Consider the following 57,332-nt stretch of genomic DNA (forward strand, 5'->3'; position numbering starts at 1 on the left):
TGCAGACTTGAAAGCGGTCACCAAGCTAAACCGCGCAGGCGTCAATGGCTGATCGGCAGATCGAACTCGATCGGCATCACCTGATAATTGTCAACTTCTCACTTGCGGGTGATGAACGCTCATTCGGCTACATCTTGTGCCGGTGTGGGAAGGTATCGCCCGCTGTTTGAATGACACTGAAACGAGCGAGGTCGCGACATGGCATGAAGCTATTGGATATTTGAAACGCTGGAATGTTGAGCGAATACCCGTAAGAGCACGATCAGAATCGCGACCGTCGCCTACCACAGACGAACAACTGCCTGCGGGCCAGCGCTAGTGACGGCATTACCCATAAATTTGCGAACTTCAGCAAATCGAACGAGACGCCCCACTCATTGTTGGACGTTCGCTGTAAGTATGTTCGAACTAGGCTCGTCATCAAAAGGATCGTTGCCACTGTCTCAGCCAGGCTGCTCTCATCCGAGTGACGGCAAACCCGGGCGCGGTGACCTTGCCCCACGGATTTAATCCAGGTTGAAGTGCGCTCTGGCCCAAGACAAGGACCAGAGCATGAAGCGCAGCCGCTTTTCGGAAGAAGATGGGGTATTCGGTCCCGATCGCCTGACCTATTTGCTGAGTACCCCGCTTTTGACTGACGATCATGGACCCATTCCATCAAAGGAGGAAAGTCATGATCTACGTCGGCCTGGATGTTTCCCTGAACTCCGTTGCAATATGCGCGGTCGATGAAACCGGACGGCTGTTTCAGGAGGGAACGACGTCGGCAGATGCGCCATCGATTCTACGGTACCTCGCACCATGGACTGGTCAGGTTGAGCGGGTGGGCCTGGAGGCAGGGCCGACCTCAGAATGGCTGACCGTGAATCTAATCGCACTGGGGCTGCCGGCCGTTAGTTTGGAAGCCCGCCAGGTCAAGGCAGCACTTTCAGCTATGCCAGTGAAGACCGATCGGAACGACGCGCGTGGGATCGCGCAGTTGGTGAGAACGGGCTGGTTCAAGCCGGTCCACATCAAGAGTATCGGGAGCCAAAGGGCGCGAACACTGGCAGCGGCTCGCAAGCATGTCATTCGCTCAATCGCTGCTGCAGAGCAAGTCATCAGAGGACTCCTGCGGCCTTTGGGCCTCAAAGTTGGGACCATCTCACGGAATCTGTTTGCGACGCGAGTACGCGAATTAGTCACCAATGACGTCATACTGCAGATGATCATCGATCCACTTATTGCCGCACGCGAAGCGCTGATGCGCGCATATCTCCGGCTGCATCGTCTTGTTCTGAAGACCGTGCGTAGCGACCCCGCGTGTCGACGCTTGATGACAATGCCCGGCATTGGACCAGTCTCTGCGCTGACCTTCCGATCCACCATCGATGATCCCAGAAGGTTCGTGCACTCTCAATCCGTGGGCGCCTATCTGGGTTTGACGCCCCGTCGATATCAATCGGGCGAGATTGATCGGATTGGGCGGATCACAAAAGTCGGAGACCCGGAGACGCGCACCGCCTTGTTCGAGGCCGCTAATGTCGTTCTCAGACCATCGACTCGATGGTCCCCGACGAAGGCTTGGGCCGTGTGGGTTGCACACCGGCAAGGGAGCAAGCGCGCGAAGGTCGCGTTGGCCAGAAAGATGGCTGTCGTCCTTCACCGAATGTGGGTCGATAGAACCGAATTCCGATGGACGGCGGCGGCGTAGAAGCGCCATTGCCCTCAGACGCCCGTCGCAGGGCGTTGGGATGGTCGAGTTCGTATGATCTGTCGTGGCGTCCCACCCCAAAGGTGGGCGACTACGCCGAAGAGCTTGAACCGACCATCCACCGAATCCCATCATGTGGCGGCTTTACCGACCACGAACAGAAGCAAGGTACCCGCGGCGCGTGTTCTAAGGGGCTTGACAGAAGCCGACCGAATACAGAAGCAGATCATCGGGATTTTGAAGGAGCACGAGGCCGGCGTCTCGGTCGCCGATCTGTGCCGCAAGCACGGCGTCAGCGACGCCAGCATCTACAAATGTAAAGCCAAGTTCGGCGGGATGGAGGTCTCGGAGGCCAAGCGGCTGAGGACGCTGGAGGATGAGAACACGCGACTGAAGCGGCTCTTGGCCGACGCTATGCTGGACAATGCGGCGTTGAATGATCTTCTGGAAAAGAAATGGTGACGCCCGCGGCTGAGCGGAAAGCTGTCACTCATCCGCGAGAGGCATTCGGGATGAGCGAACGGCGGGCGCGCTGGCGCAAGAGGTCAAGCTCGTACTCGTTCAGGCTGCCTTTCAGTCCAAGAAGCAGCCGGTCATTGCCATGCCTCGGAGCGTAAATCGCCTCCTGATCGACCAACACCGTGTCGACGACGCGGCACATCTCAATCAGCTGCTGCCAGTCCCGGCTATTGCGGGCGAAGCGCGAGACCCCCGCGCGCAGACCGCGCTGACCTTGCCGAGGCAGACCTCCGCCACCATCCGCTCAGAGCCCGTACGCTGAACGCCGCCAGCAGCCGAACGCCCAAGATCATCGTCGATCACCTCGATCTCGGACCAGCCCAGCGCCGTCAATCGCTCGCGCATGGCGTATTGCAGCGCGCTGCTCTCACGGTTGTGCAACACCTGATGGGCGGAGGACTGACGCACATAGAGGATCGCCTTGCGCTTCAGATGGTGAGGGCAAATCTTGTCAGCGATCATGACCGGCCTCCGCCTTTGCTGTCCCGGCAATGACGCGCGCGTGTTCCAGCATCAGCTGCGTCAATAAGCTGACCAGCGTCGCCTGCGCGTCCCTCGGCAGCTCCCGCCATGCTGGTGCACCGATGCTGCCGCCTGTGAGACTGTCGCCGAACAGGTCGATCTGATGCACATCGAACCGCCGGTTGTGCCGAGCCGCTTGCGCGGACGTCGCCGCCTTCCGTGCCATGGGCGTCTCCCCGATTCTGATCGCGAGAGGTTCCGCATGCGCTCGAAAGCGGCTCATTCGATGATGCTGAGGCGGTTTCACCGCCAAATCCAGTAGCCCTCACAACGAGCTCAGCGTTTCCAGGCTGACACAGGGCTCCGTCGTCAGTGCGTGACCGCGAGCGCACGAGGCGCGGTCAAACATCCACGAACGGATCTCCAGCCAGCGCGTCGATTCCGATCCGTCCAGCGTTCAGCGGAAAAAGCTGCCATCCGCCCTGTCGATCACAGCATGGACGAAGACTGCCTTCCCAGCCCAGGGATGAAACCGATAAAGAACTTCACGGCGAACGGTCTTGTGGGCGTTCTCAAACCTCGTTGTACATCGATGCACGACCACACTCGCGGCTCGGATGGAAGACGCCGTCCGAGTTCGCCATCACCTGCAACCCGCGCCGGGAGCTGGCGCTGCGCTATGCCGAGGGCTCCGCGCCAGCCCCCGTCGCTACCACCGCCCAACCGGGCAAATCCAACGACCGGGGCGAACTCAGAACTGGATAAAACTTGATGTGGTGGAACGGCCCGCTCCAACAGCATCAAAGTGCTAGAACGTGGTCGTTGTTCGAACGCCACAAAGGAGGGACCGTTCCATGAAGCAGGTTAGCACCGTCGGGTTGGATTTGGCCAAGCACGTTTTCCAAGTTCATGGCGCGGATGCCGAGGGCTCGCCTATGTTCAACCGGAAGCTTCGACGCAGCGAAGTCTTGCGTTTCTTCGAGAAGCTGCCGCCATGCCTGGTGGGGATGGAAGCCTGCGGTAGCGCCCACTAATGGGCGGCGCGCGAGATCGCAGCTCTCGGTCATGAGGTGCGGCTCATTCCGCCGGCTTATGTCAAACCGTTCGTCAAGCGAGGTAAAACGGATGCAGCGGACGCAGAGGCCATCAGCGAAGCGGTAACCCGAAAGACCATGCGCTTCGTTCCGATCAAGACGGCCGAGCAGCAGGCTGCCGCGATGGTGCTGAAGACCCGCGCCCTGCTGGTGCGGCAGCGAACGCAGGCAGTCAACGCCTTGCGCGCGCATCTGGCCGAATTGGGCATCATCGCCATCGCCGGCCTGGCAAAGATTGAGGCGCTGGTCGCGATCGTGCGGGACGAAACAGATGCTCGCCTGCCCGCCGCAGCACGCTTCGCTCTGATGGCTATTGCCGATGAGATCGAAGCTTCAGCCGACCAGATCGAGAGGCTCGAGCGCGCAATCGTCGTGGAGGCCAAGCGCGACGAGGACATGCGTCGGTTGACCACGATCCCTGGCGTCGGCGCCATTACGGCGGCGACCATCAAGGCGCTCGTGCCGGATCCCGGCGGGTTCAAGTCGGCTCGCCACTTTGCCGCCTGGCTTGGATTGACGCCGCGGTCTCATTCAAGCGGAGGCAAAGAGCGGCTGGGACGAATATCGAAGATGGGAAATCCGGAACTCCGCGCTCTCCTCGTCGTCGGGGCAACAGCCGTCTTGCGGGTCGCCCGAAACGACGCTCGGGCGCGGCCGTGGCTGAAGGCGCTCCTCGCCAGACGGCCCTTCAAGGTTGCAGCGGTCGCGCAGGCCAATAAGACGGCGCGGATCATCTGGGCGCTTCTGAACAAGGGCGGAACTTATCGGCGTCCCCGACCCACTGGCGATTACTGCGGTCGCCGCCTGATGGACGCAGTGACCGCCAAAACGATCTGACCGGCGCAGGCCGGCAGGGGGCAAGGTGCAACAACAGACGATGAACCCATGGGACGAAATCCCGAAACGAGTGAAGCTACTGCCTCCAATGCGCTCAAGCGCGTAAACTTGATTTAGCTCCTCGTTTTGCGGATCTCATCGAGGCCAGCGGCCATGTGCCGCGCGCAAAAGGCCGGACATATGACCGCACCGTTCCAATGTGTGAAATCGACTGAAAAAGCTCTTGCCACGCGGGCCGTTCCACATATCCACATATGGGGGCAAGGTCAGCGGATTCACCTTTTTCCTCGAGCTCGTCAGCTTCTCGAAAGCCAACCTTCCTAGCATCGAACTTGGTCTCTAGATGACGATGCCGCCTATGACTGAACTGGTCACGAACCGAGGTAACCCACTGGCGGATCTGCAAGGGACTTTGTTCTCATAACAGAAAGGAGAGCTTTATGGACTCCAATCGGATAAGCGGGAGCGGCTCGCCAGGGTCCCCAACGGGGTACGTCTGGACACAGGAGGATCATGATCCATTTGGGCAGGCCGTGAATGAAGCCGGGTCATCATCATCTGCCGCGCCTGTATCGGCAAAGGCGCCGATTTGGAGTTCGAGCGCTCCATACGGGAAGTTTTCACGCGATGGCTACTCTTGGAACAACGACGTATGGGGCGCAGGCGCTGGGCCTCAGACAATTTCGGTGGGTGCAGTCAATCGGTGGGGCGTGTGGTCGAACCAGCCTAATACTCCTGGCATCAAGAGCTATCCGCACGAGGCTTTCAATATCGGGAAACCGCTCAGTTCAATCAACACCCTGAGCTCGAGCTTCAATCAGGATGTTCCTACTAGCGGCGCCTGGGACGTCGCCTACGATATCTGGGACAGCTCAAACCAGTATGAGATAATGCTCTGGACAAACTACACCGGAAACTCGGACGGTAGCGGCAACGTTAAGCCCATTTCATATCATTATGCCTCTTCCGGGGCGGCGATCCCGGTCTACAGCAATGTCGATGTGGGCGGGGCGACTTGGAACGTGTTTGAAGGCTTCAATGGTCACAAGGTCATCTCATTGCTGCGCACTTCGAAGACCAACAGCGGGACAGTGGATATCAAGAGCATCCTGCAGTGGCTCAAGTCGAAGGGGTACTTTGGCGACATAAACGTCGGTAGCGTCCAATACGGCGTCGAGATCACCTCGTCCTCGGGGGGAATGAACTTCGATTTCAACAACTGGACCGTGAGCTCGAAGTGAAGATCCGCGGTCGGTGAGGTGATCTGCGCTTACGCCACTGAGCCACGCCGACTGACTGCCTCAGCTTGCCGCTTACGCATCAAGGGCGTTTGGTGGCGGATCTTCGAGGATGTCCGATGATCCGGACTTCGAATATCTGATCGTCGATTCCACCATCGCTCGGGCGCATCAGCACGCCGCCGGGGCGAAAAAAGGGGGTCTGAAGATCACGCGATCGGCCGCTCGCGCGGCGGCCTGAGCACCAAAATCCATATGGCCGTCCGTGGCTTGGGGGGCCCGGTGCGCTTTTGTGCGCTTTACCCTTACCGCAGGCCAGAAGGGCGATGCACCGCAAGCCGCGGCCTTGATCGAGGGGCTGCCTGCCGAGGTCGTCATGGCCGATACGGCCTATGACGCCGATCACCTGCGCCAAGCCATCGCCGCCAAAGGCGCTCGCCGTCATGCCCAACAACCCGTCACGCGCGCTCAAATATCCGCTCGACAAGCATCTCTATGCCCAGCGCCATCTCGTGGAATGCTGCTTCTCAAAACTCAAGCAGTTCCGCCGCGTCCCAACCCGCTTCGAAAGGACCGCCCGAAATTACCGAGCTGTCGTCACTCTCGCAGCCATCATCTTATGGCTTAGATAACTGTCCACACCACCTAGCACTACAGTTGCATTTTTGATTTGAGATGCGCCTTTCGGGCTGCGGCTTGATGGGCGCGTCGGAATGTGGACCATGCCAGGACGCGAGCGATTGGGATCCGGCGCTGCGCGAGCTTTAAGATGAGGCGTCGGATTTCCTGGACCGACCAGCGGATGAGTCTTACCGGTGCGTCGATTTCGTTTTTTTCGGCATGATCGCGTTCACCTGGGATCGGACGGTGGTCATGACGGCGTAAGCCAGCATGACCAGGGAGACATGCCGGTGCCAGCCGTGCCAAGAGCGACTTTCATTGTGGTCAAGACCGAGCTCGCCCTTTGTCGTCTCAAAACCTTCTTCGACACGCCATCGCGTTCCTTCAACACGAACGAGGCTCTCGATCGAGGTACCCTCGGGACACCATGTGGTGAAGTAGGAGAGTTCACCGTCGGCAAGGCCGCGTCGGATCATGAGCCCGCGGGTCCAGATGCCTGGAAGCTGCATGTCGTATTCGGCAGCGTCGAGATCGGCCAGTGGGCAATAGGCCCAATCGTAGAGACGTTCGCCCTTGGTGCCATGACCTGCCGACAGGCGCTTCCACTCTTGGTCGGGGAGCGCCTCGGCAATCTCCTTTGCTTCACCAGCCACGAGGTAATCCGTACGCATCAGAGGAAGGCCGCGTAACGGTCTCTCGCGCGAGCAGTCGTGACTGCGTTATGATGGAGGACAGTTCAGGCTGCGACGGGCCGCTGATCGGCGGGCTTTTCGACCTCGCGCAGCCTTTTCCATTCCCAGGGAAGCAGCTCGTGCAGGCGCGAAGCAGGCAGATCGGCGATGCGCGCGAGGATGTCGGCGAGCCAGGCTTGCGGGTCAACGTCATTGAGGCGTGCGGTTGTGATGAGTGTCAGCATGACGGCGGCACGGTCAGCACCGCGCTGAGAGCCGGCAAAGGTCCAGTTACGTCGTCCAAGAGCGATACCACGCAGCGCTCTTTCCGCCGCGTTGTTGGTCAGGCAGATTCTGCCGTCATCGAGGAAGCGGGCGAAGTCGGTCCAGCGCTTGAGCATGTAATCGATCGGCCCGCGGACCTCGGAGGCGCGAGAGAGAGTAGCGCGTTCCGTGGTCAACCACTCGTGCATCTCATCGAACAGCGGCTTGCTCTTTTGCTGTCGCACGGCAACTCGCTCGGCGGCGGTCAGGCCGTTGATCTCGCGCTCGATGGCGAAGAGTGCATCGAGGCGCTTGACGGCCTCCAGCGCCATCGGGGAGATCGGCTTGCCTTTCTTGCCCTCCCGCGCATTTTTTCCGATGTCGGCCAGCTCGAAGAACTTCCGTCTCGCATGCGCAAGGCAAAATCCCGGCGTGATCGGCAACACTTTTTTCTTCGGATCGAACAGTGGCTCGAAGCCGTTATAGCAATCCGCCTGCAGGATGCCGTTGAACAGCGCCAGATGTTTCTGCGGGTGCTCACCCCGCCGGTCGCCGGAGGCGTAATAGACCGCCGCCGGCGGCGCGGTGCCACCGAAGGGACGATCGTCACGCACGTAGGTCCAGATCCGTCCGGTCGTGCACTTGCTCTTCGCCAGAATGCGGATGGTGGTGTCGTCACCGTGAAGCCGCTCGGCGGCGAACACATGGCTCTTGATCAGCTCGAAGAGCGGCATGACGGCGAAGGTTCCGTAGCCGACCTGATCGGCCAGCGTTTGCGTCGACAGGTCGATCCCTTCGCACTTGAAGCGCGTGCTCTGACGATTGAGTGGCAGATGCTGGTTAAATTTATCGACGAGGATCATCGCCAACAGACTGGGACCGATGAAGCCGCGCGGCGTGGCGTGGAACGGCGCCGGCGGCTGCGTGATCGCCTCGCAATCCCGACAGGTGAACTTCTCGCGCACCGTCTCGATCAGCTTGTAACGGCGCGGGATCGCTTCCAATGTCCGGGTCACATCCTCGCCCAGCTTCGACAGCCGCGATCCGCCGCAGCAGGCGCAGGCGGCCGGGGGATCGATGACGACGCGCTCGCGTTCGATGTCATCCGGCCAGGGCTTGCGGATCGGTCGCTTGCGCGTGAAGGCGCGCACGGTCTGGGTTTTCGCCGCCGCGGCCTGTGCTGCGAGCTCATCCTCGGTCGCTGACGTCACCAGGTCTTCCAGCTGCAGCTCCAGCTGCTCGATCAGCCGTGCCGTGCGTTCGGAGCGCGGCCCGTGCAACTCTCGTTTCAGCTTCTCGATCGTGAGCTGCAGATGCGCGATCAACGCTTCGGTGTCGGACAGCTTCGCCTGCGCACTGGCGGCTTCGACCTGCCAATTGATGGCCTCGACCTGTACCTTGGCGGCTTGGGCCACGGCCGCATCGCGCTCAACCTCAACCTTCAGCCGCGCTTCGCGTTCAGCCCGCAACGATTCACGTTCGACCAGCAGTGCGGCCTGGGCGCTGGCAAGGTCCAAGGGAAGATCATCCGGCTTCAGACTCATGAAGCCAATGAATCATATTTGCTGGCAAGTTCAACCGCAAATCGCTATCCAACTCGCGTTGGACGCCACGTTTCTTGAGGATTGCGCCAGTCGATTCCGGACAAGAGATAGCTCAATTGCGCCGGAGAGATCGTCACTGCTTCGCCTGCCACCGAAGGCCAGACGAACCTTCCTCTCTCGAGTCTTTTTGTAAACAGACATGCCCCCTGGCCATCGTGCCAAATGACCTTCAAAAGATCGCCGCGCTTCCCCCTGAAGCAAAAAAGATTCCCGCCGAGCGGATTTTGCTTGAGCACTTCCTGCACGCGGAGAGCCAAACTCGGAAAGCCGCACCGCATGTCGGTGTAGCCGGTGGCAAGCCAGACACGAACGCCCGTCGGAATCGGGATCATCGCCCCTCCAGCACTCTCAAGACGCGCGACAAAGCGGCGGTATCGACATCCACGCCAACGATCAGACGAACACCGCTGCCGAGCACGATCTCCATCCGTCCAACAGTCTGCTCGCAGCGAGCGTCGTCACGGCTCCCTTCGCTTCTCGTTGGCTCCGGCTCAATCAGCGCCGCGACAAACCCGTAATCGCCATCTTTGGCGTTCAGCGCTGCAAGAGTGCCCTGCCGCGCCAGGCGTCGCCACCCGAACAGTTGACCAGGAAAAAGTCCGTGGCGGCGAGCAACGACAGAAACAGGATCGCCACAGCAATAACTCTCCTCCACAATCCGCTGCTTCGCTTCAATGCTGAACCGTCGGCGCCGTCCTGTGTCGACGATCTCCATAACTTTCGCATTATTGGCAGTCGATATGGTGTCCATACTGCCTGTAATCATGCGATAGCCAACCTCTGCAAGGCGGCCGCCCTCGGATGAGTACGGTAATCCGGGTGCCATGAGCCGAACCAGTGGTTGGCGTGGACGCCCAGCACGTAGCCTTTGCCGGCACGTCGTAGAGCGGTTTCGAGGTCTCCGACGCCATACACACTGTCGGCAGCCACCCAAGCGAAGGGGACGTCGGCCGCGATCGCCCTCTTGACCATGCTGACGGCCAACTGTGGCTTGGTGGCAAATGCCACCGTCTCCGGCACATGGGTTGCTTTCAATCGGGTGGAATCGGATGTCCAGGCTTTCGGCAGATAGAGCGCACGATCAATGAAGGCGTGACCCTTGACGGACACGTAGGAGGCGAACACGCCGATCTGGCAGTTGGTGATCTTGCCGGCAGAACCCGTGTATTGCCGCCCCACGCCGCACGAGGCCTTGCCCTGCTTGAGAAAGCCGGTCTCGTCGATCACCAGGACTGCGTTGTTGTCGCCCAGATGTTCGATGACATGATCACGAACGATATCGCGCAAGCCATCGGCATCCCAGCGCCCACGACCCAGTAACGCCTGCTGTCGCCACGGTCCGCTGTCGCCAGCTGCCTCGGCCCGCATCCAGCCTGTCTTGCGCGGCTCGTTGCCGAGCAACGCGTCGAGAAACTGGCCCGCCGAAGCGGCTACACGCTCCTGCGTGAACAAAGGTCGAATACGCTGCTTGGCCTCCCGCAATGAGGCCGCCCACAGCGACAGCATATCCTCAACCGAAGCACCACCATTCATCTGATCCAGAATCATGGTTGCCTATAGATTCAGAGCCCTCAGATAAATGCAACTGTAGTGCTAGCCTCCGAGGTCTCGTACCCGGTCACCTACCGCGGCCGCAATGGACGCTATGCCCGCTCGGGCGGCCATTTCGAGTTCACGATGAAAGTGAAGCCTGGCCCGCTGCTGCTGCAGGCCAGCTACTGGGGCGGCGAGAGTTTGCGCACATTCAATGCACCCGGCAAGTTTCTCGATGTCGATTACCCGCTGCCAGAGGTGCTGACCAGGGGCAAGAAGAGCGTGAAAGTGCGCTTCGTGCCCCATGACCACAGCTCGGCTGGACCTGTCTTCGGCCTCCGCCTGTTCACTGTCAAGGCTCCGGACGACAAGTGAGCGTGACCGAAGACGTATTGCTGAGATCTTGGCTGCGTAGCGCGCCGGCCTCATGCGCCACCCGCAGGCTCTCGGCCAGTAGCAGTTCCAGCTTGTCATCGAGCCGCTTGCGCCAGCGGCTCAGATCCAAGCGCTCGTGCGGGAATAAGTGTTGGAAGAACTCTTCGCCCGTGAGGTACTGAAAATACGGATTGTGGACCCAGCGCTCGCACGCGCCCTCATCGGACAGCCCATAAATGTGCTTGGCAACAGCAGCCCGATCATGAAGCGGGTTGCGGGACCCGGCCGGCCGTTCTCGCTATGGAGCGGCGCGATCGCGCTGTCGATCCAATCCCAATCGATCTTGCCGGCGAGCAGAACCAACTCGTGCTTCATATCGATGATCTGGTCCAGCCTGGCCCGGAACAGATCGCGTGATCCCGTCGTCGTGTACCTCTTCGGCCGCATCGCTCCTCCGATGCGGACAGGGAGGCATGCTTCATCCCCGAAGGGAATCTCGAAAGCGAAATTGCAAGGTTCCGACGCTCAAGGCCTCAAAACCTTGCAATTTCAAAACAGCCTGCAACAAGAATTGCGACTTTAACTCAGTCGCTTAGCCGTTCTTCACGGACGACTAAGTAGCACGCCCCAATCGCTGCAGGGCTCTAGCCCGGTCGCACTGGTTCAGCCATCGCCCAGAGTCTCATCCTTGCCGCGTAAGCCTGACGAACCCTCCTTCGGTTAGCTCGGCTTTGTGCAGCTTGCCGTCGAGCGCGATAGTTGTTGGGTGGCCAAGGGTAGGCATGTAACCCGTCTCGCGCAGCTTCTCGATCAGGACCGGCGGGGCCCACTGCTCGGGCAGCGGGACACTGTGGCGGCGGGTCTCCCGGAAGAATGCTCCGAAATCTGGAGTCCCCGACGGCCCGGCGCCAATCCTTTGGTCCTCCGGAGGATTATGGATGAGACGAGTACCGCAGGTCGGGTCCTGCGTGCCCGTGTAGCGGTGACCCCGGATCTCGTAGGTCATCGTCGGCTGGTCCGCGTCCGGCAGAAGACCATGGTGGGACAGTGTGTGTATCATTCGTTGCGGGGCGGGTTGCGAGCCATGGGAAAATCTCTGGGGAACCGCCCATGAGACATCATATGCAGTTTCCTCAGGCGCAGCAGATGATGGCCCGGCTTCATCCGGCCTCGCTTCATTTGCCCTCGCTTCATCCATGACCTGACGAAGGAAATCATCATCCGCTTGATCCCAGGCGTAGTCCCCTGGGGACCTTGACGATCCAGCGCCGTCGATTCGGTTGAAATCCATGCAGCTCTCCTTTCTTGCCTTGAGAACATGGTCTCTTGCAGATCCGCCCAATGGATCGCCCAGCGCCAGCAGGTTCGTGACAGCGAGAGACCAAGCTCTCATGCTAGGAAGGTTGGCTGTCGAGAAGCTGACGAGTTTCAGGAAAACAGCTGCGCCCACGTCCGCGTTTGCCAGCTCGCATGCTGTGGCCTACCGCGCCAACGCGCTGATGTAGATTTCCTCCATCTTCGGATGCAGGAGCGGCGGCGGCTCTTCCGCGTTTGCGAGCTTCCGCCTCTACTCCGCTGTTCTGGCCGCGAGCCGCTTCATGTCCTCGACGATGGCTTCGATCGGCCCGCCGGCTTTGATGGCAGCCAACAGCTTTCCAAGTTCACGCTCGATGCGCGGAAGCTCGTCCTTCATCGACGCGAGGTCTGCGCCTCGCTCCATCCGCAGCCGGTTCACCTCGCGGGCGTCGTCCGACGCATCTTCGCAGATTACCTTGCCGGCAAGTCCTCGCGCACGATCGCCTTCGAGCTGAATCAGGAAGGCGTGCCTGGACCGCAGGGCGCCGAATGGGGGTCGTCGACCATTCATAGCAATCCCAGGCGCGGCGTCGGCATCCTCAACAACGAACTCTATGCGGGTCATCTCGTGTGGAACCGGCTCCCGGCCTAACCCTGGATCCGAGTGGGTGATCCAAGACGTCCCCGAATTGCGCATCATCGATCAAAATACCTGGGACGCCGTGAAGGCCCGTCAGCAGACGCTCTGCCTGCGAGCCGTCCGACTCCCGGGCGAGAACAAGCTCAATAAGCGGCGGCGACCGAAGCACATCTTCGCCGGTTTGGTGAAGTGTGGGCGTTGCGGCGGATACATGATGATCTCGAAGGACCTGCTCGGCTGCGCAACGGCGCGCAACAAAGGGGCGTGCGATAATCGCTTGAATATCCGGTGCGATGCGCTAGAGGCATCCGTATTGAGTGGCCTCCACATGCACCTGATGGAGCCAGAACTGTTTAAGGAGTTCTGCGAGGAGCTCAAACGATGCAGCAATGTCTCGCTCTCTTGAGACGTCGTTTTGGCAAGCGCTATAGCGGTTTTCGCCCGATTTGAATCTGGGGGATTCCCAAACGGTTAGCGATGATGGAGACTGTGTGCATTGATTCTCCTTGCCGGCGGGGCGGCGGGCGGTGCCGAAGGCCTATTCTTGTGACCTGCGGGAACGCGTTATCGAGGCCGTGGCTGCGGGCGCGTCGCGGCGCGAGGCGGCCGAACGCTTCGAGGTGAGTGTAGCATCGGCGGTCAAGTGGGTGCAGCGCTGGCGGGACGATAACAGCGCCGCTGCGAAGCCGCGCGGCGGAAGCGTTTCGCCGCTCGAAGAGTTCGCAACCGAGATTTTGGCTGTGGTTGCTGAGCATCCAGACCTGACCCTGGTGGAGACGCTTGCAGAGCTGCGCAAGCGGAGAATTCGAACCAGCCGCAGCGCGCTCTGGCGCTTTCTCGACCGTCACAACATCACCTTTAAAAAAAAGCCTGCAGGCTACTGAACGGCAGCGAGAGGACGTTGCGCGAGCTCGCCGACGTTGGATACGAGAGCAAGGTTTTCTTGATCCCGCCCGGCTCGTTTTTATCGACGAGACTGCGGTCAGCACAAATCTGGCGCGGCTCCGGGGGCGTGCGCCAAGGGGTGTCAGGGTGATCGGCGCCGTTCCGCTGGGGTCATGGGAGACCATCACTTTCGTGGCGGCCTTGCGCCACAATAAAATGACTGCCCCGATGGTGATCGAGGGAGCTATGACCGGAGAAATGTTCCTCGCCTATGTTGAGCAGTGCTTGGTTCCAACCCTTCGGCGCAACGACATCGTCGTGATGGACAACTGCCGAGTTCACATGGCGCCTGCCGTTAGGCACGCGATTGAGAAGGCAAAGGCGAGCGTGCGGTATCTCCCGAAATACTCGCCTGATCTTAATCCGATCGAGCTGCCCTACAGCAAATTTAAGGCATACTTGCGTAAGGTCGCGGCACGAACAGTTCCGCATCTCACGCGCGCGATCCGTTCGTTCATCCCACAACTAAGCCCACGCGAATGCACCAACTATTTCGCTCACGCAGGCTATGCTTCTAAATGACAGGAATCCGCTTTAGGGGAAAACGGATGAAACTCGGACTATTCTACGAACACCAATTGCCACAACCTTAGAGAGAGGGGGCGAGCGAAAATTGTTCAGCAACGCGCTGGAGCAGATCGAACTCGCCGATCGGCTCGGATTCGACCATGTGTGGGAGGTCGAGCATCATTTCCTGGAGGAGTACTCCCACTCGTCGGCACCCGAGCTCTTTCTGGGTGCCGTTTCGCAGCGTACAAAGAATATCCGCGTTGGTCACGGCATTTGTCTTTCCTCGCCGAACTACAACCATCCGGCGCGGATGGCGGAGCGCCTCGCGACACTCGATCTGATCTCTGGGGGCGCGTCGAGTGGGGGACCGGAGAATCCGCGTCGCTGATCGAGATGCATGGTTTTGGCATCGAGCCCGAGCAGAAGAGTGCCATGTGGCAGGAAGGCGGGGAGCAGACCGCCAATATGATGACCATGCGGCCGTACCCGGGATACGACGGGCAATTCTTCAAAATGCCGACACGTAACGTCGTGCCGAAGCCGATCTAGAAGCCGCATCCACCGATCTGGATGGCGTGCTCGCGGCGCGACAGCATTTTGCGCGCCGCGCGTTGCGGCGCTTGGTTCAACGGTATTCTTGCGATTGGCAACCTTACGCCAGACGATCGCGAGACCACTACTCATTATTTCCTTGACCTGCTGGGCAAATCTCCGCTTCGGCTCCCTCTCAATGCGGGCGACGCCACGTGTGATCTTGCGCATGACGAAGGTCTCGCCGCGGATCGCGCTCTCGTGGTTGAAACAGTGCGCTGTTGCATCGAAGATGTCGTAGGCCTAGCGGTAGTTCACTGTGATCCTGTAGCCGTAACGCTTGGCTCCCTCGTAAGGCAAGCGCAGACAGAAGGGCGTGCTGTCATGCGAGATCTCCTGGACCACAGTCGCCAATGATTGCTGAGGCGTTGCATCATCAGGCCAAGAGCTTCATCACCTTGTGGTATTGCGAGACGAAAATTGCGCCTGTATCGTCCGAGCGCGCACGAGCCGCGCCTCCAGATCGGACCGAAGTGTGAACAGATTGTGCGCTCATCGTCTCACGTGCTGGCGCTGCCGCGGTGCTTCTTCAATGCGGTATCGAGGCACTTGATCAAGTTCCGTCCGGCGAAGGGCTTGGCCAGAAAGCAAATCGCTCCAGCGCTCAGCGCACGGGCGCGAACGCTGTCATCGGGGAAGGCAGTGATGAAAATGAACGGCGCATTGTAACCGTCGGCTCGCATACGTGTCAGCAGGTCCAAGCCGCTCATAACCGGCATTTGCACATCCGCAATTACACAGGAGGTTTCATTCAAGTGGACGGAGCGCAAGAACTCCTGCGCAGATGCAAAAGTATTGACGACGTAACCGCGCGATTTCAAAAGATTGTTCATCGCAACACGGACCGATGCGTCGTCATCGATGATGGAAACGACCGAATGCATGGCCAGGACGACCCCTCCTTGGTCGGGAAAGCGCTTGCCGAGGCATAGCCGCCTGGGATCGACGGTGGGCTTGAGGGACGAGATTGTAAAATCATACTTAGGTTTGTTCGTCGGGCCGATTGCCGCGAATTCGCAGCGTCTCAGTCATTCTGATCAAGTCGGCCAACGACCGTGCGCCCATCTTCTTCATGACGTTTCCGCGATAAATCTTGACGGTGATCTCGGCGAGCCCAAGCTCCGCAGCTATTTGTTTGTTCATTAGGCCGGCAGCGACCAGGTTCAACACGGCCTGCTCACGTGGGCTTAACGTCTCGAACAAGGACTGCAGCTTCGCAACCGTCTTCTCAGCGTCCCGTCTCTTGCGATCCCGTTCGGTCGCCGCAACAACGGCGTCAAGCAGCTCCTGATCGCGAAAGGGCTTGGTAAGAAAATCGGCCGCTCCAGTCTTCATGGCTCTGACAGTCATCGGAATGTCGCCATGGCCAGTGATGAAAATGATCGGAATGCGAATATTCGACTTGGCCAGCTCAGTCTGCAGTTCAAGGCCGCTCAATCCGGGCAGCCTCACGTCAAGGACGAGACAGCTGGCAACGTCCGGAAGTGTACTCTGGAGCATTTCTTGGGCCGATCCAAATGCAACGACGTCCAGTCCCACCTGTCGGAAAAGATTATTGAGCGCCCGACGCATCGAAACGTCGTCCTCGACAACGACGACGATCGCTCGGTTTGGGTTCCTGCCTTCGCGCGGCGAGTCAGAGCGTTCGGTCACGACATGACCTCACTATGCGAGGGCAGGACGAATTGAAACGTCGCGCCCGGCTCGTCTGTGCGGACAATCGACAGGCATCCTCCGTGAGCTTCCACGATCGAACGGCAGATGGAAAGTCCCATTCCAAGGCCGCTTGATTTGGTTGTGAAGAATGGGTTAAACACGCGGTCCACATTGTCCTCGGGAATCCCGGCGCCGCGATCAGTCACGGCGAGGTGCACCCGCCCCACATCGTCCTGCGATGACCGAATCACCAGTTCGCGCGTACGATCCTCTACCGTTTGCATAGCCTCGATCCCGTTCATCACCAGATTAATAATCACCTGTTGCAGTTGCACCCGGTCGCCCAGCATCGTGGGAAGGTTTGGCGCCAACTCGGTTCGCAACGTCACCCCGTGGCTGACCAGCTCACGTGTCAACAGCGCAATAACCTCGTTAACGATGTCATTGATATCGAGCGCCACCATCTCGATCTCACTTTTCTTCGCAAGCGCGCGGACGCGGCGGATCACCTCACTTGCCCGGATTCCGTCCTCGATGATCCACTCCACCGAGCAGCGTGCGGCTGAAAGATCAGGAATTTCACGATCAAGCCAACCCAGACAAGCCTCGCCATTGGTGACAATAGCGGCGAGCGGCTGGTTGATTTCGTGGGCGATCGAGGTTGTCATTTCTCCGAGCGTCGTCACGCGCGTCACATGCGCCAGCTCCGTCTGTGCCTTCCGCAGCTCTCGTTCGGCCTGATCTGCGCGGATGGTTGCGGTGATGTCGGTGCTGACGCCGCGATAGCCGAGAAAATTGCCGCTAGCATCAAAAAATGGCTTGCCACTGGTCCGGACGTAGATCGGAGATCCCATCCGGTTGACGGTGCGATAGATCAGATCACGAAATGGGAGGTGTGCATCGAGCGTCGCCCGATGATGTCGCCACTTCTCGGGTTCTGCTTCGACGTCGCATGCAATTTCCCAGCGAGGCTGGCCGATGAGCCCCGTGGCCAAGATGCCCGCAGCACTTGTGTGCTCTGATAAGTGAGTGACCAGGTGGTCTGGCCCGGTCTCCCAGAGCCAGTCGGAAGCCGTTTCGGCGTAATCGCGAAAGCGCTGCTCGCTTTCACGCAGCGCAGCAAGAGTTTCTTCCAACCGTTCCCTGGCCGCGTGTTGCTCGGTGACATCCATATGTGTTCCGACGAGCTCGACGTTGCCGCGGCTGCCGACCACGGCATGCGCGACGGAATGTATGCGCCTTATCGCGCCATCGGGGAGAAGGATTCGGAAATCATATTCGAAGTTCCCTCCCTTGTTTTCGAAAGCCTGTCGCTGCACTTCCTGAAGCCGCGGCAAGTCCTCAGGATGTATCCGCGACCGGATGGTCTCTATCGATATAACCTCTCCCGGATCGAAGCCAAACAGACGATCGACTTCGGCAGAGCGATACACAAAATCGAGACGGTGGACGTCCCAGGACCAGCTGCCCGTGTGAGTGAGATGCTGGGCTTCGGCCAGATAGGCCTCGCTACGGCGTAGCTGCTGTTCCGCCAGCTTTGCTGCCGTCATGTCCGTCACTGCCCCGACAAACTCAATATCACCAGACGCGGTTCTCGTGGCTCGTGCCAGCGCGTGGAGGTGCTTCACAGAGCCGTCCGGCATCAGCAGTCGGTACTCATGCTCGAAATCCTCTTGGTCTCGCATCACTCGATCGATAGTCTCTTGGACGGAAGCCTTATCTTCTGGATGGGTGCGCTCGACGACGAGCTGCGGGGTCGGTTTCGTCGCCGGATCGTATTGAAAAATACGAAATGTCTCCTTTGACCAGACGGCCTCGCCGGTGGCGACGTTCCAGCCGAAGCTGCCGGTTTGGCTCAATTCCTGCGCTTGGGCCAAATGGGCTTCGCTCCGCCGCAGAGCCTGCTCCGTCCGCTTTCGATCGGTGATATCTTCGCAGGCGATGAGGGCGATGAGCTTGTCGTCCGCCCACTGCATGGCTTTGGCGTTTTCGCGCACCCACAGCACCGAGCCGTCCTTCCTGATCTTCTGGATCTCCCAGGTGTGCGATTGGCCGGCCGTTTCCAGGCATACCGCGACACATTTGAGAACAAACGCACGATCTTCTTCCAGAAAGACCTTCAGCACGGATTGGCCGACCAGTTCTGAGGGCAGATAGCCGAGTTGGCTTGCGCCGAAGGTATTAACGTTGAGGACCCTACCGGCGGCGTCGACCATGAAGTACATAACTGGGTTATGCTCGAAGATTTCGCGCCACTGTTTCTCGCTCTCGCGCAAATCGGCCTCGCTGCGCCGGAGCCGCGCTGCGGCCTCAAGCGCACCCGCCCTTTCCTGGCGGACGATCAGGTGCGTTCCGAGAATTGAGGCAATAAGGAAAGCTACCGCCACCGCAAGATCTTGCGGATCGTCGATCCGGAGATTGAAATTTGGCGGCGTAAAGAAGTAGGACAAAGCAGCGACGGAGACGATGGAAAGCGCCGCTGATGCAAAGAAGCTGCCCATCAGCGAAACCAGAAGTATCACCACCAAATAGGCGAACGCCGTCGCGGCGAAATGGGTGTGAAGATACATGGAAGTCAGCGTCACCAGCGCAAGCGCAATGGTGCCGAAAAGAAACTGCGCGGCTAAACGTCCGAAATTGGTGAGCTGTCTACGCATGATCCTAGGCTGTCCGGCCTTCTCCGGTGGAACAGCTTAAAGCATTTTGGACAAAAAAGCGGCAGTTCCAGTCGGTCCAACAGGGCTCTTGAACAGGGTTCCGGGGCCGATCGCATGGGAAGCGCAACGTGAACGTGCATGCGTCGGTTGCTTGAAATCAGTACGAGTGGAAGAAAGGCGTGTCAAAAACCTTCGTATAGTTCTCCAAACCCTTTCCCTATCGAAGTTTTACCTCGGTACAATTGAGCCATCGATCCCAATGACATTATTCTCACTTCATGATGAGAACCGCCGCTCGCACGAGCCAGATTCCCTCCACCAAGGATAAAGTTTAATACCACCAATCTCCGGCGGTCGGCCTTGGCAGGCGTCCGCCTTGCAGGCGCATCCTGGCTAAGAAAGTCCGCTGCATCGGATGCGGGATGTGAGAGTGGAATCCGGGGCCGGTTTTTCGACGTGCTGCGCGGCCAATGTGATGCGGCTGTCGGACTTGCCATAGGGGAAGGGCAAAGCTGATCACCCATTAGGACGTCCGCGACCACATAGGTGACACAGATAATCGGCAAGTCTCAAATGCGCATCGCAACGCAGCAAAGTATTGCGCTGTTTGCGCCGGAAAATTCGGCCTCATCCTTTGCTCACTTCAAAGCTAGCCAAGAGAGCGACAGTAGATGCCCATGGCGACTCCGAACAAAGAGCTGCAGAAGCAACCAACGAAAATTTCCCGGCACTCCGCACTTCGTGCCGAGGAGTCCGCATATTGGACGCGCGATGTAAACTTCTGTCATGGACCTGGTTCGGCTAATTCTCCGCCCTGCGAGCCCCTCGTGTCACAAGCGTTTGCGCAGGAGGCCGCTGCAAAAAAATGCGACTGCGAAGCCGACTGGTATGCGCGTCACTGCGGCACCGGCCGCACTTCTTTATAAGCAGGCTCGAGCATTATGAATGGCGCATGGAGAAAGACGAACTGCCGACGATCATGAAGTTCATTCTGGTAAATCACAGGAAGCCATGCGGCCCATCGACCTGCATCGAGTGTCGTCGATCTCTAGGGGCAGGCTACTTGCGAGATATGTCCACGCAGCGGCCCTATTGCGACTACGATTGCTACCTTCGTTACCGGGCGAAGAGCTTGTTCGTGCCATGGCTAGCTGTCTCACCGGGCGATCATCTGCTCGCGCCCAACTATGGGAAGCACCTCGCAATCGTCACTTTGTTTGCTGCCGCTTCTTGCTGGTATTCGATCGTGATCGCCAAAGCTGCGCTGCGACTGAGCGAACTGATGACGGATGAAACGTTTAATACCAATCCTCAAATTGATCAACCGATTTAGGCCCAATCGCGGAGCGCGATTGACATGATCTTCCACGGCTGATCGATGAGAGCGTTCCAGGCGTAACAGCAGTGATCGACGATGTTGTCATAGGATTTGAAGACGCGGTTTGACAGCCAATTTTGGCGCATGAACTGCCAGATATTCTCCTGGCTGTTCAGCTCTGGCGAACGCGGCGGCAACGGCAGCAGCGAGATGTTGTGCGGGATCTTCAGCTCCTTCGCTCCGTGCCACCCGGCCTGACCGAGGATGACGATGGCGTGGGCGCCAGGGCTGACCTTGCTTGCGATCTCGTTGAGATGAAGCTGCATGGCCTCGCTGTTGCAGAAGGGCAGAACCAGGGCCGCGCCGGTTCCGAGCTCCGGGCACACCGCACCGAACAGGTAGGTCGATTGCGTGCGTTGGTCGTGAGCGGCCCGCGGTCGCGATCCCTTTCTAGCCCAGCGATAGGTGAGCTTGTTCTTCTGCCCCACCCGCATCTCATCCTTACATGAGGGTTCGGCTGTCAACGCCTTCTGCGATGGCGCCTCCTATCTTTTCGTGGTGTTTTATGGCACGTCCGGGTTCGGGGCTGTCTGCGTCGCAGCACGTGCTGCGTCACCTTACATGCGGTTGGGCCAGCTTTGCGACCCACACCATAATGCCTCTTGCACGAGGCTTTGCCCCGACGAGACGCGACCCACCTGAAACGCGGCAGCCTGTGGCCACCAAGGAGGAAGACGGTCGCGCTCCCCGTATTGCCGCCGGCGACATTCCGCTTGCAGCAATCCTTGTCGGATTATGCCTTGGCCACGCTGTCCGTCCTGAGCGCGATGCCATCCGGCACCACGCCAGTCTCCACGTAGCGCCACAACGCGATCAACAACTTTCTCGCCATCGCTACAATCGCAATCCGTCGCGTGCGTCCCTGCAGCGTGCCGACGCGCTCACGGAACCAACTGGCCAGCCCGCTGTCGGGCTGATAACGCAGCCAGAGCCAGGCGAGCTGGATCATCGTGGTGCGTGCTCGCGGATTACCCGCTCGGCTGATGCTTCGGTCGCGGTCCATGCCGCCGCTTTGATAGGGCATGGGTGTGATGCCGACATAGCTGGCAAGCTGGCGGCGATTGTCGAAGGAGCGGTAGAACACCTCCCGCACCAGCACCGCGGCAAAGTTTTCCCCAATCCCGCGGATGCGTTGCAGGGCGGTGATCTTGCCAACCGTCTTGTCAGCCACTTCTGCTTCTTCCAAGGTTCGAGCGCGATTGTCTTCGAGTTCGCGGATCAGTGCCAGGACAAAGACAAGTCGCCGACGCAGGCGATCAAGTTCGGCCCGCAACAATGGCGGCAGGGCACGGCCGTCCCCGGTTCGCAGCGCGGCCACGTCGCGCTCCCAGGAGCGCAAAGACGGCCTTCCCGGATGCCCTGTGTAAATAGCAGCGCCTCAATCCTGTTCTCGATGCGCTGTTTGTCGTGAACAAGCTGTTCGCGCTCGCGGTGCGGGCGCTTGGCGTCCTCCTCCTCGGGCGTCGGCACGCGCACCATGCTACACACCTGCCGGTCGCCAGCCAGCCAGGTGGCGAGCACGCGAAGCATGCCTTCTGCGTCGAGCCGGTCCGTTTTGGCCCGCCGTGCACGTCTGTTCACAAGGATGCTTGTCGGCTCGAGGATATAGGCAGAGATGCCATGCGCCGTGAGCAATCGATGCAGCCAGAACCCATCCCGGCCGGCCTCGAAGCAGCACGCCAGGTCGGCGGGGCGGCCCAGCCCGGCCGAAGCCTTCAAGCGCAGATCAGCCATCGTCTTGAGCAGCGTGGCCGCGTCGCCTCCCTTCACACGGTGTAGCCGCGACTTCTCGATGCCGGGTAGGCGCGCGGCCACGAGCCACGACGAGACGCTGAGTTCGATGGAGACATACACGGTGTTGTCGGCTGGCATGGCGGCAGGTTCCTCGATCTGGTTGCGGACGCTGCCAATCTTGCCAATCAGGCCGGGCGTTGTCCTGGCTCATAGCATCTGGAACCGCACCTCTACCGGCGTGTCCGGCGCAAGGCTGCTGCGGATTTCCTCCACGCGAGCGTGGAAGTTTTTTTAAATGCCTCGATCGCCTCGCCATCCTGCTTGTACGCTCTCGGCCGGGCGCTGACATGTGAGAAGCCGAGGTCCTTGAGGGCTCGATAGACCGTATCGTCTGACACGGAGATGCCGAACTCCTCATACAGCCGCATGATCAGGTCACAGGCCCGCCAGCGCACCACGCCATGGATGGGCGGAGTCGGCCCTTCGTCCACGATCCGCGCCAGAAACGCCCGGTGCTCCGTGTTCAGCTTCGCCGGCGCACCTGGCGCGGGAACATTGATCAGACCATCAGGCCCTTGCGCGTTGAATCTGATCACCCAGTCGCGAAGCGTCTGCCGGTCCATCCCGCCGACCTTGGCGGCCTCCGCCCGCGATGCCCCATCGAGCACCGCAGCGATCGCCAGAAGGCGCCGGACCTGATCGCTGTCCTTCGCCCGCCGCGCGAGCCGGCGCACCTCAACTGCTGCAAAATCCGTTCGAACCGCAATCGGCTGGCCCATGGCAACTCCCTCCAGTTGCCATGTTGAATCATCGATCCTCTGATTTAGGAAGGCCCGCCGTGAGTCAGCGCCTCAGCGGATTGGTATAAGACCTAGGAGCCTGTCCAGTTAGCTCCGAGAAGGCGGTTTTATCCTAATGATAGCGGCTCATGCGGCCCTCGCCAGCTTGACGAGGTTGTGAGCGGTGCAGATCAGGGCCCATTCGGCCTTCACTTTGTCGATGCCGCGCAGCAGGAATTGCCTGAAGCCTCTCGCCTGTTTGATCTGTCCGAACACGGGTTCGACGATCTGCTTACGCAAGCGGTAGCGACTTCGGTAGCCGGCGCGCTTGAGCTTGGTGCTCATCCTGGCGATCAGCGATCCGGCTCTTGAAGCCGTTTTCGCGGTGGCGGACTGGGTGCCGTGCTTCTGCCTTCCGGTGGCGATGTCGCCCGCGATGCGCCGCCGCTTGATGGTGCAAAGATTGGCGGCGGAGCAGTAGCCGGCGTCGGCCGACACCTCGTCGGGATTGGTCCCCAAATTGGCCCTGATCCCGGCGAGCAACGGCGCCAGTTGCGCCTGATCGCTGGAGGAGCTGGTCAGCGTCTGCGCCACGATGATCTGATGGGCACCATCGACCGCGGCCTGGGCGTTGTAGCCCTGGATGTAACCGTCCTTGGTCTTCAGGATGCGGCTCTCCGGGGCGATGAAATTGCGTTGCGCCTTGCCGTCGGGCTCGGTTTGCGTCGGCGTCTTGCCGCTCTTCGTGCGGCCTTTGGCGAGGCGACGCGCCGCGGCCCGCGCCTTGCGCTCCGCCTCGGCTGCAGCCTTGGCTTCGGCCTCCAGCGCGGCCTTGGCCTCGCGGATCTTCTCAAGCCGCTTCTGCTTGTCGGCCACCCAATCGGGCATTTCGTCGCCACGCTGGGCGCCGTAGCGCTTATCCTCTTCCGCATCGGCGGCCTCGGCGGCCTTGAGCCAGCGATCGACCTCCGCTGCAAGCTCCGCTTCCCGCTTCTTCATGCGATCGTAGCTCATCGCCTTGTGCTTGGACGCGTTCGCCTTGATCTTGGTGCCGTCGAGCGCAACGTGTCCGAGCTTCACCAGCCCGGCCTTCTCGGCGAGCTTCAACACCTGCACAAACAGCTCAGCCAGCGCCTTAAGGTGCCGCCGCCGGAACTCCGAGATCGTGCGGAAGTCCGGCGGCTCGCCTGCCACGATCATCATGAAATCCGCCCGCTCCACCGTCGCCCTGGCGATCCGCCGCGACGAGTAGATGCCGCTCGCATAGCCGTGCAGAAGCAGCGCCGTCATCATCCGCGGATCAAACGGCGGCTGACCCAGCCCACGCCGGTAGCTGCCCAGGATCGCCGATAGATCAAGGCTTTCCCTGACCAGCGACACGATCAACCGCGAAACGTGGTCTTGCGGCACATAATCCTGCACGCTCGGCGGCAGAAGCTGGGCCTCATCGATCTTCCAGGGGCGAAATGCCGTGCTCATGGCTACGTAACGAATCAGACTCGCACCCTCTTGACCAGTCACTACTCAGACAGGCTCCTAGCTCACGAGTGTGCATGCAACGAGACTGATTTGTTCGACGGGACCGGGCAAGTTTCGGTTGTTAGTCAAAGAGCCGATTCCCGAGTGAAGTATTTAGACGTTCAAATCGTGCTTTCGACGGATCATCGTACTCATCCGAGGGCGGCCGCCTTGCAGAGGTTGGCTATCGCATGATTACAGGCAGTATGGACACCATATCGACTGCCAATAATGCGAAAGTTATGGAGATCGTCGACACAGGACGGCGCCGACGGTTCAGCATTGAAGCGAAGCAGCGGATTGTGGAGGAGAGTTATTGCTGTGGCGATCCTGTTTCTGTCGTTGCTCGCCGCCACGGACTTTTTCCTGGTCAACTGTTCGGGTGGCGACGCCTGGCGCGGCAGGGCACTCTTGCAGCGCTGAACGCCAAAGATGGCGATTACGGGTTTGTCGCGGCGCTGATTGAGCCGGAGCCAACGAGAAGCGAAGGGAGCCGTGACGACGCTCGCTGCGAGCAGACTGTTGGACGGATGGAGATCGTGCTCGGCAGCGGTGTTCGTCTGATCGTTGGCGTGGATGTCGATACCGCCGCTTTGTCGCGCGTCTTGAGAGTGCTGGAGGGGCGATGATCCCGATTCCGACGGGCGTTCGTGTCTGGCTTGCCACCGGCTACACCGACATGCGGTGCGGCTTTCCGAGTTTGGCTCTCCGCGTGCAGGAAGTGCTCAAGCAAAATCCGCTCGGCGGGAATCTTTTTTGCTTCAGGGGGAAGCGCGGCGATCTTTTGAAGGTCATTTGGCACGATGGCCAGGGGGCATGTCTGTTTACAAAAAGACTCGAGAGAGGAAGGTTCGTCTGGCCTTCGGTGGCAGGCGAAGCAGTGACGATCTCTCCGGCGCAATTGAGCTATCTCTTGTCCGGAATCGACTGGCGCAATCCTCAAGAAACGTGGCGTCCAACGCGAGTTGGATAGCGATTTGCGGTTGAACTTGCCAGCAAATATGATTCATTGGCTTCATGAGTCTGAAGCCGGATGATCTTCCCTTGGACCTTGCCAGCGCCCAGGCCGCACTGCTGGTCGAACGTGAATCGTTGCGGGCTGAACGCGAAGCGCGGCTGAAGGTTGAGGTTGAGCGCGATGCGGCCGTGGCCCAAGCCGCCAAGGTACAGGTCGAGGCCATCAATTGGCAGGTCGAAGCCGCCAGTGCGCAGGCGAAGCTGTCCGACACCGAAGCGTTGATCGCGCATCTGCAGCTCACGATCGAGAAGCTGAAACGAGAGTTGCACGGGCCGCGCTCCGAACGCACGGCACGGCTGATCGAGCAGCTGGAGCTGCAGCTGGAAGACCTGGTGACGTCAGCGACCGAGGATGAGCTCGCAGCACAGGCCGCGGCGGCGAAAACCCAGACCGTGCGCGCCTTCACGCGCAAGCGACCGATCCGCAAGCCCTGGCCGGATGACATCGAACGCGAGCGCGTCGTCATCGATCCCCCGGCCGCCTGCGCCTGCTGCGGCGGATCGCGGCTGTCGAAGCTGGGCGAGGATGTGACCCGGACATTGGAAGCGATCCCGCGCCGTTACAAGCTGATCGAGACGGTGCGCGAGAAGTTCACCTGTCGGGATTGCGAGGCGATCACGCAGCCGCCGGCGCCGTTCCACGCCACGCCGCGCGGCTTCATCGGTCCCAGTCTGTTGGCGATGATCCTCGTCGATAAATTTAACCAGCATCTGCCACTCAATCGTCAGAGCACGCGCTTCAAGTGCGAAGGGATCGACCTGTCGACGCAAACGCTGGCCGATCAGGTCGGCTACGGAACCTTCGCCGTCATGCCGCTCTTCGAGCTGATCAAGAGCCATGTGTTCGCCGCCGAGCGGCTTCACGGTGACGACACCACCATCCGCATTCTGGCGAAGAGCAAGTGCACGACCGGACGGATCTGGACCTACGTGCGTGACGATCGTCCCTTCGGTGGCACCGCGCCGCCGGCGGCGGTCTATTACGCCTCCGGCGACCGGCGGGGTGAGCACCCGCAGAAACATCTGGCGCTGTTCAACGGCATCCTGCAGGCGGATTGCTATAACGGCTTCGAGCCACTGTTCGATCCGAAGAAAAAAGTGTTGCCGATCACGCCGGGATTTTGCCTTGCGCATGCGAGACGGAAGTTCTTCGAGCTGGCCGACATCGGAAAAAATGCGCGGGAGGGCAAGAAAGGCAAGCCGATCTCCCCGATGGCGCTGGAGGCCGTCAAGCGCCTCGATGCACTCTTCGCCATCGAGCGCGAGATCAACGGCCTGACCGCCGCCGAGCGAGTTGCCGTGCGACAGCAAAAGAGCAAGCCGCTGTTCGATGAGATGCACGAGTGGTTGACCACGGAACGCGCTACTCTCTCTCGCGCCTCCGAGGTCCGCGGGCCGATCGATTACATGCTCAAGCGCTGGACCGACTTCGCCCGCTTCCTCGATGACGGCAGAATCTGCCTGACCAACAACGCGGCGGAAAGAGCGCTGCGTGGTATCGCTCTTGGACGACGTAACTGGACCTTTGCCGGCTCTCAGCGCGGTGCTGACCGTGCCGCCGTCATGCTGACACTCATCACAACCGCACGCCTCAATGACGTTGACCCGCAAGCCTGGCTCGCCGACATCCTCGCGCGCATCGCCGATCTGCCTGCTTCGCGCCTGCACGAGCTGCTTCCCTGGGAATGGAAAAGGCTGCGCGAGGTCGAAAAGCCCGCCGATCAGCGGCCCGTCGCAGCCTGAACTGTCCTCCATCATAACGCAGTCACGACTGCTCGCGCGAGAGACCGTTACGCGGCCTTCCTCTGATGCGTACGGTTGACCACGGAACGCGCTACTCTCTCTCGCGCCTCCGAGGTCCGCGGGCCGATCGATTACATGCTCAAGCGCTGGACCGACTTCGCCCGCTTCCTCGATGACGGCAGAATCTGCCTGACCAACAACGCGGCGGAAAGAGCGCTGCGTGGTATCGCTCTTGGACGACGTAACTGGACCTTTGCCGGCTCTCAGCGCGGTGCTGACCGTGCCGCCGTCATGCTGACACTCATCACAACCGCACGCCTCAATGACGTTGACCCGCAAGCCTGGCTCGCCGACATCCTCGCGCGCATCGCCGATCTGCCTGCTTCGCGCCTGCACGAGCTGCTTCCCTGGGAATGGAAAAGGCTGCGCGAGGTCGAAAAGCCCGCCGATCAGCGGCCCGTCGCAGCCTGAACTGTCCTCCATCATAACGCAGTCACGACTGCTCGCGCGAGAGACCGTTACGCGGCCTTCCTCTGATGCGTACGGATCATCTTGGCTTAAATTTTGAGCAAGTCTTTTGCACGCGAGCTGCAGCTATGGATCATGCACCTTTTCACGCCAGCTGATCCGCTGATCCGCCAACTACGGCGAGATCAGGAACATTCTCGTCGTGGCTCCAGCGCCGCCGAACGCTCGGCGCAACACCTTCACCTGCGTTCGCTGCATGACCTTAAGGCCAGACTTAATGTCACGTCCTCAGAAAGATGACCGAACCACCCAAAGCGGCCACCGCCAGAGGAACGCGTTGCGAGAGGGGAGGCTAAGACTCTATAAGGGGGCGGCACCGCGCTGTTCGCCCGAACAGGGGCGGGTCAAGGAATGCGACCCCGGCGAGGTCGCCATGCCGCCAAACCAGGCGGCAAGCGTATGTGGTGGTGTAAAACTCATCGAAAGAAAGCGCAAACTCGACCGGCAGTATGGCGAGACCATTCAAGTGAATCCCAGCGCCTCTGACAGAGAGATCACGGACAAGGCAGGCTTCTGAAGTGATGTGGCCCCGAATTGAGAGATAAGCATCTAGGCATACCGACTCCCTTTCAATCGAGCGCCGGGAATAAATCCCATCTTCCGCCAGAGCGACTTTCTCTCGCAACTTCTTCAGCTCTCGGTATTGACGTTCGATATTCACGATTTCTCTCCCGACCAAGCGCAAATATCTTATAACCGCCAGCTAAGCTGGAGGTAGGCCGTAGTAACACGGACGAACAGGAAGACGGTTGTCAATCGGCATTGGAGGGTGGCCGAAGTTGACGCGAAGGAAGCGCAAGCCTGTTTCCGCGAAGCTGCGAGGCCTTCCTCTTGCGGGATAGAATGACGGTCAGACGCCTTCTCGCTAAGCGCGTGACCGATGTACTTCCGCATATCAGTTTTCTTTTCACGGTCCGCAAGTGACGGCAATACTGGTGTCTAAAGTCACTACCGGCTCATCCTACTGCGGACGCGGGCTTTCAACACAACCTCATCGGTCAACATGGCCTATAGAACGGTCGTCAATACCTCGACTTCTACGCGACGCTAGCATGAATCCGTCGCTTCAACGTCGGTGTTCAGACTTCGTGAGAGAGACGGGATCCGGCTCTTGGGTGCCTTGGCTATGAGGCAGCCCAGCTCTTTGGGAAAACCGGCAGACAATGACTCGAGCATCTGATTGTTTGCGCTCCCGTGTCACTGATCTCGCCGATGATGTCCTGGCCCATCCGTTTTTGGCAAGCTGCAAATTTATCCGATAAGGTGTCGATCGGTGATCGCATTGACAACATAGAAAGACGCCCAGTGAAATGCATATAGAGCCAACAATCATATAACCGTTCCATTCCGCTGTAGGCGCCCCATTCAGAACAAAGCTGAGAACAGTCCTTTTCTTTGTCGCCCGCCTGCGAGGCAAGCCGCGTGGTAAACCATACTTCTAGACTAATTTCCTAAATTGCCTTTCACGCTCGCATTGAGCTGGGCCAAGCGATCACTTGTCCTGACATCACGACACGGTCGCGTCCGCTCTCTTTAGCGGCGTAGAGCGCCTTGTCTGCGGCCTCGATTAATGACGTGCAGTGCACCCTGTCGTTTGCGGGCAAGTATGTCGCACCGCCAAGACTGAGGGTGATCCGCTTGGAAGGTGGATTGAGCGCGTGCAGGATGCCAAGGTCACGAATCGCCTGCTCGATTCGCTCGCCGACCTGGACGCAGCCCGTTGCGTCGGTGTTTGGCAATAGCAAAGCGAATTCCTCGCCACCATACCGAGCTGCCACGTCGGCGGGCCGCTGGGCCTGCTCAACGAGCGCTCTGGCGACTGAGCGAAGACACGCATCGCCCGCTTGGTGCCCGTATTGGTCATTGAATTTCTTGAAATGGTCGACATCCGCCAGCAGCAGCGAAATCGGCGTGCCCTCACGCGTGGCCCGGTCCCACTCCGCCTGTAACCGCTCGTCGAAATGTCTGCGGTTTGCCAAGCCCGTTAGCCCATCCGAACTAGCGAGAACCGCAAGCTCATCTTCCAGGTTCTTATGCGTTGTCATATCGCGCGAGATTGCCACCACCCCGTTTATCTCACCGCCCTTCGGATCCCTGGTGACCCGCAGCGCCGTTTCCATCCAGATCTCTCCTTTCTCGCGATGGCGGGTGCGATAGATAATCCTCGCCTCTTCAGCTTCGCCACTTCGCAGAGCAGCGACCGTTTGTTGAACCTGCGGCCGGTCCAGGCCATTGACGCCCGCGAGAGCCGGCGTACCCACGAGCTGGTTAGGAGCCCAGCCGAGTATTCGCGAACAAGATGGCGAGACATAGAGGATTAGTCCATCGACCCCGACGCGCATCACCATGTCGCCCGAGTATTCTGCAAGGAGACGGAAATCCGCCTCCTTGGCCACCAGCGCCGCCGCCATTTTTTGTCCTCGCTGCAGCTGGCGGACCAACAAGAGACCCGCCGAAGCGACGAAGCCGACCAGCATCACTACGACGGCCGTACGGGTCAGCGCGGCCCTACTCCAAGGGGCCAACACATCGTCTTGTGATTTCGTGGCTACGACCACGACAGGATAGCGCGTGCTCAGCTGAAAGAAGCTCAGACGCTGAACGCCATCGAGCGGCGACTTAAAATAATACGCGGCTGCGGCTGGTCTTTCTCGAAGATTCCTGAAAAGGGGAGCGCCAGACAGGTCACGACCCGTGTAGCTGCCGTTATCCGGGTTGCGCGCGAGGATGATGCCGTCCGCGCTCGCAAGAGCGATGGAGCCATTAGGGCCAAGGTCGAACCCGCTATATAGCTTTAGGAAATAGGCGACATCGATTGTCGCGAGCGCGACTCCGGCAAAGTTGCCATCCGGATGATTGAAACGTCTGGACGCCGTGATGACCCATTGCCCGCCAGATCTACTTTTTATCGGTCGTCCGATGAAAGTTCCCCGATCGGTCGAGCTGCGATGATGCTGGAAGTATTCGCGGTCGCTGTTGTTGAACCCGGAAAAGTTCACCGCTTCGCTGGTCGCAAGCCAACGCCCGTCTTCGTCGAAGACGAAAACGTCGCGTATCCGGTTTATTGACTTGCGACGAGCAAGAAAGGTCTGGACCTTGGCGACTGCCGCAGGGCCAGTTCCCTCGAGTTCGAACTGGTTGACGAGCACGTTGAGAACGGTGTCGGTGAGTTCGAAGGTGTCATCGGCGTGTTGCGTCAGCGAGCGAGCCAGATTGGCCAATGCGGTTTCGGCATTCGTCAGCTCAGCCTGTCGCGAGGACCACTCCCTCCAGCCGCTGAGTGCGACAATCGCCATGCAGGAAAATGCCACAAAAGCCAAAGCCCACAGTGTCAAGCGCGCCTGACGAAAATCACTCCGGTTATCGTGCAACAAGTCGTGCTTCTCCACTCTCCGCCTCTTGGTGAGGCTAGCTACGAATTAGAGCGGCTCATCAATCTCGACTGCATTCGGACCAACGCGTCGCTTAGCCGTGCGGCTTCCTCAAACCGGGTTTCCTGGTGTGGCGGGCGGGCGGCGGGATCGAGTACGATAGCCTCAGCCGAGTCTGCGAGCCGGCGCAGTGGTGTTCTGAGCCATTGGGCGGCACAAAAGAGCAGCGCCAGCGCCGCGATGGCGCCAGCGCCGAGAATGATCCAAAACGAGCGGATCAATTCACGGATCGGTGCCATGGCGTCGTCGGCATTCTGCCGCACCAGAAGAGACCACCCGAAGCTTGGAAGGTCTGCAAAACCAATGGTTGGGACGATCACGGTGAAGTAGTCCTTGCCGTCGGGCCATCGCTCGCTCAAAAACGCGGTGGTGACGCGGCTGGCTGCGAGGGCGGAGCCGATGTTGAGGGGCTTGTTGACGAGATCAGGTGGGCCAAACAGGACTGTTCGATCGCGCGAAAGCAGCAGCACATCGATGCCGGGCGCCTGTAAAGCAGTCATGCCCTCTGCCACCCAATTCCAATTCAGATGGGCCCCGATCACGCCGGCAATGGAACCTGCGTGCCGCAGTGGTGCAGCCAAATCGATGAAGCGATAGGGCTGAGGAGACACAGGCAACAGGCTCGCCAGGAGTTGTGCCTCGTGGACGTCGACGGCAGCCGGCGCGGCAATGCCGCGTCTGAACCACGGTCTCTGCGCGACGCTCTCGCCCTCGAGCATTCCGTCCCTGGCCGCCAGCACCTTGCCCTCGAGATCCGCAATGCCGAGCCAAGAGTAGCGGCCATCCAGGCGGCTCAGGAATTGGATGTGTTCGCGGGCGTTTGCCAGATCGGTGGGGTCGGTCAAGTCAGCGAGGCGGGCCACGTCCATCCAAACCCCGTAGACGCGGCGCGCTAGCAAATTGGCGCTCAGTTCGCCGCGAATTGTCAGCTTCTCTACCTGCAACTGCTCGCCGCGCTGCTGCAGGGCAGCCGTATACAGCGTTGCGGTCACGATGGCTGGCACCAGCATCAGCGTGGCGCCACCAAAGAACACGAGCGTGCGTAAGCTCAGTCTCCTCCTCGCCATCACGCCTCCCTAATGGGTTAGAGCCCGTGCCAGTTCGCGAATCATGCGCCCGATGTCCCCGCGATCGGATCCCGGAGCGGCCTGGGCGGTGTGCAGCTTTTCGACGATCTGCGCCCGCTGTTGCGCCGTTGGCGAAAACCTTAGCCGGTAGCCGTCGCGTGTTGACGCAAGGATATGTGCGTCGACATCTCCGATCATCGCGATGCTCAGTTTCCCTGCGGCCCCTGCCACAAGTCCGAACGGGCCGCTAATGCGCGCACCGTCCGGACTAAGATTGACCAGCCAGCCGCGGTGTCTAGCGTCTCCGATCGTCAACGTGATGGGTTCTGGCACCTGCCGCTGCGGTCGATTGGGTCGAGGCCGTTCGATGCACACCGAGATCGCTACCAGCAGGACGAAGAGGTTGTAGATCGTCCAGAACAGAACGATGGCGACGCCATCGCCGGCTGTCGATGAAGTATTGAAGACAAAATCAGAATTCAGCGGCACCACCAGGCCACCCACAGTCAATCCAAACAGGATGAGGAATGGTCGCATCAACGACCATTGGACAACGATCTTCGTCCTGTCGCCGCCTTTGGCCGTCACCGAGAATTTGTGCGGTCCCCTCGTCAAAAGGCCCAACGCAGCGGCCCGGCAGACGGGCCAGGCAGCAATCAGCTGCGCCGTATCGTTGATGATGGGGATGAACAGTCCCTTCGAAAGCCAGTTCAAGGCCACCAGGACCATGACGTAATACGGGACATAGTATCTGGTAATATCGACCAGTGACGCGTTCACGATCGTTATGTCGAGCCACCAGTACAACAGCGGACAGACGAGGCTCGCAAGACGGAAGGGAAAGGTAGTCAACCAGTAGAACAAGGAATCGATGACACTGATCCGGTGCATCAAATCCAGTCGATGTGAGCCGAACGGATTGTACGAATTACGCACAATCTGCATCAGGCCAAGGCACCAGCGACCACGCTGGACAATATATTCCTTGAGCCCCTCGGGAGCCAAACCCTCGGTCAATGGCTCGTTGAGATAAACGGTTTGCCATCCGTTTTCCGCGAGTTTCAGCGTGAGCAGGAAGTCCTCCGTGACGCTTTGCGTCGGAAGGCCGCCGATCTGCTCGACGGCGCGAACCCTCATAACGGAGGAGGTGCCGCAGCAGATCGCGATTCCCCAAGCATCTCGCGCGGGCTCCACGTTATCAAAGAAGTGGCGCTGCTCATCCGGATACCCGGTGCTGATCCCCAGGTTGTGCTGGATCGGGTCCGGATTGAAGAAGTGCTGCGGCGTTTGAACGAGCCCGACACTCGGATCGTGAAACAGCGCTACCGCTCGGTCGATGAAATCGACATGGGGAACAAAATCCGCGTCCAGTATGGCGACAAATTCCGGTCGATCCGGACCGAAGGCGCGCACGGAGAGCGCATGATTGATGTTGCCCGCCTTGGCATGCGCATTATCCGAGCGCACGATGTAGCCAACGCTGTGCCGCTCGCAAGCTTCGCGGAGCCAATCCCTGCGGCCATCATCAAGCACAAAGACACGAAGCTTCTGGAACCTGACGGCCTTTGCGCCAATGATTGTTCGCTCGAGTATCTCCAGCGGTTCATTGTAAGTCGTGATGAAGATGTCCACGCGCGGCGCTTGCTCAGGCACCCACCATCCGGCGTGGCGATCTGCTTCAGCAGTCCGTTCCCTTACGCGAGAGAGGATCACAAAGGCGATGGACGAGGACAACACCGTCAGGGCTTCGAGCGCGGCGAAGCCCCAGCTGAACAAAACATCCGCAGTCCAATCGAGTGGCGCCAGGGTATCGCTGAACCGCCAGATTACGTAACGCCACGATAAAATTGTGGCCAGCCCCAGGAGTAACGTGCGCCAGTACCACTTGCTTGGATTGAGCAGTGGCAGGACTGTCAAACGGAGCCCGATGATGACGGCGGCTCCCGCCAAGGCGGCCAGTAGTGGTGACAGCACGAGCATCAGAAGCCGTAGCGTGTAAGAAATCGACGGAACTGGGCGATCGGGCCGCTGGAAAAGACGACGCGTCCGGTGCGTCCGATGGCGCAGCTGAGATCGGGTTGTTGCGCGAGATCCGGCACGGTCACGGTGACGTCGAAGCGTTCCAGATGCTGGGTACTTGGTCCCACGGCCAGGTTCGCATAAAGCGACGACGCGCCGGATCCGCCGAGCCGGGTAATGGTTCCGTCGAAAATCCGCTCGTCGCCGAACAACCGAAACTGCACCGCCGTTCCGACCGAAAGGCTAGCGTAAAGCGATTCGGACACGCCCGCGGTGACTATCAGGCTGTTGCAATCGACAAACTTAATAAGGTCTTGGCCCCGCCGTGTGTGCTCACCGTCGTCCACCAGAATATCCCAGACCAGACCGGAGACCCGGGCGTTGAGTATGGCAGAGGTCAAACGATTGACACGCAGACGCTCGGCATCGATTTGCCGATCAAACTGGGAAATCCGCGCTTTGACTTGCTCCTCCTCAACATGGAGTTCCGCCAGCCGCTGGTCGAGATCCCGAATGCGCTGCGTCGAGAAGGGAGCGTCGTTGTAGGACTCTCCGATGAATACACCGGCGCGGGCCGACGCGAGTTCCGTTTCGAAGTAATTGACGCGCTGCTGGGCACTCTCCAATTCTTGCTGTGCGACGTCGAATGTCGCGCGAGCCCGACCCAGGTTGGCTACCGTCTGCACGCCGCGATTGCTCAGCTCGTTGGCGCGCTTGAATTCCGCATCTGCCTCGCGTAGGCGCGCGGCCGCAGCGTCTTGGGTCGCCTTTGTCTCTGCGATCCGCGCCTCGATCTGCCGGATTCTGCCGCGCTGATAGTCGGTGGATTGCGCATCGAACCCGGCCCTTGATAGCGACAGGGCGGCCCGCTGGGCTGCAACGCGTTTAAGTTCGATCCGCTGGTTGTCTCGATCGCGCTCGAGGTCAAGAAGTCGAGCGGTGTCGAATCGCTCATCGGTAACGTCAGCTGCAAGTTCCCCGGGGTTGACGCGCGCGCCGATGCTTTTGACGGCGAGCGTTACCCGCCCTTCGATCGGAGCACGAACGACATAAAGCCGTGCATTAACGGTGGCATCTGCCGAGGTTCCAGCGAAATGCTCCCCAACAATGACGTATAGTCCCCCGGCCAAAAGAACCAAGCCGATGACCACACGCGCGAGCCTCATTGGCGAATTCCGACCATTCCAAGTGCCATTGATGCAGCGACTTCGCGGCTAATTTATGGAGGCGAGCCGGCAATAGAGTTCATCCTAACGTTGAGCGTATGGGTATCGTCACGTTGTTCCCGCGAGGGTTGCAATCGCTTCCCTCGTGTTTTCGCCTTGTCGATTTCTCCAAGAGACAATTATTGGATGACTGCAGGCATCAAAGCACTGAATTCGCAAGCAAGTCAGGCTATTTTGAACCTCGGTAGGTGAAGGGGGCCACGCCCCAATTCTCGGTCGTGCAGTCGCGGCCGGGCCGCTCGACGATGCTCGTCATGTGTATCGTCAGTTCCTCAACTTCTTGTGGCTCGTGTCCTGACGTTCGAGAAGAACGTGCAGGTAAAGCGGTATACAACTTATGCTTGCAAGCTTGGTGCGCTGCAAGCGACAATCGCTTCGGCCCTTCGGGAGGGACTTAAGTAAAGGTCAAAGGTCGGCAACAAAAAATGAGGTCGCTGAGACCGTCCGTTCAGCTCTCGGCCGAAACCAACGGATCGCACTCATCTTATAACGACTCCCGCCAAGCAACGGTGGCTCAAGGCCCACTTGAGTCAGTCCGCCGCCACCCGTGGCGGTTGTTGGGCGCCACTAATCCGGTCGGCCAGCGCGGCGACCTCGGCGAGATAGCCGTCCACCGCAGTTCGGGCGTTCGCCGTGCCAAGTGACGGAAACTCAGACAGATTCCCTCGTGCGATCGGCTGATCCACAGATATGCCTCGTGCGGATCGGCGCTGCGGGGAATCAGAAAACTCGTCCTCCAGCGCGCCCAGCCCAGCCTGCGACCCGGGCACCACCCGTCAAATCTCCTCTTTCAGGAAAGTTGGCTCAGAATTGCCCTTTCACAGGTTTTCCTGATTCTGAGCAGCTCTACATCCGCGGTGTCGTGGGGACCATCCAAGTGTTCAGTCCATTACTTCTGCGCCGGCGCTGGCGTCATCTGGAAAAGGAGCAGAACGGAAAGAGTGCTCTATTCATATGAAACTTGATCGCTTTCATCGCCGACTCCAAACGCTTTCCCATCGTCGGCGGCCCTGGTCGGCATCCGCCGTGAGCAATTCCCATCGGAAGAGCCCGCGATCACACTGGAAAAGTGCGGCATCATTCGTGCCGACTCTCTGAAGAGACCAAGAAACTTCCCGAAATATCGAAGGTCGGAAGGCCAATTGCTCACAGCTACCGCCTCGCGACGATTCACAGCAAACTCATTCTGGTTCTGGCGCGGTTTGAACGACTCACGCTAAACTATCGTTCTCCAATAGCCAGAATGCGATAAGAGAAACGAGATGGTTGCTGCCGCCCGCGAACTGCCCACCTCAGGCTATGCGCTCGAAGTGGATGGTCGATTGAAAGCCGAGTTTACGACCAGGGACGGAGCAAGGGCAGGGGCCGAAGATCTGAAGAAACGCTTTCCAATGCTTCGGGTCAGAATCTACGATGCGCAGACGACGACTCGAGAAGAGGTATCGCTTCCACGAGCTTAAGTGCTCATAAAAGAAGGTATTGATGGCACCTGAGCAGTACCCAGTCGTCTTGTCACGACATTCCTACAGCTGCCTACCCGTCAGTGCTGCGGTCCGACAGAGTACTGGCGCTGCGCCCGGCCTGGTCCCTCGTGTATCCGCTGCTTCTTCAAAACGATCGGCGCAAAGTGGACGCCCTCACTGATCAGCGTTCGCTCGCAGGCAACAACCCCGCTAAGGTCGTGGCTTCCGATTTAAGAGCATCAATTGCCGCCTTGCGAGCGTTGGCATCGAAGCGCGTCCGGATGGCTGATATCGAAAGCGCGCCCCGCAGTTTGCCGTGTACGTCCATCAAGGGCACGGCAGCCGATGCGACCTCCGGATCCCGCTCTCCAATCGAAACATAAAAGCCTCTATCGCGGATCTTCTTCCCTTCTGCCATCGCTGGCTCGCCGCACGCAGTGAGAATTCGGCCGGCGGCACCGCGATCAATAGGCAATCGCTGGCCTTCTTCGAGGTGGTGTCGAACTGAGCGCGGAGAATTGACACGGTAGAGGCAGATCCGCTCATCGCCATCCGCAACATAAAAGGATGCGGTCTCCCCAGTTGCTTCGACCAGACGGCGAAGCGAAGGCCGGATAACCTCACCAAGATCCAGGCCGCGCTGGTACAACGCTCCCAAGCGCCACAACTCCGGCCCGAGTCGAAACAACCGGTCCGCGCCCCGGATTAGGAAGCCATCTGCTTCCAAGGAGGACGCAAGTCGCAACACGGTGCTCTTATAGAGATCGGTCGCTTCCGAGATTTCCGTCAACGTCATCGCGGCGCGTTGCCCACTGAACGCTTTCAGAATCCCGAGCGCCCTGCTGACGGCGTCTACCCCGGTTTTGCTCATCCCCGCTCCGGTTCTGCAGAATAGAACTACTATAAGACATTTCCTTCAAACATCTACTATTTCTGACAAAAGCGATTTTTCAGCCCGGAATTGTTGACTCATCTCCTACATAAAGAGTATTTGAATTGCGTATATCAGAACAAGTTCTGTACAGTGAAACACTGGAGGGCAGCTGAAACTGGCCGTTAAGCTGCGGGATCTGATGATCCCCTTCGCTTCATCGCCACTTGCTGCAACCCACAACGGACTGAAGATACCGCAAGAAAAGGCTTGGTCAGATGTCCCTGCCGCTCACCGGCATCCGCGTCCTCGACCTGTCGAACGTCCTGGCAGGCCCGTTCTGTGGCTACCATCTCGCGCGCCTCGGTGCCGAGGTTATCAAGGTTGAAAAGCCCAATGGAGGCGATCTCGCGCGGCGCCTTGGCGCCGATCCGCAAAGGGCAGACCGCCTTCAGGGTCTTTCCTTCGTTGCCGTCAATGCCGGCAAGCAGTCGGTGGCGCTCGATCTGAAATCTGAAGCGGGAAGGGAAGTGTTTTTCAGGCTGGTGTCCGAGGCCGATGTCCTTCTCGAAAACTTCCGCCCAAAGGTCATGGAACGGCTTGGTCTCGGTTTCGACGCGTTGTGTAGGCGCAACCCGCGCCTCATCTATTGTGCGATCTCAGGCTTTGGGCAGAACGGTCCTTGGTCCGCCCGCCCGGCCTACGACCAGATCGTCCAGGGCCTTTCCGGCGCGATGAGCGTTACCGGTGATGCAGCCACGGCTCCGCTGCGGACAGGCTTCCCGATCTCCGATACCATCGCCGGGCTAACCGCCGCCTTTGCCATCGCCGCGGCGCTCGTGGAGCAGCGGCAAACGGGCAGCGGTCGCTTCATCGACGTGTCGCTGCTCGAGGCGACCATCGCGGCTATGGGATGGGTGGTTTCCAATCACCTGAACGGCGGAGTTGAGCCGCAACCAATGGGAAACGAGAACTTTACGGCGGCACCTTCCGGCACATTCCGCACCGCGACAGGTCCGCTCAACATAGCCGCTAACGAACAGAAACAGTACCAGACGCTTTGTGACCTGATTGGCCGGCCGGATCTGAAGACCGATCCGCGCTTCGCAAAGCACGAAGTGCGTAAACTGAACCGTACGGCGCTCAACAATGAATTGAACGCAGCCTTGAACTGCAGGCCTGCGGAGGAGTGGGAGATGCTCCTGAATGCCGCCGGCGTTCCTGCTGGCTGCGTATTGACAGTTCCACAAGTGTTGCGGGAGCCGCAACTACTGGAGCGCAGTTTTGTCGAGATGCTGCCGACCGACAGGGTTGGCGAAACGCCGTTGCGCCTCACGCGTCCTGGTTTTCGGCTGGACGAGCCGTTTCCTGTCCCCTCGCTCCCTCCATCGCTTGGTGCGGACACGGAGCGATGGCTGGCTCGGCTCGGTTATGCCTCTCCGGAAATTGAGCGCCTTATCGCGAGCGGCGTCGCCGGAACGTCACGTCAAGAAGAGTTGCATTTTCCGCCGGTCCGGCGACGGACGGAGCAGCGTGACGAGCAGGGAGTTGCGCACAAGCGAGTTCGGCCGAACATAGGCTGATGCGATTGGAAAACAGAATGAGCGAAACAGAATTGCGTGAACAGGCCGCCCATTGGTGGCGTACGTCCATATGCGACATCGCCCCTGGGCGAATCGCCTACCGCGGATACCCGATCGAGGAATTGATCGGTCGCATCTCCTTCCCCGCAATGATCTGGTTGATGCTGCGCGGCGAACTGCCCACGCCGGCGCACGAGTGGCTGTTGCAAGCTGCGCTGATTGCATCGGTGGATCATGGTCCGCATGCACCTTCGATTTCCATTGCCCGGATGGCGGTCAGTTGCGGGGTACCGCTCAATGGAGCCATGGCTTCTGCAATCAACGCGCTCGACGACGTGCATGGCGGAGCTGGCCAACAGGCGATCGAACTGTACGAGGACGTCCTGCAACGCAGCGAAACAGGGTCTATCAACCAGGCCGCTGCCGAGGCGATCGACCATTTCGCCGCCACGCGCGGCAAATATCTGCCCGGTTTCGGTCACCGGTTTCACCCCGTTGATCCCCGTGCCGCCCCCCTACTAGCGTTGGTCGATGCGGCGGTCAGTGAGGGCGCAGTCAGCGGCAACTACGCCAACGCCGCACGTGCGATCGAGCGTGTGATGCGCGAACGCAAGGGCAAGCTAATTCCGATGAATATCGATGGAGCCACCGCGGTCATTTATGGTGAGTTGGGTTTTGCCGCGCCACTTGGGCGCGGGATTTTCTGCCTGTCGCGCGCGGTCGGCGTCCTGGCGCACGCATGGGAGCAGGCCGCACGCAAGGATCGCAACAAGGGACCCATGCCCAAACAGTTCGCCTACAAATACGAGGGGCAACCGCGACGCAGCCTGAAGGGGACGCCATGATGTATCTGGACCAGTCACCGCGGGTCATTGAAACACGGGTCTTTTCGGCGGCCACATGTTGTGCTCGCGACCAATGGCGAATGCATCGTCCGCATCAGATCTGCGCCGGCGCGACCGTTACGAACGTTGCCTTGGGTGCAAAGCGCATGCGTTGTTGGCTATGGAATCTTCAATCGGTTCAACAATAATTGCTGAAGTCCATGGTTTTTAGGACAGGAGCTGCTTAACCGAGCGAAATCCGACACAAACTGTCCATATGCGCAAAGCGGACGTGGGGACAATTTCGTCCCAAATATCGTCGTGCCGGCTGCCCAACCTGCGAAGGGGTACACCAGTCCCACCCACGTCGATCAACGGGGGATGGATGTCGATGCGCAGTGCGAACATCCTTGAGTACCAGTCCGATCATGAACCGGCTTGCGATCCTGGGGCGGCGCTTGTCGCTGTAAGAGGGCTGCCATCTCGCGATCGATCCAGTCCCAGTCGGTCTTGCCGCCTGGTTGAACCAGCTCGCGCTTCAAGTTGATGATCTGATCCAACCTGGTGCAAAACAGATCGGCTTTCCCCGACTTGCCTGCTTCTTCTGTCGCATCGTCTCCTCCGCTGCGACCACGGAAGCACGCCCAGAGATTCGAGGGAATCTTGAAAAGTTGCAAGCCTTCGAGCTTCGAGGCCCCGAAAGCCTCCAACCTCAAAATTCTATTCGCCATGGAATTGAAGCCTCTATCAACGTCCTCTAAGTCCTTCACGGGCGACTAACCCGACTGAGCTCGCGATTACGCGCAGATGCACATCGCTTGGGGGGCAGAATGAAGGTTCTGCCAGTTCGTTAAAATGGCTTGAAGCTTACGTGGCGTCAGGTTGTAGGCTTCGACAAACAATGTCCAAAGCTGCGCCACTAGGTGTCGATGGCCGCATCTGGCAACTTAAATTCGCGCGCCACATGAACCTGGATTTTCGCCCTAAGAGATTCGGGAGAACGATGGAGGGCAGTACTTGCTTAGTTGGCTCATTAACGCAGCCATTCGGAGGATCGCCGGATGGTCCAACAGAGCTAATTGCAGATCCGTTTGGGCTGCATTCGAGTGCGTACGACGCGCGCATCGCGACGCTTTGCATCAATTGGCTCTTTGAGGTCCGCCACTGCGCTATATCGGGGATTCAGACAGACCCTAATAAAACAGATCGACATCATCTAGCAAAACGCAAGACAGCCCGTAGCGGCGCCCCTGTTGAAGCAGTTCAGTCGGGCGTTGCATGGCTTGGACTGACGTTCTCTCCAAGTCGGATCCAGCCATTCATGTGGGTAAAACGCTTCTCGCGCCGCGTATGCTAGACCACATGGCGGTGGCGCCCTCTTCAGGTTGGCCACCCGCAGCCGATCTTCGTGCTGAGGTGGCGAGGGCGCTACGTCTTTGAAGCTGTTGCAGGACTGAAGGAGTTGAACATCTGTGATGTCCTACCATTTTCTTTTGGCCTCGTGGGGCACGTTGGGAAATCTCAGTCCGCTGCTCACCGCAGGCCGCCAGTTGCGCCGACGTGGTCATCATGTTCGGGTAATCGCTGACCCGGCCATGCGTGCAGAAGTCGAGGCTGCCGATTTCGAGTTCGTGACGTGGCGTCGCGCTCCTATCGGCGCGGCTGCAGATCCCACAGACGTCTCGGACATGCAAGGTCGGATGCGCAGGGTCGTCTTTGAGCCTTGCTCTGCCTACGCGGCCGATATTCGAGATGAGATTGGCCGCGTACCAACTGATGCTGTCCTTGGCCTCGACCTGCTGTTTGGCGCGGCGCTCGGGGCGGAAGCATCCGGCGTGCCTTTCGCGTTTCTTTCACCTCACGTGAGTATTCGCATCCTACCCGGAATGCCGCCGGCTGCATCCGGATTGGGCCAGCCGAAAACGCCAGAGGAACGCGCCGAAGTCATGGCAGCCTGTGACAGGCTTGCTGCTGTGATGAATGCGTCCCTTCCTATCCTCAATCGGGCTCGCGTCGACCTCAGTCTTCCCGTTCTTGGGGACGTTATGGATCTGTTCGACCGGGCTGACCGAGTTCTGCTGGCAATCAGTCAGGCCCTCGACTTCGAGGCTGACGCTCTTCCGAACAATCTGCGCTATATCGGACCGTTGCTCGATGTGCCGATTTGGTCCAAGTCGTGGCAGGCTCCCTGGTCCGGACCGCCAGATCGTCCCCGTGCGCTGATCGCGTGCAGCACGGGGGCGCAGGGCCAGCGTGATCTGTTTCAACGGGTCATCAGCGCGATCGGAACCGTTGATATCGACGCCGTTTTCACAACAGGTCCGAATTTGGACATCGCCGACCTTCGTTCTCCGAAGAACGTGCATCTGGTGCGCGGCGCTCCTCATGACTCCGTCATGAAGAGCGTTTCGCTGGTCATATCGCAAGGCGGCCACGGCACCGTCGCCCGTTCATTGATCAACGCTTTGCCTCAACTCGTTCTGCCAATGGGACGAGACCAGTTAGCCAATGCTGCGCGCGTCGAAGCGAAGGGAGTTGGGCTTCGGTTGGCCCCGACTGCTTCCGAACCCGAAATAGTGGCAGCTATAAACCGGCTGATCTCGGAACCGCAATTCAAAGTGGAGGCCCGTAAGCTCGGCGAGGCTATCAAGGCCGAGATTGATAGATCCGGCCTTGTCAACGAAATGGAGGATCTCGCCGCAGTCGGACACTGGCGACGCAGCCACTCGTAAATGATCAACGGAGCACACCCCTTGGCGATGATTTGCCTCTCGCGGATGCGAACATTTCAAAGCCGCGACATGGCACTAACCTTGATGCCGGTCAAAGAGAAACATGACATTACGCATTCATCCCAATTCGTTCGCCTTCAGCTTTTTGCTCGGCCTTCTGGCTTCCCTGCCGACGTTTTGGCATAGACATCTTGCCGCACGCCACGAACGAAGTGGGACTGCCAACGCCAGAAATCGCGCGATCCGTTACTGGCCGCAATAGCTTTCGTGCAAATGATTGGTGCGGCTTCCAGCGCGATGGTCGCTGCGCTTTTTGACGGTCATTCGGCATTTTCGATGACGGCGGTGATGCTTGGTTTCTTTTGCTTCTTGGCGGTCGCCACCTATGTTGGCGTCGTTCTTCGAGCCAAGCGATTCGCTGAAGTCGGATGAATGGCACTTTAGTTCAGGAGGAAAGACCGTGATGTCATATGACAAGTTGGAGCCCGTTCTGTTGAACCGCGATGGTGTACGTTTGGCACATGTTGAGGCCGGACCTGCAACCTCGCAACTTCTCCCGCTGCTCCTTATCAATGGCTGGACCGGTGACCACCGCATCTTTGCGCCTCAGATTGCTCATTTTGCTCAAAGCCGTCGTATCGTGGCCGTCAATCTTCGCGGCCACGGCGCCAGCGACGCACCCGAGCAGGACTACACCATCGCAGGATTGGCGGACGATATCGCCTGGCAATGCGCTCAACTGCAACTGCACAAGCCGGTTGTGATCGGCCACAGCATGGGGGGCCGCATCGCGCTGGAACTGTGCGGCCGCTATCCGGACCTGGCCTCTGGTATGGTCATGATCGACACGATTGTCATGCCGCCTCCGATCTTGCGCGAATCGAGTGAACTTCGAGCGCTACTGGCAGGTATCAGTGGCCCCAGCTATCTGTCGATCCTAAAAGCAAAGGCATGGGAGCTGGGCTGCGATTTCGACGATCCCGCCCGCCGAAAGATGATCTACGAGACCTATGTACTTCCACCTTGCGAGAAAACGCCACAGCATGTGGCCTATTCGATGATACGGAACGCTACCCTGAACTATGATCCGGTCCCCGCTGCAGAAGCCTGCCAGATTCCCATGGCCTATATTTCCGCGGATGTTCCGCTGGTGAACGTGGCGCGCGGCCTCGATCGGCTACAGGAGATCTGTCCACAGCTGGTGATCGCGAAGACGATGCTCGCCGGACATTTCAACACGATCGAGGTTGCAGATCAGGTCAATGCGATGCTCGACCGGTTTCTCGACGTCGGCCTCTGCCGGCACAAAAACTGATGTGCAGCCTTGAGCATGATCCGGGGAACTGTGAGCGGCTTTCCCTAACAATGCAGACCGTCTGCGCCAGGTGTTCCGTGTCGTGGAGTCGATCTCAGCCCTGAGCGCGCTAACGCTTCGGTGGATGCCGCGTTCGAGAGCCGCTGGGACAAATCCGAGGCATCATCACACTCATTACTCGAGGGTAATGTGAAGCCGCAGCTTCGATATTCTAACTAGGAAATCGACGGAAGCCGTCTCGCGCATGCTAGCGTGAACGCGCATGTTCGCAGCACAGGTTTGGACAGTGAACAACTTCGCCGAGAGCTCACAACATAGCTCTTGCAAGCGAACCAACAGTCACAGGAAGGTAGCTAATCTTGATCCAGGCTGAAGAGGACGTGGTCAAGCACATGCTCGCATCATTAACTTCCAGCGCGCTGCAGAGTCGCATTGCGCCCACCGACGAGCAGGTCGCGTACCATTTTAGGCTTGCGTGCGAGAAGGCGGGTCTCATCCCTACGGATGCATCTACCATCCGGATCTTGAAGCGCCTCTCACGTGAGGTCCGCAAGGCCCAGTCGGTGCTCGACTTTATCGACCGCAGCGGGGCGCAATTGCAATGAACTGAGGGCTGAAACTCCTCACTGCCAGCAGCAAGCAATGAGCCGCGCAACGGGCTGGGCCGGTGTGCATCTGGGGCGCGTCTTGCACGGCTGAGAAACGGTCGGGTGTGCGGGTAACGCACTTGATCTGGGCTTTTGCGGCTCTGGCGGCGGAGTTGGTTTGAGTTTGCGGGCGGATGGATTTTTCGCAAGCAAGAGCCCGCGGGGTAGGTCGCATGTAGGCGCAGAGTCGTTCCGCTCAAGCTTGGTCACCCCGAGCGGCAGAAGAAGCGTGACCGAGTCACTAATGTAGATCCGAAGAGAGGAGAAGCAATGGCGATAAAGGACTGTCGCTAGATGCAAGAAGGCTTTAGATGTCACCATTTTGCAGAGGCTGCGGCAGGCGTCGTATTGAGCAAAGCCAAGCAAGCGGACCACAAGCGCCGGGACAACGGCAAGAAAGAGCGCGCGGCGCAACAGATTGGCCATTCTCGAAGCGGCTCAGAGTCGGGATCGAAATATTTGCGACCGATGCAACATCGCCGGCATGCTCGGCTCGAGCGCGGGCTTACACTTGAGCGGACCTGCGCCGCGTTGGGAATGGACCTGTCGAGCTTGTTTAGAGAGGTCGAGCAAACCAGGGGCGAGGCTCAACTGATCAACGCGGCTGACCAAATGGAGGTTGTCCGTTCAGGCACCAAGCACGGGCACACCTATCGTCTGCTCTCCCATCACAAGAGCCCGTGCAAGATCTTCGAACCGTTCCCTATAAACATGGTGAGCGAGGTGACTTTTTTCTAAGACGTCAGCTTCTCGAAAGGTAACCCTCCTAGCATGAGGACCTCAATATCTAGACGGCGATGCCGTGTACCGCAAAGGAACTGAGCACCGGAGTGCACGATTGCAGTGACTGGAGGAGTCGCAGGCGGCGGTCTTGCCAATGGTAATGACGCTTGATTCTCTGCTCGTTCAGGCAGAGCCAATTCGGATTCTCGGCCAAGTCTCAGCCGCTTTCAATCTATACCTCAATCGTCTCTCCCGTACGCCAGATGCGAACTTTGCTGTGCAGTCTTGTGAGGTACCATGGAGCGGACGAATAACAATTTTAACCTGTTTGATTTTGATGTAGAAGGATTTGCCCAAGCGTACTATCAACAGTCGCGGGTGGGGCAGCAATCGGGCGACGCGAGCCAGCAAGCCGGCTTTGAGCAGCATCTGGGCGACTTGCAACTCAGCTCGTCCGAGAAGAGCTTCCCAGACGCTCGTTCGCCTGAAGTGAATCCCGCAGAAGGCGGTGGAGGGATCCGGCGCGCTGACATCGGCGGCTCGATGCGGATGCCTCCGCAGTCCCGGCTGAGTGACAACTCGTTCAGCACTACGCGCCACAGCGTAGATATACCTCGCGCTCACCTTGGAGGTCCGACCCAACTCCCGCAGCAGTCCAATTTGCGGGATGATCTGTTCAGCAGCGCGCGCAACACGTTGTCATCTGAGGCGCAGCCCGCGATGCAGACGAAGAATAGCAAAAACCGGGGACTGTGGTCGCGCATCAAGTCAGGGGTCGGGAAAGCGTTCGGGGGGAGTCGCAGCGAAAAGTCGCCTAGTGCCGCGGCGGAGCAAGAGGTCCTTTCAACGAAATTTCGAGCGGATCACGCCAAGCAACCCGCCCGCATACGCGGTGTCCCTGAGGAGGACGAGGCGCTCTTGGAGGAGTTTAAAAGCCAAGCCCACGGCAGGCTGCGTGATGGCACCATTCGGAATGCCGTAGCCGACCTGCGCAATTTCAGCGCCTGGCTTAACCAGAACCGGAGGGCATCAATTGCCGACCGGCTTGGCAACCCTGAGTTGGAAGCTGGGTTGGATCTCGATGTGGCGGCCTACGCGAAGGCTCAGAAGGATCCTAAGATTAGCAGCAGGCGCACCATCGCGGCCTTGAAAAAGCTCGGGGATGTCCAGGCTGGAAAGGCCTTGTCAACCAATAGCTACCGCTTGGCTCCTTATGCCGCAGACGCGACCCTCATCGACATGTGGGCCGGGGCAGAAAAGGCGACAGGCAGGGTTGAGCCGGAAACAGTGGATAGACAGGCCCGCCGTCTTTCCAGGCTGAGTGATTGGCTGCAAACGCACGAGAAGGGGGCCATGGCTGGTCGACTCTTCACCGATGGGCTGGCCCAAGATGTTGAAGAGTACAAAAACAAAACCGAGGACACCAAAATCAACGCCGATTTGCTCAGGCTTCGGCGATACCAACAAGTTGTCGAGGCGAACAGAGCGCTGGGGTTGCTTCCTCCTGAGGAAGCGCGTCCGCTCGCCGGGGAAGGCGCTCGGCAGCCTGGGTCGGCGCAGGAGCTTCCCGCAACGCCAGCCACCCCGAGCGCGGGAGCTTGGGATTATCTTCGGGAGCAGATGCAAGAACCCACTCCATCGTCGTCCACGCCATACCGTGGCCCGGAGCCGAGCTCGTTTCAGGAGCTTCCGGCAACGCCATCCACTCCGAGCGTGGGAGCTTGGGATTATCTTCGGGAGCAGATGCAAGAATCCACTCCATCGTCGTCCATGCCATACCGTGGCCCGGAGCCGAGCTCGTTTCAGGAGCTTCCGGCAACGCCATCCACTCTGAGCGCGGGAGCTTGGGATTATCTTCAGGAGCAGATGCAAGACCCCATTCCATCTCACTCTGTAAGGCGTCCGTCGCCAGACATCTACGGCGGTCTTGGGTCATTGGTTGATCTCAATCCGCCCACCCCGTATGAACTGCGCGACGATGCTCACTCTACGCCGGCCCCTGGCGTTGCCAGACCGCCGTCCTTCGCTGGGCCATCAGGGGCACCTCAGGAGCTACGGGATATCGGACCTATCGTTGGCGAGGGCTGGCGCCATGGCTCCCAACCAGCCTCGGACGTCCTGATCGACGTACTGGGTAACATCAATCTCCTGCCGAACCAGTTCGGCCCAAGCCAGTTCTTGATCAACGTCGAGCACTACTCGGCCACGTTCGGGCCGGGAGGACGCCGGGACGTTCGTCTCATCCATCATCCTCGCGCTAGGCAGATGAATGAAGCTGGGCCATCCCGTCAGCCGCAAGGCGATCTCGGGTTCTTGATCCGCGGGGGATGGCAGCACCGCGAACGCTGGCTTCCGCCTTTCCTTCTCCGCGCAATAGAGGGCGGGCACCTCATGCCGGACGCGGGGCGCCCCACGTATTTCAACATCCGCAACGTGCCTTACAGGGCCGAGCTGCAAGAAACGGACCGCGGCTCACGCGTTCGTATCTATCCTGAAGCTGGCTGAAGAACGCGCTTGAACTGCTACCTCGCGGGTCAGCGGAGTGGCACAGCGGGAGCGGCGGTTGTCGAGCTCCGGCACTTCGCAGACGCGGCGCCGACGGCGTGTGGCGGGCGAACCTAGCGCGCGAAAGTTGGGCTCGCGCATCGCCGTCTATATCTGGGAAGCCCGGACGACCATGAGGAGATAAGGGACGGCTGACCGAAGAACGAGGCTATCTCGCGCATCGTGAAGGGTGGAGGTCAAGACTGTCAAACTACGCGCACGCGCGAGTAGGAGTGCAGTCGACAAGCGAGCTCATTTGGCAAGAACACGGGCGCAGCGGGACGGAGAATATCAAGGGCCGTTGTGTCGCCTTTTAGCTCTCAGGAAGTACGATGGTGCGTCTCGAGTGCCACTTGCCGATTGCGAGCGATGGTTGCCGAAGGGCCTGATGGAAGCTTTCAGACACTACGGAGAAGAAGCGTTCCGCTTGGCGATCGAGACCGAGGTCGTCGATGTGGTGCCCTCGTTCGATGATCGACAGTTGGCGGATCGCGCCGTTCTGCGGGCGGGGCGCCGAAAGTGACGTCAAGCCTTGGAGCGTTGGGCGGATTTGGACCTGTATCGAGGAACCGGTTTCAACACTCTGTGCGATTTTTCATTATAACTGTTGAAACCATTGTTTTTCAATGATAAATACGCTTCATCAAAAGGATGTCAATCCAATCCAAGCTGTTAAAACCATGCAATTTCAAGAACTTAACAATGATCAGCGGCGCGAGGTGGTCAACAGCCAACAGCGGTTCCAGGCTCTCAGAGATGCCAAGGCGACGCGGGATGCGCAACGCGGATCTTTGACGTGGGTGGAGTCTAAAGGGCATGAGTACCTGGTTCGCAGCTACTACGATAAGGCCGGTCTGAGGAAGCAAACCTCACTCGGCGCGCGCTCTCCTGAAACAGAGAAGATGAAGGCCGATTTCGAGGCCCGACGCGCCGCGGCCGAGGGTCGCTGGAAGAACCTGCGCGCAACGATGGACCGGCAAGCTGCCGTTAACCGCGCGCTCGGGCTCGGACGTGTCCCATTGATCGGAGCTCGCATCACGCGCGCTCTCGACGGGTTCGGAATGTTGGGCTCGGGTATCCGAATTCTCGGGACCAATGCGATTTACGGCTATGAAGCCTCATCCGGAGTCCGGATAGATCCGGGGTTGGCCACGACGGAAGACATCGATCTCCTCTTGGATGCGCGTGGTGGACTTACGTTCGTCGCCGACGAAGACGTCTCCGAGTCCTCCCTCATGAAGATACTTAAACGCGTCGACACCAGCTTTCAAAGGTCCAAGCAGACGTTCCGCGCCGTGAATCGGGACGGCTATCTCGTCGACCTGATCAAACCGATGCAGAACCCTCTCTGGAAGGAAGCTCCTGACAAAGTTGGATCGGATCCGGACGATCTGAGTGCTGTCCAGATCGAAGGACTCGACTGGCTGCAGAATTCTCCTCCCTTCGAAGCGATCGCCATCGACGAAAAGGGCGAGCCGACGCGCATCGTCGCTCCCGACCCGCGGGTATGGGCGGCCAATAAGCTTTGGTTGTCCCGTCGTGCGGATCGCGAGCCGCTCAAGCGGCAGCGAGATGCTGCGCAGGCCGAAGCTGTGGCTACTCTGGTGGCGAACTATCTCACCTATTTGCCGTTCGACCCTGAGCAGTTGCGTATGCTGCCCAAAGACGTCGTAGCTGAAGCGGCGCCGATGTTCGCTGAAAACGGCGCCGCTCCGCGTCCCTAAGAACGAAGTCGGCCCCGAAGAGAGCCCATTCGAGCCTGGCGATGATCACCGGCGGCATGATTGCCAAGCCGATCTTCGCCATGATGATCGGCATCATCAACAGTAGCACCAGCATCAGCATAGGATTGCCTTGGCCCGGCCCGGCAGCGATCACGGCGGGCCGGCCGCGCGCTGAAACTCTGATCCATCCTCGAATTGGTTGCGATCACCGCAGAAATGCCTATTTGTGCTGGCGGAGATTTCTTTGCAGGGGTTAGTGCTTGTCTTCCTATCAGAACGCCGATTTTTGATGACTTGGGCACCGACTTACGAGTTCGGGTCGTTCTAAGAGCCCAAAATCGAGTCGTTCTTATCATCCGACCGAGTCGTTCTTACAGTGGGCCGACGCCTTCGAGGCCGTCAGCGACCTCGACTTCAGGATTGCGCCCGGCGAACTGGGTTTGCATTGTTGGTCCATCCGGCTGTGGCAAGTCGACTCTGCTCGGCGGGCTCGCCGAACCTCTGCAGGTCACCCGGGGCAGCTTACCGTGGACGATCAGCCGATCTGGGTCCGAGCCCGGATCGCGGAAATCGCGTTTCAGCAGCACACGCTGTTTCCCCGGAAAGCGGGTACGCGAATGTCGCGTTCGGACCAAGGATGCGCGGCATCGACAACGCGCAGCGGGTCAATGCTTTCTGACCGCAGACCTACGCGCCATGCCGCCGATCCGATTCTGAAGCTAGTTGGTCTTGAAGGTTTCGAGCCGTTCTATCCCTCGCAACTTTTCCGGCGCCATGCAACAGCGAGTTGAGATCGTGCGGGTTCTGACATCCAGCTCCATGTCTTTGCTGATGGACGAGCCATTCGGCGCGCTAGATGCACAAACGCGCCGCATGATGCCCAAGATTCCAACGACGACCGTCTTCGTAACCCACGATATCGAAGAGGCGCTCTTCCTGGCTGATCGGATCGTCGTCATGAGCGCAAGACCGGGGCGATTGATCGATGACATCCGACTGCGGCGGAATAGATCGATCTGCCCTTCGCGACGAGGGTCGATTACTTCTTGCCGCCACCGCTCCGCCATTCTGACCACGAGAAATCTGTAGCAGTCTCGAACACCCGCAAGGCTGCAGGCGTCAAAATTAGGCACCCACGCTCTATGAAATTCCTCGACTTCCAGGCTACTGTTTTTTCGATTACATGAGTCTTAGTTCAATCTGCGCGTGAACTCTTTGGGTGAGGTCTATCGGCAGGTCAGGCGAGTATCATCCTGTTGCCTGCGTTTGCACATTATATACATTGATATACATTGCACGGGAACGTCGCGCGTGTGATTGAGGCTTCGCGGAGGAAGTTTCAATGAATCTCCGCAAGACATCTAAGATAGTCTGGCGCCCGATGGATACAGAACCCGCATCTTCCCTAGACGTGCATCAGCACATCATTTCTCTTCTTCAAAGACCAGATCCGGTCATCTTGGACATCGGTTGCAACGACGGAACCGATACGCGACATTTTCTCAGGCTGTGCCCAAAGGCTCAGCTCTATTGCTTTGAGCCGGACCCCCGAGCGGTTGCTCGCTTCAAGAAAAACATGGATCTGGACCTCGACAGGGTGAATCTATTTGAGATCGCGATCAGTGATCGAAATGGCAGGATCGACTTCCATCCAAGCAATGGAGATGGAGAAGCGAAGGAATGGGACCTCTCCGGTTCAATACGGCGACCCAAGAATCATCTTACCGAATATGATTGGGTTCGGTTTGATCGCCCCATTTCAGTTGAAACTCGACGGCTGGATGACTGGTGCAGCGAAGCAAACCTGAACAAGGTCGATTTCATCTGGATGGATGTGCAGGGAGCTGAGTCCGATGTCATCGCTGGCGGTAGACAGACTTTGAGCAACACGCGCTTCATTTATACGGAATACAGCGACGAGGAGCTCTACGAAGGGCAGCTGTCTCTGAAAGCCATCCTTGAGCTTCTACCTTCGTTCGAAGTGGCGTCTCACTATCCCCGCGCGGTGGAGGGCGATGTGTTGCTCAGGAATACGCGCATTTAGAATAGCCCCGCGTCCCTCCTGTTGCAGGTTTTCACATCCGCTAGTCGAAGATTGAAGGCTTATCTGCGTCAGCCGAAGCTGCCGCTTCGGCGCTTGCGGCAGCCCGGAAAGCCCGAAGAGGCTGGAGTTCCAATGGGAAGAATTCCATTTCAGCTGACGGGAAAGAGCGTCTTTGTCGCCGGCCATCGCGGCATGGTGGGCAGCGCCCTCGTGCGAAGACTCGCACAGGAAAACGTGCGGTTGCTGACGGTCGCGAAAACCCAGGTCGATCTGCGAAACCAGGCCGCAGTCCTTCAATGGTTTTCGGCCAAGCGACCACAGGTCGTCTTTCTTGCCGCGGGCAAGGTCGGTGGCATCCTCGCAAACCATACGCTGCGCGGCGAGTTTATCTACGACAATCTCGCCATCGCTACAAATGTGATCCATGCGGCACACTTGAACGGCGTTGAGAAGCTCATGTTCCTGGGCTCCTCCTGCATTTATCCAAGGCTAGCCTCACAGCCCATACAGGAGGATTCCCTCCTGACCGGGCCGCTTGAGCCGACCAACGAGCCATATGCCATCGCCAAAATTGCCGGACTCAAGCTGGCCGAGGCTTATCGAGCACAGTACGGCAACGACTTTATCAGCGTGATGCCAACCAATCTCTACGGACCGGGTGACAACTATCATCCCGAACACAGCCACGTCGTTGCCGCGCTGATCCGCCGATTCCACGAGGCGAAGGTCTCCAGATCTCCTTCCGTCATCGTTTGGGGCACGGGCACGCCGTGTCGGGAATTCCTGTATGTCGAGGATATGGCGGACGGCTGCGTGCATCTCATGAAATCCTACTCAGGCTCCGAACCTGTCAACATTGGCGCCGGCGAAGATGTTTCTATCGCCGAGTTTGCGCTTCTGGTGGCCAGCAGTATCGGATATCGGGGAGAGATCAAATTCGATAGCTCGCGCCCCGACGGCATGCCGCGCAAATTGCTCGACGTTGGGCATCTGGCAAGGCTTGGCTGGAAGGCACGGACCTCGCTCGAGGAAGGCCTAAAACTCGCGTACGCATCCTTCCTAAGAGAATCCAGTCAGGCAGCCGAATGACTAGTCGCAAGGCAGTTCTGTCCTCAAAGAAGGCCATACTCGCGGCCCCTGCAAAGCACGGACCACCTGATTGGCTTGTGACGTAACTTTTCGGCGCCGCTCGTTGACTTCCGGAACGGTCAGTTTGTCGCCTGGGGCGGACGCGCTGCGTCAAACGGCGCCTAGGAACAGAGATCCTGCATCAACGAAGAACGATATGCTGCCGAAACATCTGCGCCGTCTCGAAGCTGAATCGATCGAAATCATGCGTGATGTGGTCGCCGAGTTCAAAAGGCCGGTCATGCTCTATTCGATCGGCAAAGACTCGAGTGTCATGCTGCACGTCGCACTCAAGGCGTTCTATCCCGCGAAGTTGCCCTTTCCCCTGCTTCACGTCGACACGACCTGGAAGTTTCGTGAGATGATCACTTTCCGGGATGAGACAGCCAGGCGGCTCGGCGTCGACCTGATCATCCACGTGAACAAAAAAGGCATCGAGCGCGGGATCAACCCGATCGATTCCGGCTCAGCTCTTCATACACAGGTGATGAAGACCGAGGCCTTGAAGGAGGCGCTCGATCTTTATCAGTTCGATGCCGCCTTCGGAGGGGCGCGACGTGACGAGGAAAAGAGCCGCGCGAAAGAACGGATCTTCTCCTTCCGTGCGGCCGGACACCTGTGGGACCCCCGCAGCCAGCGGCCGGAGCTCTGGAACCTCTTCAACACACGGATCCGCCAGGGCGAAACAATGCGTGTGTTCGCAATGTCGAACTGGACCGAGCTCGACGTCTGGGAATACATCATGCTCGAGAAGATCCCAGTCGTCCCGCTCTACTTCGCAAAGCAAAGACCCGTGGTCCGGCGAAGCGGCACAATGATCATGGTCGACGACAAGCGATTGCCGCTTCGGTCTAACGAGACGCCCGAGATTCGGATGATCCGTTTCCGTACACTGGGATGCTATCCGTTGAGCGGGGCCATCGATTCCGACGCGACCACGATCGAGGACATCGTCGCGGAAATGCAGAGTGCGACGATATCTGAGCGCCAGGGGCGCTTGATTGATATCGATGAAGCCGCTTCGATGGAGAAGAAGAAGCGGGAAGGTTACTTCTGATGACTTCCAGAACGACAACGGAGCTCGTCAAGGTCGGCACGAAGGACCAGCTGCGATTCATCACCTGTGGTTCGGTAGACGACGGAAAGTCGACGCTGATCGGCCGGCTGCTGCACGACAGCAAGATGATCTACGAGGATCAGCTTACGGCGCTGGTACGCGACAGCGCCAAGCACGGCACCACTGGCAACGATATCGATTTTGCGCTGCTCGTCGACGGGCTTGAAGCCGAACGAGAGCAAGGCATCACGATCGATGTGGCCTACCGCTTCTTTACCACCCCGCGTCGCTCGTTCATGGTGGCCGACGCGCCCGGCCACGAGCAGTACACCCGTAACATGGCAACTGGCGCCTCGAACGGCCAGCTCGCTATCATCCTGATCGATGCCCGCAAGGGTGTGCTGGTCCAGACCAAGCGTCACTCCTTCATCTGTTCTCTGCTCGGTATTCGCCATGTCGTGCTGGCAGTGAACAAGATCGATCTCGTCAAGTCCAAAAAGGAGAGTTTTGACCGGATCATCGACGAGTATGTGGCCTTTGCTGCCGATCTCGGCTTCACCTCGATCGTTCCGATCCCGATCTCCGCCCGGTACGGCGACAACGTCATCAACCGCTCCGGCAACACCCGGTGGTACCGTGGGCCTTGCTTGCTCGAATATTTGGAGAATATCGATATTCAGTCCGACGCCGAGAGCCAGGCCTTCCGCTTTCCGGTCCAGTGGGTGAACCGGCCCAACCTAGACTTCCGCGGCTATGCTGGCTCGGTGGCGTCCGGGAGCATCTCGGCAGGAGATGAGATCATTGTAGCAGCGTCTGGATGGACCACGCGTGTCAAGAGGATCGTGACCCAGGACGGCGATCTTCCTCGCGCTGAGGCGGGCGATGCCGTCACCATTACACTCGAAGACGAAATCGATGTCAGCCGAGGCGATCTTCTGGTGCGTCCGACCGAGCGGCGGCCAGAGGTCGCCGACCAGTTCGCCGCTCATCTGATCTGGATGGACAAGGACCCACTCGTGGCTGGACGCAATTACATCCTGCGCATCGGAACACAGACCGTAGCCGCTTGCATTACTGCAATCAAGCATCGAATCGACGTTAATACACGTGAGCACCTGGCAGCCAGGACGCTTAGCCTCAACGAGATCGGCTTCTGCAATGTCGCGACCGCGCTGCCCGCGGCGTTCGATCCTTACGAAGTCAATCGCAAGACCGGATCATTCATCGTCATCGACCGTTATACCAATCGCACGGTCGGCGCCGGCATGATCGCGTTTCCGCTGCGGCGGGCTACCAATATCGCTTGGCAACCCCTTTTAGTGGGTAAGAACGAGCGCGCCGCGCTAAAAAATCAGAAGCCTTGCATCATCTGGTTCACCGGCCTGTCCGGCGCGGGGAAGTCGACCATTGCCAACATCGTCGATCAAAAGCTGTTCGCAATGTCACACCACACCATGCTGCTTGATGGGGACAACGTGCGGCACGGACTAACCCGGGACCTTGGCTTCACCGAAGCCGACCGTGCTGAAAATATTCGGCGTGTCGGCGAAGTCGCCAAGTTGATGGCTGACAGCGGTCTGATCGTGATTTGCTCGTTCATTTCGCCCTATAGGGTCGAGCGAGACATGGTGCGCAGCCTGGTTGCCAAGGAGGAGTTCATCGAAGTTTTTGTCGACACGCCGATCGAAGAATGCGCGCGGCGCGATCCGAAGGGTCTCTATCCAAAGGTGAAGTCCGGCAAGATCAAGAACTTCACGGGCATCGATGCGCCCTACGAGACACCTATAAGACCCGAAATCCATCTCAGGACCCTGGGGCAGACACCCGAGCAACTAGCAAAAGCCGTGCTCGACGTTCTGATGACCCGCGCAATCGTCCGAAGTCGCTAGCAATAACTGCCATTCTTACCAGAACTCTCGACCCAACGAACTCCTGCAACTTGCGCCACAAAAGACCGAGAGCCCGATCAGCACGGGCTTGCCGTGAGGAGGACCAACAGCAACGCTTCATACACATACTCGATACAGCGCTGACGCGATGTCTAGGTTAAAATGCGGGGCCGATCCGACCTGCAGAACGTACCTTCTGAATCTGTTGCTTATTTCGTGCAAGTTGACGACATCAGCGCCAAAGAAAAGACCTTCCCTAAGAGCTGACGAACCAAGAGCGCCACCAATGCGTTTGGCATCATCCGGAAAACTGAAGAAGAAGGACGTTTTGCAGGAGGTTCGCTCTGCGCACGCCGTGGAGCGCGGGGCGAGGGCACTTGAGCGGAACGCCGGCAACCGGGCGGCATTCACTCTGCCGTGCGGCAACCTGAGACGTGGGCCTTTCAATATGCTCCGCTCTAACAGAGAAAGAACGTTGGTATGGTGAAAGTGGTGAACTTCCTCCTACCATCTATAGAGCCGAGACCTGGCGCCCATTAGGTCTACCAAGACGCCCCCGGATTAGGACCTCGTATTCCTTCCCACCTTGCGGGCGGTTGCACGAACGACGGCCAATACCAGCTTCCGGAAGGTGCCGATTAGAGCTCCGTCCGCTAACGGGGCGCGCAACCTGGCCAGGCAATCGAGCACCGTTAAGACCACGAACGGGAGGAAAGCACGTTACAAACGTTCGTATGCTTCTCCAAACCCTTTCGATATCGAAGGCTTACCTCCGTACAATTGAACCATCAATCCCAATAGCTTTAACTTCGTCTCCCAATGCGACTAGCAGCGGTCGGAGCGCCACTCAAGATCACTCCCGCACGAAATCCTATCCGATATGGCACATGCCGCCCACTCATCGCTGAGCTGTTGCAACACCGCGGACTGCTGTCCGACCAACACCAAGCGTGTAAGCGGCAGGATCTGCGCGAGACGAGAAGAAGACAGGAAGTACGCCTCTTTCCATTTGAAAAGGTGGAACGGAAGTCTTGACGGCAGGAATCATCGTTTGACTTCAGCGCGCAATGAGTCGAACTCCCGAGACCATGTCCGTTTCGCATTGGGAAACGCTGCATGAAGGGTCGTCGCGCTCAATGGCA

The 57,332-nt window shown here is 59.0% G+C and carries 47 protein-coding genes and 12 pseudogenes (1 of these 59 only partly in view); 34 read left to right on the forward strand and 25 right to left on the reverse strand.

The features are described from left to right. The first annotated feature begins 673 nt into the window (after positions 1–673). Both ACVJGD_RS41425 and ACVJGD_RS41430 read left to right on the forward strand, forming a co-directional pair. Positions 674–1,693 (forward strand): IS110 family RNA-guided transposase, encoded by a 1,020-nt coding sequence (locus ACVJGD_RS41425; RefSeq protein WP_456639493.1) that lies wholly within the window; start codon positions 674–676, stop codon positions 1,691–1,693. A 195-nt stretch (positions 1,694–1,888) separates the two neighbouring features. Further along, positions 1,889–2,223, forward strand: a pseudogene (locus tag ACVJGD_RS41430) (transposase); the annotation flags it as partial. Here ACVJGD_RS41430 and ACVJGD_RS41435 read toward each other — a convergent pair. The 3 genes from ACVJGD_RS41435 to ACVJGD_RS41445 are packed head-to-tail and all read right to left on the reverse strand — an operon-like array spanning position 2,184 to position 2,900. Further along, positions 2,184–2,354 carry a hypothetical protein gene (locus ACVJGD_RS41435; RefSeq protein WP_456639494.1) on the reverse strand — a complete coding sequence of 57 codons (171 nt, stop codon included), beginning with the start codon at positions 2,352–2,354 and terminating at the stop codon, positions 2,184–2,186. The pseudogene ACVJGD_RS41430 and the gene ACVJGD_RS41435 sit on opposite strands and share 40 nt — an antisense overlap. Positions 2,355–2,359: 5 nt before the next feature. Then, entirely contained in the window at positions 2,360–2,674 is a 315-nt protein-coding gene (locus ACVJGD_RS41440; RefSeq protein ID WP_456639495.1) for a hypothetical protein, read from the reverse strand. Continuing rightward, positions 2,664–2,900, reverse strand: a complete 237-nt coding sequence (locus ACVJGD_RS41445) for a hypothetical protein (RefSeq protein WP_456639496.1) — start codon at positions 2,898–2,900, stop codon at positions 2,664–2,666. Before ACVJGD_RS41445 ends, ACVJGD_RS41440 begins: the two co-directional genes overlap by 11 nt. A gap of 359 nt (positions 2,901–3,259) precedes the next feature. Between ACVJGD_RS41445 and ACVJGD_RS41450 the strand changes: the two are divergent. The 4 genes and pseudogenes from ACVJGD_RS41450 to ACVJGD_RS41465 form a co-directional block, all read left to right on the forward strand. Then, a pseudogene (locus ACVJGD_RS41450) lies at positions 3,260–3,439 on the forward strand (IS3 family transposase); the annotation flags it as partial. Positions 3,440–3,528: 89 nt separating this feature from the next. After that, positions 3,529–4,605: pseudogene (locus tag ACVJGD_RS41455) on the forward strand (IS110 family RNA-guided transposase). A gap of 440 nt (positions 4,606–5,045) precedes the next feature. Beyond that, on the forward strand, positions 5,046–5,846 hold the full coding sequence (locus ACVJGD_RS41460; protein WP_456639497.1) for a glycosyl hydrolase: 801 nt from the start codon (positions 5,046–5,048) through the stop codon (positions 5,844–5,846). Between the two features lie 81 nt (positions 5,847–5,927). Continuing rightward, positions 5,928–6,475: pseudogene (locus tag ACVJGD_RS41465) on the forward strand (IS5 family transposase); the annotation flags it as partial. 177 nt (positions 6,476–6,652) lie between these two features. On the opposite strand, the pseudogene ACVJGD_RS41470 reads toward ACVJGD_RS41465, so the two are convergent. From ACVJGD_RS41470 to ACVJGD_RS41490, 5 genes and pseudogenes are all read right to left on the reverse strand, one after another. Next, a pseudogene (locus ACVJGD_RS41470) lies at positions 6,653–7,117 on the reverse strand (transposase); the annotation flags it as partial. Positions 7,118–7,200: 83 nt separating this feature from the next. Further along, positions 7,201–8,943, reverse strand: a complete 1,743-nt coding sequence (gene tnpC / locus ACVJGD_RS41475) for an IS66 family transposase (protein WP_456632752.1) — start codon at positions 8,941–8,943, stop codon at positions 7,201–7,203. Between the two features lie 44 nt (positions 8,944–8,987). Next, on the reverse strand, positions 8,988–9,335 hold the full coding sequence (gene tnpB, locus ACVJGD_RS41480) for an IS66 family insertion sequence element accessory protein TnpB (RefSeq protein ID WP_456632751.1): 348 nt from the start codon (positions 9,333–9,335) through the stop codon (positions 8,988–8,990). Then, the gene (gene tnpA / locus ACVJGD_RS41485) at positions 9,332–9,754 is read right to left on the reverse strand and encodes an IS66-like element accessory protein TnpA (protein WP_456636252.1); all 423 of its coding nucleotides are present in this window, start codon (positions 9,752–9,754) and stop codon (positions 9,332–9,334) included. The genes tnpB (ACVJGD_RS41480) and tnpA (ACVJGD_RS41485) overlap by 4 nt, the downstream gene beginning before the upstream one ends. A 32-nt stretch (positions 9,755–9,786) precedes the next feature. Further along, positions 9,787–10,551: pseudogene (locus ACVJGD_RS41490) on the reverse strand (IS701 family transposase); the annotation flags it as partial. Positions 10,552–10,680: 129 nt separating this feature from the next. Between ACVJGD_RS41490 and ACVJGD_RS41495 the strand changes: the two are divergent. Continuing rightward, entirely contained in the window at positions 10,681–10,911 is a 231-nt protein-coding gene (locus ACVJGD_RS41495) for a hypothetical protein (RefSeq protein WP_456639498.1), read from the forward strand. Here ACVJGD_RS41495 and ACVJGD_RS41500 read toward each other — a convergent pair. Both ACVJGD_RS41500 and ACVJGD_RS41505 read right to left on the reverse strand, forming a co-directional pair. Then, positions 10,895–11,358, reverse strand: a pseudogene (locus tag ACVJGD_RS41500) (transposase); the annotation flags it as partial. The gene ACVJGD_RS41495 and the pseudogene ACVJGD_RS41500 sit on opposite strands and share 17 nt — an antisense overlap. A gap of 235 nt (positions 11,359–11,593) precedes the next feature. Next, positions 11,594–12,202 (reverse strand): hypothetical protein, encoded by a 609-nt coding sequence (locus ACVJGD_RS41505; RefSeq protein WP_456639499.1) that lies wholly within the window; start codon positions 12,200–12,202, stop codon positions 11,594–11,596. Between the two features lie 231 nt (positions 12,203–12,433). Here ACVJGD_RS41505 and ACVJGD_RS41510 point away from each other — a divergent pair, with 231 nt between their 5' ends. The 4 genes from ACVJGD_RS41510 to ACVJGD_RS41525 all read left to right on the forward strand — a co-directional run bounded on the left by ACVJGD_RS41510 (position 12,434) and on the right by ACVJGD_RS41525 (position 14,690). After that, complete coding sequence (locus tag ACVJGD_RS41510; protein ID WP_456639500.1) at positions 12,434–12,859, forward strand: recombinase family protein; 426 nt, start codon at positions 12,434–12,436, stop codon at positions 12,857–12,859. A gap of 16 nt (positions 12,860–12,875) precedes the next feature. Continuing rightward, the gene (locus ACVJGD_RS41515) at positions 12,876–13,253 is read left to right on the forward strand and encodes a recombinase zinc beta ribbon domain-containing protein (protein ID WP_456639501.1); all 378 of its coding nucleotides are present in this window, start codon (positions 12,876–12,878) and stop codon (positions 13,251–13,253) included. A 121-nt stretch (positions 13,254–13,374) separates the two neighbouring features. Next, a protein-coding gene (locus ACVJGD_RS41520) for an IS630 family transposase (RefSeq protein ID WP_456639502.1) occupies positions 13,375–14,314 on the forward strand; the annotation gives its coding sequence in 2 pieces (ribosomal slippage) (positions 13,375–13,724 and positions 13,723–14,314; 942 coding nt in all). 91 nt (positions 14,315–14,405) lie between these two features. Further along, positions 14,406–14,690 carry an LLM class flavin-dependent oxidoreductase gene (locus ACVJGD_RS41525; protein ID WP_456639503.1) on the forward strand — a complete coding sequence of 95 codons (285 nt, stop codon included), beginning with the start codon at positions 14,406–14,408 and terminating at the stop codon, positions 14,688–14,690. Positions 14,691–15,028: 338 nt separating this feature from the next. On the opposite strand, the pseudogene ACVJGD_RS41530 reads toward ACVJGD_RS41525, so the two are convergent. From ACVJGD_RS41530 to ACVJGD_RS41545, 4 genes and pseudogenes are all read right to left on the reverse strand, one after another. Next, positions 15,029–15,238 (reverse strand): annotated as a pseudogene (locus ACVJGD_RS41530) (GDP-mannose 4,6-dehydratase); the annotation flags it as partial. A 155-nt stretch (positions 15,239–15,393) separates the two neighbouring features. Next, positions 15,394–15,777: a response regulator transcription factor gene (locus ACVJGD_RS41535; RefSeq protein WP_456639504.1), complete on the reverse strand. Its 384-nt coding sequence runs from the start codon at positions 15,775–15,777 to the stop codon at positions 15,394–15,396. A 97-nt stretch (positions 15,778–15,874) separates the two neighbouring features. Continuing rightward, a complete protein-coding gene (locus ACVJGD_RS41540) occupies positions 15,875–16,546 on the reverse strand; it encodes a response regulator transcription factor (protein WP_456639505.1) in 672 nt (223 codons plus the stop codon). Continuing rightward, the gene (locus tag ACVJGD_RS41545) at positions 16,543–19,206 is read right to left on the reverse strand and encodes a PAS domain S-box protein (protein WP_456639506.1); all 2,664 of its coding nucleotides are present in this window, start codon (positions 19,204–19,206) and stop codon (positions 16,543–16,545) included. Before ACVJGD_RS41545 ends, ACVJGD_RS41540 begins: the two co-directional genes overlap by 4 nt. Before the next feature lie 952 nt (positions 19,207–20,158). On the opposite strand from ACVJGD_RS41545, the gene ACVJGD_RS41550 reads away from it, so the two are divergent. Next, positions 20,159–20,539 (forward strand): hypothetical protein, encoded by a 381-nt coding sequence (locus tag ACVJGD_RS41550; RefSeq protein ID WP_456639507.1) that lies wholly within the window; start codon positions 20,159–20,161, stop codon positions 20,537–20,539. Here the strand turns inward: ACVJGD_RS41550 and ACVJGD_RS41555 are convergent. The 4 genes and pseudogenes from ACVJGD_RS41555 to ACVJGD_RS41570 form a co-directional block, all read right to left on the reverse strand. Beyond that, positions 20,536–21,024, reverse strand: a pseudogene (locus ACVJGD_RS41555) (IS630 family transposase); the annotation flags it as partial. The gene ACVJGD_RS41550 and the pseudogene ACVJGD_RS41555 overlap by 4 nt on opposite strands. 293 nt (positions 21,025–21,317) lie before the next feature. Continuing rightward, positions 21,318–22,456, reverse strand: a pseudogene (locus ACVJGD_RS41560) (IS110 family RNA-guided transposase). 92 nt (positions 22,457–22,548) lie between these two features. After that, on the reverse strand, positions 22,549–23,097 hold the full coding sequence (locus ACVJGD_RS41565) for a winged helix-turn-helix domain-containing protein (RefSeq protein ID WP_456639508.1): 549 nt from the start codon (positions 23,095–23,097) through the stop codon (positions 22,549–22,551). 147 nt (positions 23,098–23,244) lie between these two features. Continuing rightward, positions 23,245–24,576: an IS1182 family transposase gene (locus ACVJGD_RS41570; protein ID WP_456639509.1), complete on the reverse strand. Its 1,332-nt coding sequence runs from the start codon at positions 24,574–24,576 to the stop codon at positions 23,245–23,247. Between the two features lie 245 nt (positions 24,577–24,821). On the opposite strand from ACVJGD_RS41570, the gene tnpA (ACVJGD_RS41575) reads away from it, so the two are divergent. From tnpA (ACVJGD_RS41575) to ACVJGD_RS41590, 4 genes and pseudogenes are all read left to right on the forward strand, one after another. Continuing rightward, positions 24,822–25,244, forward strand: coding sequence for an IS66-like element accessory protein TnpA (gene tnpA, locus ACVJGD_RS41575; protein ID WP_456636252.1), 423 nt, complete (start codon positions 24,822–24,824; stop codon positions 25,242–25,244). Next, the gene (gene tnpB, locus ACVJGD_RS41580; RefSeq protein ID WP_456632751.1) at positions 25,241–25,588 is read left to right on the forward strand and encodes an IS66 family insertion sequence element accessory protein TnpB; all 348 of its coding nucleotides are present in this window, start codon (positions 25,241–25,243) and stop codon (positions 25,586–25,588) included. Before tnpA (ACVJGD_RS41575) ends, tnpB (ACVJGD_RS41580) begins: the two co-directional genes overlap by 4 nt. A 44-nt stretch (positions 25,589–25,632) precedes the next feature. Beyond that, entirely contained in the window at positions 25,633–27,375 is a 1,743-nt protein-coding gene (tnpC, locus tag ACVJGD_RS41585; RefSeq protein WP_456632752.1) for an IS66 family transposase, read from the forward strand. A 75-nt stretch (positions 27,376–27,450) separates the two neighbouring features. Next, a pseudogene (locus ACVJGD_RS41590) lies at positions 27,451–27,846 on the forward strand (IS66 family transposase); the annotation flags it as partial. 349 nt (positions 27,847–28,195) lie between these two features. Here the strand turns inward: ACVJGD_RS41590 and ACVJGD_RS41595 are convergent. The 5 genes from ACVJGD_RS41595 to ACVJGD_RS41615 form a co-directional block, all read right to left on the reverse strand. Next, entirely contained in the window at positions 28,196–28,564 is a 369-nt protein-coding gene (locus ACVJGD_RS41595; protein ID WP_456639510.1) for a PilZ domain-containing protein, read from the reverse strand. An 802-nt stretch (positions 28,565–29,366) separates the two neighbouring features. Then, on the reverse strand, positions 29,367–31,199 hold the full coding sequence (locus ACVJGD_RS41600; protein WP_456640557.1) for a diguanylate cyclase: 1,833 nt from the start codon (positions 31,197–31,199) through the stop codon (positions 29,367–29,369). 116 nt (positions 31,200–31,315) lie between these two features. Further along, positions 31,316–32,401: a cache domain-containing protein gene (locus tag ACVJGD_RS41605; RefSeq protein ID WP_456639511.1), complete on the reverse strand. Its 1,086-nt coding sequence runs from the start codon at positions 32,399–32,401 to the stop codon at positions 31,316–31,318. Between the two features lie 9 nt (positions 32,402–32,410). Next, positions 32,411–34,381, reverse strand: coding sequence for a glycosyltransferase (locus ACVJGD_RS41610; protein ID WP_456639512.1), 1,971 nt, complete (start codon positions 34,379–34,381; stop codon positions 32,411–32,413). Continuing rightward, a complete protein-coding gene (locus tag ACVJGD_RS41615; protein ID WP_456639513.1) occupies positions 34,381–35,586 on the reverse strand; it encodes an HlyD family secretion protein in 1,206 nt (401 codons plus the stop codon). Before ACVJGD_RS41615 ends, ACVJGD_RS41610 begins: the two co-directional genes overlap by 1 nt. Before the next feature lie 1,322 nt (positions 35,587–36,908). Here ACVJGD_RS41615 and ACVJGD_RS41620 point away from each other — a divergent pair. Further along, positions 36,909–37,106, forward strand: coding sequence for a hypothetical protein (locus ACVJGD_RS41620; RefSeq protein ID WP_456639514.1), 198 nt, complete (start codon positions 36,909–36,911; stop codon positions 37,104–37,106). Positions 37,107–37,290: 184 nt separating this feature from the next. Here ACVJGD_RS41620 and ACVJGD_RS41625 read toward each other — a convergent pair whose 3' ends face one another. Then, positions 37,291–37,980, reverse strand: a complete 690-nt coding sequence (locus ACVJGD_RS41625; protein ID WP_456639515.1) for an IclR family transcriptional regulator — start codon at positions 37,978–37,980, stop codon at positions 37,291–37,293. A gap of 278 nt (positions 37,981–38,258) precedes the next feature. Here ACVJGD_RS41625 and ACVJGD_RS41630 point away from each other — a divergent pair, with 278 nt between their 5' ends. Both ACVJGD_RS41630 and ACVJGD_RS41635 read left to right on the forward strand, forming a co-directional pair. Further along, a complete protein-coding gene (locus ACVJGD_RS41630; protein ID WP_456639516.1) occupies positions 38,259–39,563 on the forward strand; it encodes a CaiB/BaiF CoA transferase family protein in 1,305 nt (434 codons plus the stop codon). A gap of 17 nt (positions 39,564–39,580) precedes the next feature. Continuing rightward, positions 39,581–40,408 (forward strand): citryl-CoA lyase, encoded by an 828-nt coding sequence (locus ACVJGD_RS41635; protein WP_456639517.1) that lies wholly within the window; start codon positions 39,581–39,583, stop codon positions 40,406–40,408. Between the two features lie 391 nt (positions 40,409–40,799). Here the strand turns inward: ACVJGD_RS41635 and ACVJGD_RS41640 are convergent. Next, positions 40,800–40,962: pseudogene (locus ACVJGD_RS41640) on the reverse strand (IS5/IS1182 family transposase); the annotation flags it as partial. A gap of 900 nt (positions 40,963–41,862) precedes the next feature. Between ACVJGD_RS41640 and ACVJGD_RS41645 the strand changes: the two are divergent. From ACVJGD_RS41645 to ACVJGD_RS41715, 15 genes are all read left to right on the forward strand, one after another. Next, positions 41,863–43,119: a glycosyltransferase gene (locus ACVJGD_RS41645; protein WP_456639518.1), complete on the forward strand. Its 1,257-nt coding sequence runs from the start codon at positions 41,863–41,865 to the stop codon at positions 43,117–43,119. Positions 43,120–43,386: 267 nt separating this feature from the next. Beyond that, positions 43,387–43,551, forward strand: coding sequence for a hypothetical protein (locus ACVJGD_RS41650; protein WP_456639519.1), 165 nt, complete (start codon positions 43,387–43,389; stop codon positions 43,549–43,551). Positions 43,552–43,582: 31 nt separating this feature from the next. Next, positions 43,583–44,434 (forward strand): alpha/beta fold hydrolase, encoded by an 852-nt coding sequence (locus ACVJGD_RS41655; RefSeq protein ID WP_456639520.1) that lies wholly within the window; start codon positions 43,583–43,585, stop codon positions 44,432–44,434. Positions 44,435–44,793: 359 nt separating this feature from the next. Continuing rightward, positions 44,794–45,039: a hypothetical protein gene (locus tag ACVJGD_RS41660; protein ID WP_456639521.1), complete on the forward strand. Its 246-nt coding sequence runs from the start codon at positions 44,794–44,796 to the stop codon at positions 45,037–45,039. A 336-nt stretch (positions 45,040–45,375) separates the two neighbouring features. Beyond that, positions 45,376–45,819, forward strand: coding sequence for a hypothetical protein (locus tag ACVJGD_RS41665; RefSeq protein ID WP_456639522.1), 444 nt, complete (start codon positions 45,376–45,378; stop codon positions 45,817–45,819). 282 nt (positions 45,820–46,101) lie between these two features. After that, positions 46,102–48,309, forward strand: a complete 2,208-nt coding sequence (locus tag ACVJGD_RS41670; protein ID WP_456639523.1) for a hypothetical protein — start codon at positions 46,102–46,104, stop codon at positions 48,307–48,309. A 412-nt stretch (positions 48,310–48,721) separates the two neighbouring features. Then, the gene (locus ACVJGD_RS41675) at positions 48,722–48,871 is read left to right on the forward strand and encodes a hypothetical protein (RefSeq protein ID WP_456639524.1); all 150 of its coding nucleotides are present in this window, start codon (positions 48,722–48,724) and stop codon (positions 48,869–48,871) included. A 103-nt stretch (positions 48,872–48,974) separates the two neighbouring features. Beyond that, positions 48,975–50,072, forward strand: coding sequence for a GSU2403 family nucleotidyltransferase fold protein (locus ACVJGD_RS41680; protein WP_456639525.1), 1,098 nt, complete (start codon positions 48,975–48,977; stop codon positions 50,070–50,072). A 41-nt stretch (positions 50,073–50,113) separates the two neighbouring features. Beyond that, positions 50,114–50,329: a hypothetical protein gene (locus ACVJGD_RS41685; RefSeq protein WP_456640611.1), complete on the forward strand. Its 216-nt coding sequence runs from the start codon at positions 50,114–50,116 to the stop codon at positions 50,327–50,329. Next, complete coding sequence (locus ACVJGD_RS41690) at positions 50,289–50,789, forward strand: ATP-binding cassette domain-containing protein (protein ID WP_456640558.1); 501 nt, start codon at positions 50,289–50,291, stop codon at positions 50,787–50,789. The genes ACVJGD_RS41685 and ACVJGD_RS41690 overlap by 41 nt, the downstream gene beginning before the upstream one ends. A gap of 625 nt (positions 50,790–51,414) precedes the next feature. Beyond that, entirely contained in the window at positions 51,415–52,116 is a 702-nt protein-coding gene (locus ACVJGD_RS41695) for an FkbM family methyltransferase (RefSeq protein WP_456639526.1), read from the forward strand. A gap of 132 nt (positions 52,117–52,248) precedes the next feature. Continuing rightward, on the forward strand, positions 52,249–53,205 hold the full coding sequence (locus ACVJGD_RS41700) for a GDP-L-fucose synthase family protein (protein ID WP_456639527.1): 957 nt from the start codon (positions 52,249–52,251) through the stop codon (positions 53,203–53,205). A gap of 196 nt (positions 53,206–53,401) precedes the next feature. Further along, the gene (gene cysD / locus ACVJGD_RS41705) at positions 53,402–54,301 is read left to right on the forward strand and encodes a sulfate adenylyltransferase subunit CysD (protein WP_456639528.1); all 900 of its coding nucleotides are present in this window, start codon (positions 53,402–53,404) and stop codon (positions 54,299–54,301) included. After that, entirely contained in the window at positions 54,301–56,190 is a 1,890-nt protein-coding gene (cysN, locus tag ACVJGD_RS41710; protein ID WP_456639529.1) for a sulfate adenylyltransferase subunit CysN, read from the forward strand. The genes cysD and cysN overlap by 1 nt, the downstream gene beginning before the upstream one ends. Positions 56,191–57,306: 1,116 nt before the next feature. Then, a protein-coding gene (locus tag ACVJGD_RS41715) for a hypothetical protein (protein ID WP_456639530.1) crosses the window boundary here: on the forward strand, positions 57,307–57,332 show its beginning. 181 nt of this gene lie beyond the right edge of the window; 26 of the gene's 207 nt are visible here — the first part of the coding sequence; the start codon lies at positions 57,307–57,309; its stop codon lies beyond the right edge, outside the window.

This window comes from Bradyrhizobium sp. USDA 10063, from assembly GCF_054063735.1.

What these genes read in the sequence shown, in the direction of transcription:
- ACVJGD_RS41505 (WP_456639499.1), bottom strand. Translation starts at nt 12,202, where the DNA reads ATGGATTTCAACCGAATCGACGGCGCTGGATCGTCAAGGTCCCCAGGG.
- ACVJGD_RS41695 (WP_456639526.1), top strand. Translation starts at nt 51,415, where the DNA reads ATGAATCTCCGCAAGACATCTAAGATAGTCTGGCGCCCGATGGATACA.
- tnpC (WP_456632752.1), bottom strand. Translation starts at nt 8,943, where the DNA reads ATGAGTCTGAAGCCGGATGATCTTCCCTTGGACCTTGCCAGCGCCCAG.
- ACVJGD_RS41445 (WP_456639496.1), bottom strand. Translation starts at nt 2,900, where the DNA reads ATGGCACGGAAGGCGGCGACGTCCGCGCAAGCGGCTCGGCACAACCGG.
- ACVJGD_RS41700 (WP_456639527.1), top strand. Translation starts at nt 52,249, where the DNA reads ATGGGAAGAATTCCATTTCAGCTGACGGGAAAGAGCGTCTTTGTCGCC.
- ACVJGD_RS41610 (WP_456639512.1), bottom strand. Translation starts at nt 34,381, where the DNA reads ATGCTCGTGCTGTCACCACTACTGGCCGCCTTGGCGGGAGCCGCCGTC.
- tnpB (WP_456632751.1), bottom strand. Translation starts at nt 9,335, where the DNA reads ATGATCCCGATTCCGACGGGCGTTCGTGTCTGGCTTGCCACCGGCTAC.
- cysD (WP_456639528.1), top strand. Translation starts at nt 53,402, where the DNA reads ATGCTGCCGAAACATCTGCGCCGTCTCGAAGCTGAATCGATCGAAATC.
- ACVJGD_RS41440 (WP_456639495.1), bottom strand. Translation starts at nt 2,674, where the DNA reads ATGATCGCTGACAAGATTTGCCCTCACCATCTGAAGCGCAAGGCGATC.
- ACVJGD_RS41605 (WP_456639511.1), bottom strand. Translation starts at nt 32,401, where the DNA reads ATGGCGAGGAGGAGACTGAGCTTACGCACGCTCGTGTTCTTTGGTGGC.
- tnpB (WP_456632751.1), top strand. Translation starts at nt 25,241, where the DNA reads ATGATCCCGATTCCGACGGGCGTTCGTGTCTGGCTTGCCACCGGCTAC.
- ACVJGD_RS41600 (WP_456640557.1), bottom strand. Translation starts at nt 31,199, where the DNA reads ATGGCGATTGTCGCACTCAGCGGCTGGAGGGAGTGGTCCTCGCGACAG.
- ACVJGD_RS41665 (WP_456639522.1), top strand. Translation starts at nt 45,376, where the DNA reads ATGCAAGAAGGCTTTAGATGTCACCATTTTGCAGAGGCTGCGGCAGGC.
- ACVJGD_RS41635 (WP_456639517.1), top strand. Translation starts at nt 39,581, where the DNA reads ATGAGCGAAACAGAATTGCGTGAACAGGCCGCCCATTGGTGGCGTACG.
- cysN (WP_456639529.1), top strand. Translation starts at nt 54,301, where the DNA reads ATGACTTCCAGAACGACAACGGAGCTCGTCAAGGTCGGCACGAAGGAC.
- tnpA (WP_456636252.1), top strand. Translation starts at nt 24,822, where the DNA reads ATGGACACCATATCGACTGCCAATAATGCGAAAGTTATGGAGATCGTC.
- tnpC (WP_456632752.1), top strand. Translation starts at nt 25,633, where the DNA reads ATGAGTCTGAAGCCGGATGATCTTCCCTTGGACCTTGCCAGCGCCCAG.
- ACVJGD_RS41570 (WP_456639509.1), bottom strand. Translation starts at nt 24,576, where the DNA reads ATGAGCACGGCATTTCGCCCCTGGAAGATCGATGAGGCCCAGCTTCTG.
- ACVJGD_RS41425 (WP_456639493.1), top strand. Translation starts at nt 674, where the DNA reads ATGATCTACGTCGGCCTGGATGTTTCCCTGAACTCCGTTGCAATATGC.
- ACVJGD_RS41550 (WP_456639507.1), top strand. Translation starts at nt 20,159, where the DNA reads ATGGAGAAAGACGAACTGCCGACGATCATGAAGTTCATTCTGGTAAAT.
- tnpA (WP_456636252.1), bottom strand. Translation starts at nt 9,754, where the DNA reads ATGGACACCATATCGACTGCCAATAATGCGAAAGTTATGGAGATCGTC.
- ACVJGD_RS41645 (WP_456639518.1), top strand. Translation starts at nt 41,863, where the DNA reads ATGTCCTACCATTTTCTTTTGGCCTCGTGGGGCACGTTGGGAAATCTC.
- ACVJGD_RS41625 (WP_456639515.1), bottom strand. Translation starts at nt 37,980, where the DNA reads ATGAGCAAAACCGGGGTAGACGCCGTCAGCAGGGCGCTCGGGATTCTG.
- ACVJGD_RS41460 (WP_456639497.1), top strand. Translation starts at nt 5,046, where the DNA reads ATGGACTCCAATCGGATAAGCGGGAGCGGCTCGCCAGGGTCCCCAACG.
- ACVJGD_RS41615 (WP_456639513.1), bottom strand. Translation starts at nt 35,586, where the DNA reads ATGAGGCTCGCGCGTGTGGTCATCGGCTTGGTTCTTTTGGCCGGGGGA.
- ACVJGD_RS41545 (WP_456639506.1), bottom strand. Translation starts at nt 19,206, where the DNA reads ATGCGTAGACAGCTCACCAATTTCGGACGTTTAGCCGCGCAGTTTCTT.
- ACVJGD_RS41435 (WP_456639494.1), bottom strand. Translation starts at nt 2,354, where the DNA reads ATGTGCCGCGTCGTCGACACGGTGTTGGTCGATCAGGAGGCGATTTAC.
- ACVJGD_RS41510 (WP_456639500.1), top strand. Translation starts at nt 12,434, where the DNA reads ATGCAGGAGCGGCGGCGGCTCTTCCGCGTTTGCGAGCTTCCGCCTCTA.
- ACVJGD_RS41655 (WP_456639520.1), top strand. Translation starts at nt 43,583, where the DNA reads ATGTCATATGACAAGTTGGAGCCCGTTCTGTTGAACCGCGATGGTGTA.
- ACVJGD_RS41680 (WP_456639525.1), top strand. Translation starts at nt 48,975, where the DNA reads ATGATAAATACGCTTCATCAAAAGGATGTCAATCCAATCCAAGCTGTT.
- ACVJGD_RS41565 (WP_456639508.1), bottom strand. Translation starts at nt 23,097, where the DNA reads ATGGGCCAGCCGATTGCGGTTCGAACGGATTTTGCAGCAGTTGAGGTG.
- ACVJGD_RS41630 (WP_456639516.1), top strand. Translation starts at nt 38,259, where the DNA reads ATGTCCCTGCCGCTCACCGGCATCCGCGTCCTCGACCTGTCGAACGTC.
- ACVJGD_RS41690 (WP_456640558.1), top strand. Translation starts at nt 50,289, where the DNA reads ATGCCTATTTGTGCTGGCGGAGATTTCTTTGCAGGGGTTAGTGCTTGT.
- ACVJGD_RS41620 (WP_456639514.1), top strand. Translation starts at nt 36,909, where the DNA reads ATGGTTGCTGCCGCCCGCGAACTGCCCACCTCAGGCTATGCGCTCGAA.
- ACVJGD_RS41535 (WP_456639504.1), bottom strand. Translation starts at nt 15,777, where the DNA reads ATGCATTCGGTCGTTTCCATCATCGATGACGACGCATCGGTCCGTGTT.
- ACVJGD_RS41685 (WP_456640611.1), top strand. Translation starts at nt 50,114, where the DNA reads ATGATCACCGGCGGCATGATTGCCAAGCCGATCTTCGCCATGATGATC.
- ACVJGD_RS41495 (WP_456639498.1), top strand. Translation starts at nt 10,681, where the DNA reads ATGAAAGTGAAGCCTGGCCCGCTGCTGCTGCAGGCCAGCTACTGGGGC.
- ACVJGD_RS41670 (WP_456639523.1), top strand. Translation starts at nt 46,102, where the DNA reads ATGGAGCGGACGAATAACAATTTTAACCTGTTTGATTTTGATGTAGAA.